General features: G+C 45.6%; 39 protein-coding genes. 21 read left to right on the top strand and 18 right to left on the bottom strand.

Features of this window, described 5'->3' with window-relative positions; all coding sequences use genetic code 11:
* Window position 1: 1 nt before the first annotated feature.
* Complete coding sequence (locus ONB37_09075; protein MDZ7400300.1) at window positions 2-757, top strand: sulfite exporter TauE/SafE family protein; 756 nt, start codon at window positions 2-4, stop codon at window positions 755-757.
* Between the two features lie 72 nt (window positions 758-829).
* Here ONB37_09075 and ONB37_09070 read toward each other — a convergent pair whose 3' ends face one another.
* The 6 genes from ONB37_09070 to ONB37_09045 all read right to left on the bottom strand — a co-directional run bounded on the left by ONB37_09070 (window position 830) and on the right by ONB37_09045 (window position 6,225).
* Window positions 830-1,084 carry a LysM peptidoglycan-binding domain-containing protein gene (locus ONB37_09070; GenBank protein MDZ7400299.1) on the bottom strand — a complete coding sequence of 85 codons (255 nt, stop codon included), beginning with the start codon at window positions 1,082-1,084 and terminating at the stop codon, window positions 830-832.
* Window positions 1,085-1,502: 418 nt separating this feature from the next.
* Entirely contained in the window at window positions 1,503-2,645 is a 1,143-nt protein-coding gene (locus ONB37_09065) for a KamA family radical SAM protein (GenBank protein MDZ7400298.1), read from the bottom strand.
* 25 nt (window positions 2,646-2,670) lie between these two features.
* Entirely contained in the window at window positions 2,671-3,150 is a 480-nt protein-coding gene (locus ONB37_09060) for a GNAT family N-acetyltransferase (protein MDZ7400297.1), read from the bottom strand.
* Window positions 3,137-4,156, bottom strand: a complete 1,020-nt coding sequence (locus ONB37_09055) for a D-alanine--D-alanine ligase (protein ID MDZ7400296.1) — start codon at window positions 4,154-4,156, stop codon at window positions 3,137-3,139. Before ONB37_09055 ends, ONB37_09060 begins: the two co-directional genes overlap by 14 nt.
* A 58-nt stretch (window positions 4,157-4,214) precedes the next feature.
* Window positions 4,215-5,324 (bottom strand): D-alanine--D-alanine ligase, encoded by a 1,110-nt coding sequence (locus tag ONB37_09050; protein ID MDZ7400295.1) that lies wholly within the window; start codon window positions 5,322-5,324, stop codon window positions 4,215-4,217.
* Between the two features lie 406 nt (window positions 5,325-5,730).
* A complete protein-coding gene (locus ONB37_09045; GenBank protein MDZ7400294.1) occupies window positions 5,731-6,225 on the bottom strand; it encodes a DUF456 domain-containing protein in 495 nt (164 codons plus the stop codon).
* A gap of 371 nt (window positions 6,226-6,596) precedes the next feature.
* Between ONB37_09045 and ONB37_09040 the strand changes: the two genes are divergently transcribed.
* The 5 genes from ONB37_09040 to rnhC all read left to right on the top strand — a co-directional run bounded on the left by ONB37_09040 (window position 6,597) and on the right by rnhC (window position 12,849).
* The gene (locus tag ONB37_09040; protein ID MDZ7400293.1) at window positions 6,597-7,520 is read left to right on the top strand and encodes a PDZ domain-containing protein; all 924 of its coding nucleotides are present in this window, start codon (window positions 6,597-6,599) and stop codon (window positions 7,518-7,520) included.
* A 660-nt stretch (window positions 7,521-8,180) separates the two neighbouring features.
* The gene (locus ONB37_09035) at window positions 8,181-10,124 is read left to right on the top strand and encodes a tetratricopeptide repeat protein (protein ID MDZ7400292.1); all 1,944 of its coding nucleotides are present in this window, start codon (window positions 8,181-8,183) and stop codon (window positions 10,122-10,124) included.
* Between the two features lie 181 nt (window positions 10,125-10,305).
* A complete protein-coding gene (locus tag ONB37_09030; protein ID MDZ7400291.1) occupies window positions 10,306-11,070 on the top strand; it encodes a tRNA 2-thiocytidine(32) synthetase TtcA in 765 nt (254 codons plus the stop codon).
* A gap of 150 nt (window positions 11,071-11,220) precedes the next feature.
* Window positions 11,221-11,805 (top strand): aminoacyl-tRNA hydrolase, encoded by a 585-nt coding sequence (gene pth / locus ONB37_09025; protein ID MDZ7400290.1) that lies wholly within the window; start codon window positions 11,221-11,223, stop codon window positions 11,803-11,805.
* 66 nt (window positions 11,806-11,871) lie between these two features.
* On the top strand, window positions 11,872-12,849 hold the full coding sequence (gene rnhC, locus ONB37_09020) for a ribonuclease HIII (GenBank protein MDZ7400289.1): 978 nt from the start codon (window positions 11,872-11,874) through the stop codon (window positions 12,847-12,849).
* Window positions 12,850-13,177: 328 nt separating this feature from the next.
* Here the strand turns inward: rnhC and ONB37_09015 are convergent, their stop codons facing one another.
* Both ONB37_09015 and ONB37_09010 read right to left on the bottom strand, forming a co-directional pair.
* Entirely contained in the window at window positions 13,178-16,270 is a 3,093-nt protein-coding gene (locus ONB37_09015; GenBank protein ID MDZ7400288.1) for an FAD-binding oxidoreductase, read from the bottom strand.
* Window positions 16,271-16,428: 158 nt separating this feature from the next.
* Window positions 16,429-16,917, bottom strand: a complete 489-nt coding sequence (locus ONB37_09010; protein MDZ7400287.1) for a MarR family transcriptional regulator — start codon at window positions 16,915-16,917, stop codon at window positions 16,429-16,431.
* 354 nt (window positions 16,918-17,271) lie between these two features.
* On the opposite strand from ONB37_09010, the gene ONB37_09005 reads away from it, so the two are divergent.
* From ONB37_09005 to ONB37_08995, 3 genes are all read left to right on the top strand, one after another.
* Window positions 17,272-17,805, top strand: a complete 534-nt coding sequence (locus ONB37_09005; GenBank protein MDZ7400286.1) for a hypothetical protein — start codon at window positions 17,272-17,274, stop codon at window positions 17,803-17,805.
* A gap of 267 nt (window positions 17,806-18,072) precedes the next feature.
* Window positions 18,073-20,859, top strand: a complete 2,787-nt coding sequence (locus ONB37_09000; protein ID MDZ7400285.1) for a M14 family zinc carboxypeptidase — start codon at window positions 18,073-18,075, stop codon at window positions 20,857-20,859.
* A gap of 622 nt (window positions 20,860-21,481) precedes the next feature.
* Window positions 21,482-23,455 carry a hypothetical protein gene (locus ONB37_08995; GenBank protein ID MDZ7400284.1) on the top strand — a complete coding sequence of 658 codons (1,974 nt, stop codon included), beginning with the start codon at window positions 21,482-21,484 and terminating at the stop codon, window positions 23,453-23,455.
* Between the two features lie 9 nt (window positions 23,456-23,464).
* On the opposite strand, the gene murJ is transcribed toward ONB37_08995, so the two are convergent.
* The 3 genes from murJ to ONB37_08980 form a co-directional block, all read right to left on the bottom strand.
* Window positions 23,465-25,039 (bottom strand): murein biosynthesis integral membrane protein MurJ, encoded by a 1,575-nt coding sequence (gene murJ / locus ONB37_08990; GenBank protein MDZ7400283.1) that lies wholly within the window; start codon window positions 25,037-25,039, stop codon window positions 23,465-23,467.
* A gap of 207 nt (window positions 25,040-25,246) precedes the next feature.
* On the bottom strand, window positions 25,247-27,121 hold the full coding sequence (locus ONB37_08985) for a TIGR03545 family protein (protein ID MDZ7400282.1): 1,875 nt from the start codon (window positions 27,119-27,121) through the stop codon (window positions 25,247-25,249).
* Complete coding sequence (locus tag ONB37_08980) at window positions 27,118-27,648, bottom strand: TIGR03546 family protein (protein ID MDZ7400281.1); 531 nt, start codon at window positions 27,646-27,648, stop codon at window positions 27,118-27,120. The genes ONB37_08985 and ONB37_08980 overlap by 4 nt, the downstream gene beginning before the upstream one ends.
* A 1,118-nt stretch (window positions 27,649-28,766) precedes the next feature.
* Between ONB37_08980 and ONB37_08975 the strand changes: the two genes are divergently transcribed.
* The 4 genes from ONB37_08975 to ONB37_08960 all read left to right on the top strand — a co-directional run bounded on the left by ONB37_08975 (window position 28,767) and on the right by ONB37_08960 (window position 34,776).
* Window positions 28,767-29,789, top strand: coding sequence for an isocitrate dehydrogenase (NAD(+)) (locus tag ONB37_08975; protein MDZ7400280.1), 1,023 nt, complete (start codon window positions 28,767-28,769; stop codon window positions 29,787-29,789).
* Window positions 29,790-30,165: 376 nt separating this feature from the next.
* The gene (locus ONB37_08970; GenBank protein MDZ7400279.1) at window positions 30,166-31,473 is read left to right on the top strand and encodes a 4Fe-4S binding protein; all 1,308 of its coding nucleotides are present in this window, start codon (window positions 30,166-30,168) and stop codon (window positions 31,471-31,473) included.
* 579 nt (window positions 31,474-32,052) lie between these two features.
* Window positions 32,053-33,276 (top strand): multiheme c-type cytochrome, encoded by a 1,224-nt coding sequence (locus tag ONB37_08965; protein MDZ7400278.1) that lies wholly within the window; start codon window positions 32,053-32,055, stop codon window positions 33,274-33,276.
* Window positions 33,277-33,996: 720 nt separating this feature from the next.
* Window positions 33,997-34,776: a 4Fe-4S binding protein gene (locus ONB37_08960; protein MDZ7400277.1), complete on the top strand. Its 780-nt coding sequence runs from the start codon at window positions 33,997-33,999 to the stop codon at window positions 34,774-34,776.
* Window positions 34,777-34,879: 103 nt separating this feature from the next.
* On the opposite strand, the gene ONB37_08955 is transcribed toward ONB37_08960, so the two are convergent.
* The 3 genes from ONB37_08955 to ONB37_08945 all read right to left on the bottom strand — a co-directional run bounded on the left by ONB37_08955 (window position 34,880) and on the right by ONB37_08945 (window position 36,421).
* The gene (locus tag ONB37_08955; GenBank protein MDZ7400276.1) at window positions 34,880-35,113 is read right to left on the bottom strand and encodes a hypothetical protein; all 234 of its coding nucleotides are present in this window, start codon (window positions 35,111-35,113) and stop codon (window positions 34,880-34,882) included.
* A gap of 438 nt (window positions 35,114-35,551) precedes the next feature.
* Window positions 35,552-35,683 carry a hypothetical protein gene (locus ONB37_08950; GenBank protein MDZ7400275.1) on the bottom strand — a complete coding sequence of 44 codons (132 nt, stop codon included), beginning with the start codon at window positions 35,681-35,683 and terminating at the stop codon, window positions 35,552-35,554.
* Between the two features lie 522 nt (window positions 35,684-36,205).
* Window positions 36,206-36,421: a hypothetical protein gene (locus tag ONB37_08945; protein ID MDZ7400274.1), complete on the bottom strand. Its 216-nt coding sequence runs from the start codon at window positions 36,419-36,421 to the stop codon at window positions 36,206-36,208.
* Window positions 36,422-37,031: 610 nt separating this feature from the next.
* Here ONB37_08945 and ONB37_08940 point away from each other — a divergent pair.
* Window positions 37,032-38,264: a DUF438 domain-containing protein gene (locus tag ONB37_08940; GenBank protein ID MDZ7400273.1), complete on the top strand. Its 1,233-nt coding sequence runs from the start codon at window positions 37,032-37,034 to the stop codon at window positions 38,262-38,264.
* A gap of 373 nt (window positions 38,265-38,637) precedes the next feature.
* Entirely contained in the window at window positions 38,638-39,159 is a 522-nt protein-coding gene (locus tag ONB37_08935) for a DUF1858 domain-containing protein (GenBank protein MDZ7400272.1), read from the top strand.
* 50 nt (window positions 39,160-39,209) lie between these two features.
* Here the strand turns inward: ONB37_08935 and ONB37_08930 are convergent, their stop codons facing one another.
* On the bottom strand, window positions 39,210-39,950 hold the full coding sequence (locus ONB37_08930) for a hypothetical protein (GenBank protein MDZ7400271.1): 741 nt from the start codon (window positions 39,948-39,950) through the stop codon (window positions 39,210-39,212).
* 345 nt (window positions 39,951-40,295) lie between these two features.
* On the opposite strand from ONB37_08930, the gene ONB37_08925 reads away from it, so the two are divergent.
* Window positions 40,296-41,225, top strand: a complete 930-nt coding sequence (locus ONB37_08925) for a hypothetical protein (protein ID MDZ7400270.1) — start codon at window positions 40,296-40,298, stop codon at window positions 41,223-41,225.
* 49 nt (window positions 41,226-41,274) lie between these two features.
* On the opposite strand, the gene ONB37_08920 is transcribed toward ONB37_08925, so the two are convergent.
* Together ONB37_08920 and ONB37_08915 are read right to left on the bottom strand one after the other, a co-directional pair.
* Window positions 41,275-42,987 carry a hypothetical protein gene (locus ONB37_08920; protein MDZ7400269.1) on the bottom strand — a complete coding sequence of 571 codons (1,713 nt, stop codon included), beginning with the start codon at window positions 42,985-42,987 and terminating at the stop codon, window positions 41,275-41,277.
* The gene (locus ONB37_08915) at window positions 42,984-43,424 is read right to left on the bottom strand and encodes a hypothetical protein (protein MDZ7400268.1); all 441 of its coding nucleotides are present in this window, start codon (window positions 43,422-43,424) and stop codon (window positions 42,984-42,986) included. Before ONB37_08915 ends, ONB37_08920 begins: the two co-directional genes overlap by 4 nt.
* 409 nt (window positions 43,425-43,833) lie before the next feature.
* Between ONB37_08915 and ONB37_08910 the strand changes: the two genes are divergently transcribed.
* The 4 genes from ONB37_08910 to ONB37_08895 all read left to right on the top strand — a co-directional run bounded on the left by ONB37_08910 (window position 43,834) and on the right by ONB37_08895 (window position 54,397).
* Complete coding sequence (locus ONB37_08910) at window positions 43,834-44,232, top strand: Rrf2 family transcriptional regulator (protein ID MDZ7400267.1); 399 nt, start codon at window positions 43,834-43,836, stop codon at window positions 44,230-44,232.
* Window positions 44,233-44,497: 265 nt separating this feature from the next.
* Complete coding sequence (gene traF, locus ONB37_08905; GenBank protein ID MDZ7400266.1) at window positions 44,498-46,036, top strand: conjugal transfer protein TraF; 1,539 nt, start codon at window positions 44,498-44,500, stop codon at window positions 46,034-46,036.
* A gap of 210 nt (window positions 46,037-46,246) precedes the next feature.
* Complete coding sequence (locus ONB37_08900; GenBank protein MDZ7400265.1) at window positions 46,247-46,807, top strand: porin family protein; 561 nt, start codon at window positions 46,247-46,249, stop codon at window positions 46,805-46,807.
* A 534-nt stretch (window positions 46,808-47,341) separates the two neighbouring features.
* Complete coding sequence (locus tag ONB37_08895) at window positions 47,342-54,397, top strand: FG-GAP-like repeat-containing protein (GenBank protein ID MDZ7400264.1); 7,056 nt, start codon at window positions 47,342-47,344, stop codon at window positions 54,395-54,397.
* Window positions 54,398-54,623: 226 nt separating this feature from the next.
* Here the strand turns inward: ONB37_08895 and ONB37_08890 are convergent, their stop codons facing one another.
* Window positions 54,624-55,070 (bottom strand): hypothetical protein, encoded by a 447-nt coding sequence (locus tag ONB37_08890; GenBank protein MDZ7400263.1) that lies wholly within the window; start codon window positions 55,068-55,070, stop codon window positions 54,624-54,626.
* Between the two features lie 515 nt (window positions 55,071-55,585).
* On the opposite strand from ONB37_08890, the gene ONB37_08885 reads away from it, so the two are divergent.
* The coding region (locus ONB37_08885) for a nitric-oxide reductase large subunit (GenBank protein MDZ7400262.1) at window positions 55,586-57,671 on the top strand (2,086 nt) is incomplete at its 3' end.

The following is a 57,671-nucleotide window of genomic DNA, read 5'->3' as shown; positions in this document are numbered from 1 at the left end:
TATGGCCGAAATTCTGAAACTTGTGGGCTTATTCAGCGCTGGGGTCGTCGCTGGATTTATCAACATCATGGCAGGTGGGGGATCGACAATAACGCTTCCGTTTCTGATATTTTTAGGACTAGATAGCGCATTAGCCAATGGCACTAATCGAATCGCGGTTTTCGTTCAAAATATTGCAGCGGTGGTTTCATTCAAACAAGCGAAATATTCGCAATTCAAGCTAAGTATCAAATTATCTCTTTGGACATTACCTGGGGGGATCCTCGGTGCGATTGCCGCTGTGAAGATCAGCAATGAACTATTTCAAAAAATCCTGGGGATCGTTATCATTGGAATTATGATCACACTTTTTTTCCCGCGATTCACGAGAAATTCAGATAATAATTCAGGAAAAGATCTTTTTAATCCCTGGCTATTTTACTCTGTTATGTTAGCGATTGGTTTTTATGGAGGATTTATACAAGCAGGGGTTGGCTTTTTGATCATGGCGGCATTGCTCCATCTTATGCATCTTGATCTGGTCAGAGTCAATATGCATAAGGTATTTATCGTTTTCATGTTCACTTTGCCAGCCATCATCGTTTTTATTATCACAAACAATGTAAAATGGGGCTATGCGATTGTCCTATCGGCTGGCAATGCCATTGGAGGCTGGTGGTCTGCAAAGGTTTCTGTTAAGAAGGGCGAACGGGTGATTCGAATCGTCCTCTTAATTGCGATGTTTCTCATGGCGATGAAATTATTGAACATTTTTTAAGCTGAATTTACATCGCATGATGAACCAATAAGGTTCAGATCTCAATAGGCACTGATTAGGATAAAAATGACATCACTCTGTGAGCGGTTCGTTGATTGGAATGAGAATTGTTTGCCCAGGTTGAACTTGATCCCAATTTTCAATCCCATTTGCCTTCAAGATACTGATCTGATCCGTTTTATATTGTATGGCTAAGTCTTGAAGCGTTTCACCATTCTTCAGAACATGCCGCTCCACCCTTAGGGCGATCTGTCGGGCTTGCTCTGGATCGCTTTGTCTGGAGGGAGTTGGTCTTGAGTGAGTGTTTTGGTTTAATGTCTTTCTCAACGCAGCAACGCTCCGCAAATCTTGCTGCGTTTTTTTTGCATCGCAATTTACGAAAGCGGTCAGTACCAACAAAAAAATCGCGCATTTTTTCAATAAAAAAAGAAATCTGGCTTTACAAAATCTCATAAGATGTCCGTGCAAAGGTTGCTTGATCAAATGAAAAATTCAATTTCTGAGATCAAATATATCCAAGTGAGAGCAAAATTGCAAATGAATAATGGATTTTATCAATAAATTAATTGGCTGGATCAGGAGCGGTAAGGATTGATCGTCCGCTCCTGACCAGTTCCAAATGTAAAACCTGTTTCGTTTATGAAGCCTCAGACAAGCGTTAGCTTCGTGGTGATCAATTTATAATGAATCGGGTGGATGTATTATGGGATGGGGGACGAACATGATTTTCAGCCAAATGGCATTTTTACACCATCGATGTTTCATCCAAATCTAACAGTGGGCAGGTTGGGCCATTCGATTTAGGGTCAGTGATGAGCTGTTCTGGCCTATCGTGCTTGCCATTGGTTTCTTTCGGCTGGGTGTAGCGAAAGATCTTGCCCTGATAGTTGCGCATGACCACTTCCTCATCAGTGATCTTTACGACATATTCGGGCAGAAGGGGGATTTTTCCGCCGCCGCCAGGGGAATCGATGACAAAATGAGGCACTGCTAATCCAGAGGTCCAGCCGCGGATTGCCTGAATAATTTCCAGTCCTTTCTCGACTCGCGTTCGGAAGTGTTCTGTGCCATAAACGTAGTCAGCTTGATAGATGTAGTAAGGCCGTACTCGGGCCATAAGCAGTTTTTGCATCAATTTTTTCATGACCTGAGGGTCATCATTCACTCCTTTAAGCAGCACAGTTTGGCAACCGAGTGGGATGCCCGCATCTGCCAAGCGACCCAGGGCTTTCACGGCGATTGGCGTAAGCTCATCTGGATGATTGAAGTGGACATTCATATATAACGGGTGAAATTTTTTCAACAGATTGGCTAATTTTGCAGTAATCCTTTGCGGGAGGAAACAAGGGACACGGGTCCCGATGCGGATGATCTCGACATGCGGGATCCGCCTCAGCTTGTGAAGGATATATTTCAGCCAATCGTCACTGAGCAATAATGGATCTCCCCCAGACATAATGACATCTCTGATTTCCGAGTGCTTTTCTATATAATCAATTCCTTCATCGATGAATTTCGGGTTGATTTGAGTTGGATCGCCGACCTTGCGCTTTCGGGTACAAAAGCGGCAGAACGACGCACAATCATGCGATACCAGAAATAGGCATCGGTCGGGATAGCGATGGACGATGCTTTTCACCGGGGAATCCCGATCTTCAGCTAATGGGTCAAAAAACAATCCATGATCATCCAACTCTCTTAAGTCCGGAACCACTTGTTTGTAAATTGGATCGCCTTTTTCTTTAATCAGTGACAGATAATATGGGTTTATTTTTATGTCAAATTCATTTTGAATTTTTTCAACATCAGCCAAAGGAATATCGAATCGTTCGGCAATTTCCTTTGCGCTCGTCAAACTTTTTTGCAGAATTCTCTGCCAGGTGTCCATAATAAAAAAAATCCTCCTATGTTGGTTATTTGAGCCTTTTTACAAATATCAGCCGATCATCTCCGACTCGATAGAAATCCTTGATTCTGGCCTCTATCTGATAGCGATTCCTCAAATAAAAGTCCTGCGTCGGTTTATATTTCGGCTGGGATGATGTTTCAATGATAATCATGCGACCGTTGTGGAGCATGACCTGTTGTTCGGTAAAATTTAATAATGCTTTTCCAACCCCTTGCTGCTGCATGGCCGGGGAAACTGCGATCCAATATAAATCAAAAGTCCCGTCAGTGGCAGGCGTAGGGCCGTAACATACGTATCCAACGACCTCCTTCCGTTCATTTGTTGCGACGTAAATGATATAATCTTTTTGCTCATTATTTGTCAAATAAATATCGATTAATTCCAAAGCCACATCCAGCTCGGCTGCTGTGAACATATCGGTTTGTTCAAGAATGCGCGATACTGCTGTGCGATCTTCGGCGATCATTTTTCTAATTTCGATCATTTGATTTCCTCTTTAACGCTTCAATAATTAATTGTTCCACAAAATCGTTATAGCTGATCCCAAAGGCCTTTAACGCTCTTACGAAACCCGCTTCTGAGGAGATATCAGGATTGGGATTATATTCCAGAACGAAGATATTTCCGTCCGCATCGACTCGGGTATCGATCCGGCCATAATCACGACCGCCTAAGATCTCATATACTTGTAGCGCTATTTGCTCTAAACGGAGCTTAAGTTCAATCGTAATGTTTGCTGGACAGATGGCCGGCGTTTTTTGATACAGCGGATGATCTATCAGCCATTTAGCTTCGTAGCCCGTAATGTGCGGCGCTGTTGTCCCCAATTCGTCAAAGCTGATTTCAGAAATAGCGAGAGCCCGAGGCGGATCATTCCCTAAAATGCTGATATTAAATTCACGTCCATCAATAAACTGTTCCACCAGGATCGGTTGTTGATATTTCATTAAGAGGTCACCAACCCGTTGCTTCAGCTCATCAAAATTATAAAGGATGGCAGCTCCCTGCTCGATTCCAAGGCTGGCGTCCTCGCGAGAGGGCTTGGCGATGACTGGATAGTCCAGACCACATGCTTCGGGCATTTTGAGGAAAACCTCATAGGGCGGCGTGAGAATCTGCGCTGATTGAAAAAGCCTCTTGGCGAGTACTTTATCCTGAGCCAATCCTAAAGTCAATGGAGGATTGCCAGTGTAAGGGATTCCTAGCAGTTCCCATAACGCTGCGAGATACATCTCGTTCTGAGCTCTTCCATGAAATCCCTCGCAAAGGTTGAAAATCAAATCCGGGCCGAATCGGTCGATTTTGCTCAAAATCTGGTCCAGGTTTTTGGCAGCGAGATAGGCAGGCACATGGCCCAATTTTAAAATTGCCTGATAAACTGCTTCCGCTTCATCCTTAACCCCTGCTTCGGAGATATAATCGAGATCATATCCCGGGCGTTTGATCGGCTCATTGTAAGCAATTAGAATTTTCAATTTCCTATTTTTCAATTTAAATGAATCCAACGAAATCGCGTTCTTTTTCAATTTTTCAAATTTGATTGAGTTCTCAGATGCCGTACCGTTTTCGGGCAAACTCGATCACTTTATTGATCATGGCATCATAGCTATATCCTTTCGTGCGGGCTGCCTTCGGGAAACAAGAATTTTCTTCAGGGTTGGGCAAAATACCAGGCAATGGATTCAACTCTAAAATATGCGGTATACCCTGCCGGTCCATACGAATATCAATGCGGCACCAATCTTTGATGTCCATCGCCCGATAGGCATCGCGTGCTATGGCCTCGATATTACGGCGCTGCAAATGGGTCAAATTCGCTGGGCATTGGAATATTTCCAGCGGCTTTTCGGGCTTATCCCAAACCCATTTGGCTTCATAAGAATAAATTGGACGTGCGCCGGATGGCAGATCGTCGTATTTGATCGAGATGATCGGCAGGACTTCGACATCGGGCCAATTGCCCCAGATTGCTACCGTGAATTCGTCTCCATCTAAAAATTGTTCAATCATTACCGGCTCATTATATCTTTCGAAACATCGCTCGATCTGTATTCGGGCCTGGTCTGCGTCATCCACAACCGAATCATTGAACACCCCTTTGCTACTTCCCTCGGCCACCGGTTTGATGATGGCCGGGAAGTCGAAATCCCATAGATCAACGTCTTGCATTGAATAGAACACCCGAAATTTTGGGGTGGGGATCGAATAATAGTTCAGGATCTGTTTTGTTCGTGCTTTATTCAAACATAGCGCCAGGGTCAACGGATCGGAACCCGTATATGGTATGCCGAGCCGTTCGCAAACGAGTGGGATGAAAGATTCTCGAAAATCGCCGAACAATCCCTCAACAATATTGAAAACCAAATCAGGTTGGATTTCAGCTAAATTTTTCAGTGCATCATCGTCGCCTTCGATTCCGATCACTTCATGTCCAGCACTGCGGATTGCCTCCATCACCGCATGAATCGTCTCCGGCGAATCCCCCTCTGCAAAAAAATCTTCCGGGATCGAGTCCGATTTTGATCTTTGCCTCCTTTGTCGCTGATATTCCCTCAAAAGGCCTTCTTTGCTACTGTATGCTACCACAATTTTCAACGTCAACTGTTCCTTTCCCTTCACTTTTTCTTTGATGAATTTTTTTGCAATTTTTAAGGCCATTGACAATGGCTATATTCGAACGCTTCATGGAATTGCTAAAATTTTTAAATTGCCTATTGTAACAATCATCGTGCCAAAAAATTAATCGTTTGAAATTTAATTAATTAAAACAAGCGCAATTTTAAAACCGGAATCTAAAGTTCCGAAAAAGGGGCAGATTGCTCTCAAAAATTTCGCATCTGAATGCTGAAATTATTCCATGATAACCCGAATGAAGCATCAAAGAGAATTGGTGGTTCAATTTCACCAAAAAATTATAAATAATCATGAACCTGAAATCATATGGTTTAGATGAGGCAAAAGCAAAATAAGCCAAGGCAGAATTTCATGTTCTGATTTTTATTTTCATTCCTTATGTTCGTGAGAAGGCGAGTCGGATTTGAGCGGGGTATAAATGTTTAAGAGATCAAAGACGAATCAAAGCCACAATGAAATAATATGCCATGACGCTCACAACGATGAGTTTTAAAATGGTCCCTAATAAGGTTCCAAGGAATACACCTATTCCAGCTTTAAAGGCTGATGATGTCGCTTTGCCTGCAATCATTTCTGCGATCACGGCACCAAGAAACGCGCCGAGGATCATTCCTAAAGGTGGAAGATAAAGGATTCCAAAAAGCATCCCCAGGATTGATCCCCAAATTCCCCATTTCGAGGCGCCATATTTTTTGGCACCCAAAACAGGGATGAAATAATCCATGGCCGTAACAACTACGGTCATTCCAAGCATGATAAAGATCAAATTTCCAGTTAGAGGGGGCGAGAAGTCCGAGACGATCGCGATGAGGAGCAACGCAATGAAACTCAAAGGTGGTCCCGGAAGCGCTGGGATGATACATCCAAGAAAACCCAAAAAGATTAAGACTGAACCAATAATTGCAGCAATTATAAGCCACATCATTCTACCTCGAAAATTGAATTGATAAATGTTGAGGCCGAATATAATCTTATTTTTCAACAGATGCAACTGCAATTTTTAAGCAACAGAGTTCCATTCTTGATGATGGTATTCCATAAAACTTTTTTTGGGGTGCAGCAGTCTTGATATTTAGCCAGAGATGATTAGTGGCGATTGAGCAAATTGAATCAGTAGGTCCATGGATCTCAGCAGAATATCAAATCACTGCAAGGATCCTTTTCATCTGAAGAGGAGTCTGCAAGACATTTTCTCAGCATTGATGAGATTGCACGCCGCGACCTGGCGATTCAGATTGGGATGATTTTAATTTGCAGAAGCTCGTTCGTAGTTCGAACCAATGGAGGTGATTAGCAATGAAAAGATTCAATTCAATATGGATGATAGGCCTCATTCTATTTTTGATAGCTGTGCTGACAGTGTCAGGGGCTATACAGTTAATGGGCGCGGAAAAAGAAGCGAAAAAGAAAGGCTATTTGGGTGTCGTAACCCAGGAGCTGACTCGTCACCAAAAAAAGGCCCTGAAGGCAGATTTTGGTGTCGTGATTACTGAAATTGAGCCAAATAGTCCTGCCGAGCGCGATGGTTTGATGGAGGATGATGTCATTCAGTGGGTGAACGATGTGAAGATCACAAGATCGAGCACGTTGGTCCGAGTGGTTCGAGGCCTCCAGCCAGGGGAAAAGGCAAAGATTGTCGTTATTCGTGATGGCAAAGAGAAAACCATCACGGTGACGATTGGTCGAGCAAGACGTTCAGAAAGCGATATGTTTTTCTTTCCGAATCCGAGAAATTTCTTCGGAGGGTATCGAACCAATCGTGCTTATCTCGGGGTTCAGCTTCATGAGATCAACGAAGACCTGGCTCAATATTTTGGCGTCCAAGCTGGGGAAGGAGTATTGATCCTTGACGTTATCAAGGATAGTCCTGCCCAGAAAGCTGGATTAAAATCTGGTGATGTCATCGTGAAAATTGACGGTGAGTCAGTCGCGACGCCGAGAGATGTTCAAGAGATTATTGCAGAATACGAAGAAGATGATGATGTCTCTTTTGAGATCATTCGGCAGAATAAAAAGCAAAGCCTAACCATTACGCTTGGAACAAGGGAAGACGAGGAATCCACCATTATTATTCCTAAGCGAATGATTCGCGAATTTCGATGGCGCGGGAACCCAGAAAGATCAATTGAGTTGTGGCTGCCCGAGCTTCTGCCAGAACAGAAAGATCAGGAGATCATCATAAAAAAGAAGGTGATGACTGATTCCAAGCAGAGAATCTGAAACATCCCTCCCAGCGAAAGCTCCCCGCGGCCATGGAAGTATTCCGCCGTGGGGAGTTTTCGTTTTGTCCCTATCAGATCGCTTTGCGGAAAATTTGTTCCAAAAAATTTGATTCCTCCCTTATCGCTGTCTCCCGTCTCGTACGAAAAAATGAAATCCCATGCTTGTTGAAAAGCTCAGCCTTTCCATCCACTGGAAAAAATTTGCAGGATTCAGTCTTGATCCCCAAAGCGAATCGATAAATGTTAAGTTTCCTGAATGTATCAGTTTTGGCTTGACTTTTATACCGGGTTGTCATATTTTTTCGGCGGCCTGAACCAGGGGCCAGAGCATAATTTTTCAGATTCCCGACATTCATCCTTCAGAAACAGGAAAGATTTGATCGCGAATTGGCTCAGAGGGTTGAGAAAATTTTCGCCGGCTGCCATATTGCGGTGAGAGGGATGTAAACCGCGTTTTAACTGAAGAAAAAGAAATTTTTGATGAAAGGAAGAAAGGGATCGTTCAATGCGCTTGATGGAGTACTTCGAGAAACTGATTCGCTTGGTGGTGATACTAATATTTTTCTGGATTTCGCCCAGCTTCGGATCTGATTCGTTGCGAGTTGGCATTGTGATACAGAACTCTAAGCTTTTTGATTCAACTGAATTTGAAACGAGATTGGCACGTGCTATAAGCCAGCCGGCGGCATTTAGGTTCGTCCATTTGGACTCGCTTGATGCTGGGCCGTTTCAATTTGGGCGCATCTCCACGGCAGTTCGGCAGCGACTTCGTGATCAGAAATTGGATGCTGTTATCTGGTTTAACGATCGAGAGGATAGCAGCATTCAAATCGAAGCAGCTTGCGCCGACAGTTTCCGAATGCTCCAAATTGCAGTTTTGCCTTTCGATGCCCCTATCGAGGACGATTTCGTGAAGCATATCATTCGATCTCTCAAAAAAATGAGTGCTATCGAAAAGCAATTTCCAACTTTGTTTCGAATTGCCGTGGTCACCGCAAGCGATCCATCTCAAAGGTCCTGGTTCGATTCTCTTGAAAAAATGGTGATTGACAGTTTGAAAGCGATCTCAATTAATCCGTTTTTCGCAAAAATTGAGTTGATATTTCATCGGATGGATGAAAAAAATTTTAATTTGGACCGGCTGGAGGAAATTGGGGATAATAGCGCTGCGAATTTGGTGCTATCGTGTGTTCCTGAAGCAAATGGTATCTCACATTCATCCTTTCGGCCGACGTTAATTGTTCCGAAAAGGGCGAGCATCCATGGAATATTGAGCGATGATTCACCTATCTTAAGCGGAAAAATTTGCCGCTTGCGACGGTTTGATCTACCATCATTTGACTCTCATCACATTTCTGAACTGACGGATTTTCTCAGGGGATACTTTATGTTGATAGTCAAGCAATACCCTGATGCGATGAATTACTTTGGCAGTCTCAAATCATTTTCAGCCAGCTTTCATTTGGCTGAAAGTCACTGGGATCAGGGATTGGTGTTTGAGCGCGAATCATCCAGGGCGCGAGTGGATCGTCAAAATGCAATTCGATTTTGGCGGGATGCATTATCATTATCCAAAAATGGTTATGAATCGGCGCTTGCACTAAACAATATTGGGGCGGCTTTCCAAATCAACCAACAACAGGATAGCGCCATGGCTTATTATCAGCGCGCATATTCATCGCTGAACAATTATCGCGATCATGATGCATATATTCGCATCGCCCAAAACCTGGGGAATGCCCATTTAATGGCTGGTCAGTGGAAACTGGCGCTAAGCATCTTTGAATCCACCGTTGAAACCATGGAACAGGCAAAAGACTCGATAAACCTTGCAGCGACCTATGAAAACGTTGGTCAAATTTATCAGCTATTGTATCAGCGGAATAAAGCGATTGCTTATTATCAAAAGGCTCTGGCACTGCACGAACAATTGAATAATGAAACTGGGATGATTGGTTCGCTGAATTTGTTGGGTAATGCCCATCAGGAAAATAAGGAATTTCCATTGGCGATTCGTTTCTTTAAGCAAAGTTTAGCCTTGAGTATTAAGAATCATCATGAGCCCAAAACAGCGGACGGGTATGATCATCTCGGGTTGGCATTTCAACAGGCAGGAGAGCTGGATAGTGCGCTTTTCTATTTTGAAAAGAGCAATAGTTTATATCGGATCTTGGATGATAAAAGAGGAATTATTCAGACGCTGCTTCATCAAGCATCGGTGCTGCAAAAGCAAAAATTAGCCGATCGGGCTATCGGTTGCTATGAGCAAGCGTTAGAACTGCTGAGCGATGATGATGCAGTCGCAGCCAAAGCTCAAATTTACGATCGGTTGGGGGATGTCTATAATCAGCAAAATAATTTGCTCCCAGCGCTTGATTATTATCATCAGGCCGCATCATTGTATGAACAAACAAACAACTTTGAATTTTTATCTTTGGTGCTTTTTAACATGGGTTTAATAAAATTGAAACAAAATGACTACTCTGAAGGTTATCAGTTATTAAAAAAAGCCGTTTCCATCGATGAGCAGCATGGCTACAATAATTTAGAAGGCGAGAAGATTTTTCTCGATCAGATCGAAAGTATGTTGAAGCAAAATTAAAGACCAAATAGTGGCGTTCTGATCTCGTTCTATGCTCAAAAGATTGAGTAGAACTGTAAGCTAAAAGAAGTGGCATAAGAAAACATCATTAAAGTCAGCGGTCACAGAAGCGACTTGTGAGTGCTTTGGACGTAAACGCTGCGCCAAAAAGTTCTATGATATTTCGATTTTGTTGGCAGTCATGAAGAAAAACTTATATGAATTTCTCAGAAAAAACATGGAACTGGCCATTACCGATTTCCAGATGATTCAGCCAGGGGATCGGATTTTGGTCGGTATTTCGGGCGGTGCAGATTCCTTTGTATTGCTAAAATTGCTTTCTGGTAGAAAAATTTTTACTCCGAACGATATTTCACTCATAGCGGTACATATTGATCTTGGATTTCATGGGGAGAATCCAGCCCATTTTGAACCACTGCGGCGCTATTTTGAGGCGAATGGTCATGAATATCACATCGAAGTGACCCAGATAGGGACTTACGCACATAGTGAAAAGAACCGCAAAAAGCCATGCTTTCTCTGTTCGCAGTTCCGAAGGCAGCGGATGATCGAATTGGCTGAACGGTTCGGTTGCCAAAAAATTGCCCTGGGACATCACAAAGATGATGTGATCGAGACGCTATTCATCAACATCCTCTTCGGAAGGCAGATATCGACCATGATGCCAAATCAAGAGCTTTTTAAGGGGAAGTTTCATATTATTCGGCCGCTGGTTTATATCTGGGAAAAGAAGATCAAAGAGTTTGCCGCTCAAAACGATTTTCCGACTTTTGTTAATCTCTGCCCCTCTGCCGGCTTGACCAAGCGTGCGTACGTAAAGAATCTATTATTAAATCTGGAAAAGGATTATCGAGGTACGCGAGAAAATATCTTCAAATCATTGCGACATGTCAAGCCAGAGTATTTGTGGGATCAGAGATACTGGGGACTGAATAATGAGCAGTGATTAGTGATCAGTTATCAGTCATCAGTCATCAGAATGTGATGAATAATGTCTTGCATATTTGATCGGATGGAAAGATCAAAAAAAGCGATTCTAATTAGGAGTCAAAGGATTCTTGAAACGAAGTATTTTTTTGATTAGAGCAGACTGTTAATGTTACGATTGATCGTTGCCCTGGGAAATCCAGGCCCAAAATATGCCTATACACGCCACAACATCGCCTGGCTGATGTTGGAACGTGTCTCCTTTTTTCCTCAGCTTTCCTGGCAAAACAAGTTCAAAGGAGAATATGCCAGTCATTCCTTGAATGGAGAGACGATCTATTTTCTCAAGCCGCAAACCTACATGAATTTGAGTGGCGAAAGCGTCCAACCGCTGGCTCATTTTTTGAGGATCGAACCAGATCAAATTTTGGTGATTCATGATGACATTGAATTGCCCTTTGGGGTTATCGGTTTTAAGACCAATGGAGGACTGGCTGGACACAATGGCCTTCGTTCCATTTCCAATAAATTGGGGACTAGGGATTTTAAGCGGTTGCGGTTAGGAGTGTCACGGCCTGCTACAGGGACAGTAGAGGCGTATGTCCTCAGCAATTTTTCAGCCGAAGAACAAATGGTACTGCCGATTTACCTCAATAAAGCAGCTCAATTATTAGAAAAGAGCCTTACCGAAGATTTTGGTGTGATGGAACAGTTGTATCGAAAGCAGATGCTTTTAGATGCTAATGGATTGTGATCAGTATGAATCCCCTCTCATGCCAGAAATCAGATTTGTTGAGACATCTTTATCGAAAGAACATCAATGACGCTAACGATTGAGCAAGATAAATTCGAGCGCTTCAAAGCGTATTTGCAGGAACAGGGGTATGATTTTGAGCCACGGCCGCACCAGGTCTTTCTTGCCAAAAGCAGAACCCTGGTTGTGAACCTTTATAATAACGGCAAAGTTGTCATTAGCGGGAGCAATGATGCTGAGCGCAAAAAGGTTGAAGCCTTTTTGGCGACGCTACAAGCTCAACATTATCAGAAAGAGGAAAAGCAATATACCTCAATCCAAATCTCTGGAACGCGAATTGGAACCGATGAGGCGGGCAAAGGGGACTATTTTGGGCCATTGGTGATTGCTGGGGTACTGGCGAATGAAGCGCAAGCCGATATGCTACAAAAATTGGGGGTGAAGGATTCCAAGCGACTCAGCGATGGCACAATCCAGAATCTGGCCATTCAGATTAAGAAGCTATTGGGAGAAAAGCAATTCAATATCGTTATCATCAGCCCGATCAAATATAATGTGCTGTTATCGCGGATGAAGAACTTGAATCGATTGCTGGGTTGGGGCCATGCACGGGTGATCGAGAATCTGCTAATTCATCACCATGGATGTCAGCGCGCAATTTCTGATCAATTTGGCGATCGAAGTTATATCGAAAATGCATTGATGAAATTGGGACGCCGAATTCAGTTGATTCAGATGCCAAAGGCGGAACAGGAGATCACGGTGGCTGCTGCCTCGATCCTAGCGAAAAGCGAATCGATCTATTGGTTTGACGTCAACTCCCAAAAGTATGGCCTGGTTTTCCCGCGTGGCGCAACCAATGTCATCTCATTTGCTGAAAACTTAGTGGCTAAATTCGGGGCTCAAGCTTTGGTAAATGTGGCGAAGGTCCATTTCAAAACGACTGATCAAATTCGTAACCTCACTGATGCGGAGCGAAAGCAAATGAAACTGGGTGAATTGATAACTACAATTGACAACGAAAATTCATTTGAAAATGCATAACCACATTCAGCTCGAGGTGAGCCATTTGAAATTAAGCTTGAATTTTCGGATCTCACGTCGAAAGTAAAGAAATAGAGGGATGCGATCTAATCTTTTAAAGAGATCGGAAGCTGTGGGATAATATTTCTAAACAATTTCAGAGGAAATAAAAGAGCTATTTGATTTCGAGGATTCGGTTTTTTGAGAAAGGGCCATTATGCTCCTGAGCGATAAAAGTTCAGAAGCGTCAATTTGCCTTGGCTTACTTCGATTTATTTTTAAATCGTTTCGCGCGTAGAAAACTGATTCCATCCGCATAGAGCGGATGGAATCAGTTTTTTATTTGTGATTAATTTGCCGTGCGTCCCCTTAGATAGTTGATCATCTTAGGCACGACCAAAGGCACGACATCCGGCAGCATCTTCGGCATCAAGTTGTCCATGACTTTGGGCATTAGTTCGGGCATTTGTTCGGCCATGTAATCGGGCATGGGGATCTGTGCACCAACCCGAGCGAGCATGGTCGGCATGACCTTAGGCATCATGCCTGGCAACAATTTGGGAAATAGGATGGGGAACAAAGGTTTCATCATGGCGAACATGGCATCGCCAATGAAGCCAAGTTTGCCGATGAATTTCATCATTCCTCCCATGCCCAATGGCATAGCGTTGAGCAGTTCGGGCCACATGGTATCCATCAAATTGGCGAATCCCTGGGGTGTCATTAGCGCGATCATGCTCTCGAAAACAGCCCATTGACGGGTTACTTCGGGATTGGGATCGGCAAAGGTCTTCCCTAAGGCTTTGCAGGCGAACGCTGCCAGATCGTGGATTTCAAGCGACAACGCCTTTTTCTGTTGGGTCACGCGTAACTGAAATTCGCAGCACGGGCAGAGCGCCAAGACTGCCTCGGAGCGGTTCTCGATGGCATCGTCCAATCGCGTCTTGCCAACTTCATGAGCAACCAGAGGCTCTTTAATCAAAGTAAGCACGCTGCCACAGCAATGACCTTCCTGCCGATTATGCCGCATCTCTACGAATTCAACTCCAGGGATGGCTTTGATCAGTTCGCGCGGCTCTTCATACACGCCTGAGACACGACCGATATGGCAGGAATCATGCCAGGTAATTCGCTGTTTTACCGGGTGAGTGAATTTGAAATCTCCAGCCTTAATTTTTTCAGCGACCAGCTCGCTGTAATGTTTGGTTGTAATCCCATATTCGATACCTAATTTTTCTGCCCATTCTTTATAAGTATGGCGCCACATCATATCGCAGGCAGGGCAGGAGGTGACGACCGTATCGCCACCGACCGCCTTAACGGCGGCAATGTTCTTCTTCATGATTTCAGCAAACAGCTCCCATTTGCCAGCAACGAGCATGGGCGTCCCGCAACAATTTTCGGCCTTGCCCAGATAAGTGAAATCGACCCCTGCGGCGTCCAGAAGGGTCACAGAAGCGGCACCGATATCGTTCTCCACATAGGAAGCAGTGCATCCTGCGAAATAAACTATCTTGCTCTTTCGATCTGGGCCATGTTTCTCCCAAAGTTCTTTCGGAAACCATTGGGTTCGATCTTTACGGTAGCCAGCCCAGATATTGCCCTCAGCACGCAGCGCAGCCGCCATCATCTCAAATGGTGGGAACGTCATGCGATCTTGCTCGTGGATCAATTTCCCGCGAAGTTTCATCCATGATTGTTCAATAGGCAACGAGGCAGAGCAGCGCAAATTGCACAATTCACAGGTGGTGCAAACCAGAATCGTATCGACCATTTTCTGATCCCACTTGGCCCTGCCTTCCAAATATTCGCGCAGCCAGTACCATTTGCCGCGCGGCGATTGGCTCTCCCAGCCGCGGCCGTAGAATTGATCGCATTCATCAACGCAGTAGCCGCACTGAGAACAAGCGTAGGCGTACCAGGCAACATCGCCCGGGATGTCCTTGATAGGGGTTGGATCTGGCTTTTCTCCAACTTTGGAAATAAGCAAGTTACCGAACGGTCGTGCCAACGGCTCCAACAGGTTGGCCATGCCCAAAATACGACCGATTAGCTTGCCCCCCATCACTTTATCGGGGTTCAATATCCCTTTCGGATCGATTCTCTTTTTGAATGCTTTAATTCGATTGACCCGATCCTTGCCTAGAATTTGGTTCTTGCGGCTGGAGAAATAAAGGCCTGTTGAATACGGTCGGCCGCCATTTCGCTCCGCTATTTTCAGAATCGTCAGCACCAGGCCGAACACCAAATTGTAGGAGAATTTCCTTTGATCGCTGGGGATAAAGCCCAGAATGACGACCTCCGGTTTGCCGCTCTTGCCTCGCTTAATTATCACACCTTCTTTCACTACGGGCTGATCGACTTTGTGCTCGATCTCATTCATCACTTGAGCGAAATTTTCTAATGGGACGACGACTTCGGCTGGCACAAGCGACGGACCCAGCCGTTTTACAACCATCAGTTTGAACCGCTCTTGCCATTCGTGATCGGCAATTTCCTGGCTCAGCATGTCTCCTTCATGATGTTTGACGATGGTGGGCAATTTTGCCAAGATGGCCTCGCGGTCTTTGTGTCGAAATGCAAACGTTACAACATAAGCAGCCGGCAGCAGCGGCTTGTGGCCCACTGGGTGGCCGTGATGCATCATCTGAGGCGCCCGATTTTTCATCTCTGCCATCCTCGGATTGATGAACATAATTGACCAGATCGGCAAATCACTATTTACTACCTCTGTCATCGCTGCAGTCAATTTGACAGGATCGGCGAAAGCGGCCGCAACCACATCGATTTTGGTCAATGGCTGCACCCGGATCGTCACTTGGCTGATGATGCCGGTAATCCCTTCGGCATCGGCAATAAGATCCAACTCATGACCAGAAAATTCCTTCACCTCGCCAGACGGCAAAACCACCCGAGCCGAAACTACATTTTCAGAGTACCAGCCGTATTCGTACGAGCCGAATCCTGCTCCGCCTTGGGCCAACCATCCTCCAGCCGAGGATGAAGGGTAGCTTGATGGATAAAGCCGCAACATCAGACCTTTCGTGTCGATCTTCTTTTCCAATTGCTCCCAAGTGATACCTGGCTGGACTGTCACAGTCAAATCATTTTTGTTGATATCTAACACCTCTTTCATGCGATAAAAGTCCACGACGATGCCCTTACGAGTTGGGAGCACCCCGCCATAGCCCGATGAAGCCTTGGCACGGGGGGTCAACGGAATTCTTTTTTGCGCAGCCCATTTCACTAATGCCACTAACTCATCTTCATTCTTCGGCTGTACCACCGCATCCGGCGTGGTATTGCCGATCAACGGTTTGAATAGCTTGGGCATGGCAGCAATATCATGCCCATATAACACGCGTTCAGTTTTATCAAAGGTCACTCTCGAACCAAACTTTTCCTGCAACCATAGGATGTCTTTTTTTGTGAGTCTCGCCATTTTTCCTTCCTCTTGATTTTTTGGTTTTGTGTTTAGTTGATCAATTTCTTTTTTCTTTGGCCTCTTCTTTTAGCGATGAGAGCCGTCAGAAATAATGCGAACGAAAGCGTGATTTTTGCTATTTTGACCAAAAGAAATGCCTGACAACCAACTCTGAATTAATGATCATTGACATCCTCTCCCCAAGATGCCACTTGTTTGCCTAGCCAGGCTTCCACTGCCTGATTCAATAGTTCAAGCAACTGAATCATCGATTGATGATATTCCGCTGGAATATAGCCAATGATTTCCTCGTGAATTTTTATATGTTCCGCAATGCATTGCTGGGCCAATTTTTCGCCCTTTGGGGTCAAAGAAAGATTGAACACCCGGCGGTCATTTTTGTCGCTTATCCGACGAACTAATTTTTTCGCTACCAATCTGTCGACAATGCGAGTAACCCGACTGCTGGTCAGCGACATTTCATGCGCCATTTGATTGACGTTGAGCTGCATTTTTTCTGCCAGGATTCGGATGCAACGAAATTCAACAGTGGATATACCAAATTTCGCTGCATGGAACAATTCTTTTTCATTACAATTGGCAAACAGACGTGAAGTAATTTCAGCTAAAGCCACAGGAATGGAGTTGATAGATTGCTTGATCATTTTGGGGAAAGTCTTGATATCAATTTTAATTGATAGTGTCAATTATTTGCAAGGTCAAAGATACTAAATTTAAACAAAATTATCAAGCAAAATTTTCGAACAAAATGGCTTTTTTATCCCCACGTCCCAATGAAAAAATTTTCGAGAGGATTGAAATTTTCTGTTGAAAATTAAAATGAAGGTGTCTATATTATAGCTGAAAGCTGAGATCAATCAACATAAGCGAAGGTTCGTATGAAATCGACCTTTCTTCTCGTGATTATTTCCGTCCTTTGCTTTGGCTGCGGTAGCCAAACCTATCAGCTTCATGTTGGACAATCTGTTTTTCAATCTGGAATGGTTTCGGGAGGGTCGTTGATTGCACGGTCAGCGCCCGATCAAGTTGTGGAGACGATCGGGATATATTGTGATAGCAGCGTGTTTCTCGATGAATTTCCCGTTGTTCGAATATTTGAAAATGGGCGCTCCTATATCCCCCTATCTACCAAATTATCCTGTCCAGATGGAATGCTAATAAAGATTAGGGGCAAAGTCATTCGACAATCGGTGCGATATCCCGTTGCTCACGATTCGCTCCAATACAACTATTTGTCGCCTCTAACTTTTGAGATTTTGTACAATACGCGGCAGATAATTAAAACAGTCAGCGATGAATATTGCCGCATGCGAGAGAAATTGCAGGAAGCTATTGCCGTTGAGGGGTCGAGATTGCAATTGCTACCAAACCCGTCTTGGGCCATCTGGTTCGATACCCACAAAAATCAGTTGATCTTTCATTCCCACCAATATGATCTGATGTACGCTGCAGATATTGAGTTTATTTTTGATTTGAGAAGCCGAAAGATATTGGATGTCTATGCGCGACAGAGGTTCAAAGGCGAATTATAAAACGATTTCGAAGGCCATCCTGATTCAGCATTTCTCGCTGTTTATTTTTTTATAGGCAAAAGTTAGACGACTCAGATCGAAAGGAAAATATTCTCAGTCAAATTTTTAGTTGCAATCCTTCTGGCTTAGGAAGAATTTCGACCCTGAGTGATGGAGTCATTCAAAAGTTGCATCAAGCAGAATCGTCCCCTCATCATATGCCCATCAAATGGGGATCAATCAGGCGAAATGTCAAGTGATCAAGGTAAAAGATGAAAGGAGCTCATGATGAGAAAAAGTATTTTGGTGCTATTGATTCAAATGATGATTATCGGATCAGCTATGGCGGGTCAACAATTCACCAGAAAAATCGTTAGAATTGACTTGACTGGAAAACCAAATCAAGTCGTGAAGGAACTATTTCAAACTGGGATCGATGTGACCGCGATCGATCCGGCATCTCATTCGGTCAATGCGTTAGTTATCGAAACAGAGCTCCAAAATATTACTCGGCTCGGTTTCAAGACTGAACTGTTATTGCCCGATGCGGATGCTTTTGCTCGACAATTACGCCAGTCTGGCTATTTCGATCACTTTCATAATTATCAGCAAATGCTTGATGAGATGCAGCAGGTGGTCGCGGAGCATCCCGACTTGGCAATGTTGGAAGATATTGGCGATAGTTATGAAAAGACAGTTGGCAGAGGTGGCTATGATATCTGGGCGCTGAAAATTTCCGATAACGTCCAGATTGAGGAAGATGAAGCAGAGGTCTTTTATATGGCCAATACGCATGCCCGCGAGATCATCACACCGGAGATCATCCTTTATTTCATGCATTATTTGATCGATCATTATGGCAAAGACGGTTATGTCACCTATCTGGTGGATAACCGACAGATCTGGCTCTGTCCCACATTCAATCCCGATGGGCATGAATATGTGTTCAGCGGCACTTCACCAAGTAGTTATAATGATCCAATGTGGTGGCGAAAAAATAAGCGGGATAACAATAATAATGGAGTGTTCGATCCCGATTATGACGGAGTCGATCTCAATCGCAATTTCGGATATAATTGGGGCTATGATAATTCAGGATCGAGTCCTTTCCCTAGCAGTCAAACTTATCGAGGTAGTGGACCTTTCTCTGAACCAGAGTCCCAGGCAATTCGCGACTTTGTCTCTCGACATCATTTCGTCATCAATCTTTCTTTTCATAGCTATGGCCAGTTATGGCTCTATCCCTGGGGCTATGCGCCGATATTGACCCCAGATGACGCGATTTTTAAAGTGCTAGCCGATAGTTGTGTGGCATATAATCGTTATAAACCACAACCAGGTTATGAGCTGTATAACACCAATGGTAGCACAGATGATTGGTTTTATGGAGAGCAAACGACCAAAAACAAGGTGTTTGGATTTACACCTGAAGTGGGCAATACAGCGGAGAGCGTTGCTTACTCTGGTTTCTTTCCCGATACAGCTTTCATTCAAAAACAGATCTTAGAAAATCTCGGTCCGATGCTGTATTTAACCTACGTTTCAGGGGAGCCGCCTCTCATTCAGCATCGGCCGTTGGGAGACACTGAAAGTACTGGACCGTATTTGATTACAGCTACTATCAAACCAGCGCTGGTATTAACCACGCCGGTTCCGTTCGATTCGGCCAGTTTCAAATTATTTTATAATACGACGGGCGTGGCACCGTTCGATTCAGTGTTCTTGCAGCCCACTGGCAATCCCAATGAATACCAGGGACTGATTCCGGCGCTGAGCTCGGCGAATCAAATCTACTATTATCTTAGCGCCTCGGACCAACGAGGTAGGGTTGGCTTACTGCCGAGAAGCGCTCCGCGGCCGACTTTCTCTTTCAAAGTGGCGGCAGATTTTGAACCGCCCAAAATTATCCCTACTCCATTGGAATATGCTTCGGCTTTCGCCGATCAATTTCCAATCAGTGCCTATGTGAAAGATAACATCGGTATTTCGAGCGTCAAATTGATTTATCTGAAAAAATCAGGTAAAGCAGACACGCTGACCATGAATCTGACCTCGATCGAAAATCTTTATCAAGCATTGATCCCTGCGGAAAATTTTTCCGTGGGGGACACAGTCAAATATCAACTTTTAGCGACCGATAATTCTGCGAATCAAAACCAGACGTTGCTTCCAAGCATTGGCTTTCTAAAATTCCACCTGAAAAATAGCCTGATCTTTGATTTTGAATTGGAGCAAATTCTAACGCCTGTGACGCTCGGGGATTGGCAATGGGGGATCCCGAGTTCTGGCCCAAAAACTGCCCATTCAGGCGTTCATTTATGGGCGACCAATTTGAAAGGCAATTACAGCGATCTCACGGAATCGATTTTAGAAACGCCAGAAATCAGCTTAATGGATCGTTCAGCAGCACGGCTGGTTTTTTGGCATTGGTACCAAAACGAATATAGCGACGACACCTTTTGGGATGGTGGCAATATCAAAATTGCGGTAGATTCGGGGGATTTTCAAGTGGTTGTCCCAGAAGAAGGCTACGATGGCGTGCTGGATCCGTTCAATACCTTTCTGGGCAGCGAACCTTGTTTCGGCGGGCCAGCCCCGAATGGAAATTTCTGGCATCACTCTGTGGTGGATCTCAGCCCCTTTCTGAATCATACGATCAAGATTAGATTTCATTTCGGCAGCGATGAAGCGGTGAACGATCTGGGCTGGTACATCGATGATGTTGAAATCGATTTTGAACCCCCAACAGAGCTGGCTTTTTCGAATCAATCCATCAATCAACCACGGAATTTTGAGTTGCGCCAAAATTATCCAAACCCATTTAATCCGACGACAACCATCCGCTATTATTTGGCTCAAGCAGCAGATGTGAAACTGGAAGTGTTTGATCTGCGTGGCGCCAAGGTCATCAACCTCGTGAGCGAGAACCTGCCAGCCGGTTGGCATATCGTAACATGGGATGGTAAAGATCACCTGGGCAATAATGTTGCCAGCGGGATCTATTTCTATCGAATCACTGCAACAAATAAAAGCTCTCACCAAATCGCGACCCGAAAAATGGTGAAGCTGCAATAGCGAATTGCAAATATGATGTATGTTAATTGTTTCAGTTGCAAAAAGGAAATCAAAGGAAACGATGTCATTCCTGCGATAGCAGCGATCTCTTTTTTAACTAATGCTTAAGTCAACCAAAAAATGAGATGCCTGTATGCGCAGGTATGACAATCTATCCTGTTTTGATAATTTTGCAACAAGAATTAATTCTGGAACAGAGGGCATCGGTGCAATTAAAAATGTTCATCGAAAATCAATTGAAATCCTGTGCCCTCTGTCTCTTCTTGCCTTCTGGTTTGTTAGCAAATTTTTCATCAGACCACTATCTTTCATATAATTGATTGACATGATACCTCATAAGCCCATCCTTTGACCATTGATCAAAACCCAAAATTAATTTTTTGCAAAGCCTGTTCTATTTTTGTCGATCAACTTGACAATGAGGCATGAATTTGTTAAATTGGCAGGCAAAACAGCGCCGCTTGTTGAGTTCCAGGGACATTGAGCTGATTCGCTTGCGGTCCGCAAATCGCATGGGAACTCCAATTGTCACCAAAATAAGCATTGGGATTATATGGTTGGATCACATTTTAACAGATTTGATTCCATAGAAAAAGAATTGCTAATGGTCATGATTTGCATCATGCTCGTTGGTCTGTCGGATTTGGCGAAGGCAAGTGATGATAAAATTAATATCATTGCATCTGAGGACGCTATCACAATCAAGACTTCCATCTATCAATTGAAATTGGATAAGACCATTGGCCAGGCACATCTTAGCAATAAAGACGGGGTTCCTTACACGTCATTCCCGCTTGATATACAGTTCGATCTAAGTGAACGAAGGGAAGAGGCCAGCATTGTTCGCTCGTGGAAAATCAGCGATCGAGCGATTATCGTTACTGCAGGCTTGGATGGCATGACAGCGCAGGAGATAAAACTTACTTGTTATCATAACGCTTTTAAAATAGAAATCAAATCTGTGCTTCCGAAGAATTTCAATAGCGTTGGAGCCTATCTTTTCCGGCGAAACGACATTGGATTTGACACAACAAATTGGGATCAATATTTTTCGCCAGAGCCAGATGATTATTTCCGAACGAATCCCGTTGTTGATCTTCGTGCGGATCGGGATCAGCAATGGGGTTTTGCACCAGCGCCGCTGAATCTATCGTTCAAAACTAGAGCAGGATGGTTCAGTACCGGGTTGTTGGATCTGCCTGATGCATCCCTCTATTCATTTAAACACAATGCGCTCTGGCTGGATCTTCCATGGGATCGAATAAAATTTCAGCGCGAGCTTCTTTATCAGTTCCCCGCGATAATTTTCACCTTCAATAATTCGCCATGGGATGCAATAGGGGAATATGCTCGCTTTGTTCGGCAACACAATAATAAAGCACAGAAACAACCAAGGCGCGTTCCTGGCTGGTGGAAGCGTCCCTTAGTTTCGACGTGGGGAGAACAGCGGGTGAATCAAATGATAGATGAGCATCCGAATTATAATAGTCAATGGGTCAGAGATTATGTGATTCAACAGCGATATGCGCTGGATAGCTTAAACTTCAATTTGATCATCGAGAGCAAATGGGCAATGAATGATGGCGAGGCAACGCCTTCGGATCGGTTTCGGGACTTGCGGAACATGATCGATTGGTGCCATGATCATGGGATAAAGGTCATCCTGTTCTGGAAAGCGTGGAAAGCAGAGGCCCGAGCGTTGCCAGTCCGCATGGCAATCATCGATGGAGAATATCTCGATGCAACCCATCCCTTGTTCGAGAGCTACGTGGACTCGTGTTGCCAGGTCCTTTTCGGCAATGGGCCGAATCAACTTGATGCCGATGGCTTGAAGATCGATCGCCTGTTCCTGGCGCGCGATCCCAGCCGGGCGAATTACGCCAATAGTAACGCTGGCATTGGATTTCGCGAGGCCCATCGCTATTTGAAGGTTTTTTATGAAACAGCTAAAAGATATAAACCAGATGCGCTATTGATTAGCTCTGCGGTCGATCCCCATTTTGCAGATGTTCAGGACATGCTCCGAGTGAACGACGACTGGGATAACAAGACGGTTCGAGAGAAACGGGCACGGGTCATCACGCAAGCGCTTCCTGGCATGTTGATCGATGGGGACGCAGCGGATCTCCCCAAGGGAATTGCGCTCTACCATTACGTCACCAGCGCGATTTATGGTGTCCCATCTATCCAATATCTCAAGCGCTTTCACGATGCCCCAATTCACGGTGAAATGCGCACTCAAATTGTCAACTTGCTCAAATTATATCAGCTCAAACCCGATGGGTTGGTCCGATGGGTGGATTATGGCTATTGGCAAATCGTGAGCAACGAGGGGAAGCTATTGGCAGAATCATTGCCCAATGGGAAGGGCCTGCTGGTTTTCGAAAACAACAGTCGAGCAGAGTTGCTATGCATTGAAAATCATTCCGTGCATCTTCTATTAGACCAGCATCAGTTGAGGTCAATTCACGATGAATCTGGAACAGCAGTCCCATTTTCTGATTTGGGCGAGGGGATCTATGAATTGCGGGATGTAGCGTTGGATCGAATTTATCATTTGGAATTAAGATCCATTCCGCGCAGAAGACAGAGATGAGTTGGGATTTTAAAAGAAAGCCTTATTGATCCGAGCTCGGATCTCTTTTGGGCCGATGAGACGCATGGCTGAGAGATAGAGTAAACCTGCGACGGTGGCACCGATTCCCAAACCTACTACATTTCGAATTAACAAAGAATCGATCTTTCCCTCTAAATAATGCTTGAGCAAATGATGATAGCCCAGAAAGATCATAATACCGATGATGAAGCAAACTAAGCTGATGATAAATAGATCTCGAAGAATCGCCCTATAGTCGATTTGATGACGCAACTCTTTCGAGAGAAAGTAGAAAAGCAGCAAACAGCTCAGGCTAAAGGCGATGGACGAAGCCAGGGCAATCCCCCCGTGTTTCAGCGGGGTTTTAACCAAAATGAAGTTGAGAATGATGTTCAGAATGGCCGTGGCAATGGCGATATAAAACGGCATCTTGTTCTTCTGAAAGATCGAAAACAATCGGGAAAAAAAGGTGTTCAAACTGATGCCGAGCAATCCGACAGAATAGCACCAGAACGCGATAGCGGTGAGTCGCGTGCTTTCGGCATCGAAGTGGCCGCGCTGATAAACCAGACTGATGATTGGCGTGGCCATTGCCACCATGATCATGATGATGGGCAGCACGAGGGCAAGATTCATTTGGATCCCCAGGCGAATTCCAGCCAAAAAATCCTCATCTTGAACCAACGCTTTTTTTTCGGTCAAATATGGCACCAACGCGCGACTGATAGAAAGCCCGATAATAGCGACTGGCAATTGAATGAGTCGCTGGGCGTACCAGAGCGAGGCGATGCTACCAGTGATCAAAAATGAAGCCAGCATCCGATCCACAATTTCCACCGATTTATCCAGCAATGACTTGAGCAAGATGAACCCGCTTTCGCGGCTCACCGTTCTCATCTCCGCTTCGTTGAGATGAAGCGTGGGGGAATAGCTGGCATGAGTGTCCTTCCAGATTTGTCGTTTGAATAAAAAGGGGATTTGAATGATCAGCTCTAACAACCCGCCTAACAGAAAGCCAGCAGGGAGCGCATAGATGCCCAGAAATGGTCTGAAGTAATGGACGCCAATGATCACCCCGATGCTCAACATGGCTGGTGCAAGGCTGTAGATCTTGTTCATTTCGAAGAAGTTCAGAACGCTGCCGACAAAGGCTGAGAGGCCAATGATCAACATGAACGGCAAAATCCAATATGTCATGGTGATCGCTTTGGGGAAGACCGATGGCTCCAGGCCTGGTGCGATAATTTTGACAATCAGCGGTGCGATGAGATAAAGGATAGCGGTGACGATAATCAATGCTATGACCATCAAGTTAAAGCAAGAGGACAGTAACTGCCATCCGTGCTGATATTTTTTCTGGCTGATCAATCGCTTGAACGGCGGCAAAAACGCCCGTTCGACCACATCCTCGCCCAAAAAATGTCTGAAAAATGTGGGAATGGTGAAGGCGATGACGAACAAATCCATAGCGCGATTGGTGCCGTAATAGGCGGCGGTCACCAGCTCTCGCAAAAAGCCCAGCACACGAGAGACAAAAGTCCCTGTCACCAGATCTATGAGATTTCTTTGAATTCTCCCTGACATTGATTGAAAGCCTCAATTCGCTTTCTAAACACAGCAAAATCGATTCATGAATTAAGCGAAAGTCTCAAGCTAAGCTAATGACATCTTACATTGATCGAATTTAAAAAGTCAGCTTTCACAATAGGACGATGGAAAGCGAGACATCAGATCAATCCAGCAAAAGAAAAAAACTTCACTCAGCTTTGCTATTTGATTTTCAAACACCAATTAATTTCCCGGCTTTCTGATGAAATCGATCACTTTTTTCTTGGCATCCGATTCGAGTTTCTTCTTTCGCTCCTCTAATTCCTTCTTTCGCTGCTCCAACTCGTTAGTGATTTGGTAAACTTTTTGCTTGGCTTGATCCAGTTCAGCATAAACTTTCTGCCGATTTTCATCGATAATGGCCTCGACCTGCTTGCGCTTTTTATCGACCTCGGTGCGGACATAGCTTTCGACCTGTTGCTGGGCCTCGCGGAGGTTCTCAGCAATGGTCAGTTTGATTTGATTGGCCAACACATTATCGACGTTGGAGTTCAGGTTCAATTTGAAATCGGCTCCAGCACCGCCAATGAGCTGCGCTTTTAAGTTCACATTGGTCAGTCCCCCCAAAACCTCTCGGACGATTTTCGATACGCGATCGGTTGCTTCACTTTCATAAATGAAGTTCACCGGAGAAACATCAAGGTTCAACTTCAGGTCGATGCTATTGCTAACAAAAAATCCAGCCAGCATAATGTTGCCCTTCTGGGCCGAAATGGCCGCTGGGAAATATTTGCTCTTTTTCAGATTGATTTTTCCCAGGCCAAAATTCTCGGCGCTAAGCCACAGGGAATCCCGCGATTGATCGGTGATATGATCCAGGCTTCCTGCCAGCCGATATTTATTGCCATCGAGGCGCATCAAATCGATGTTAAACCGGGTGGGCCTTCCCAGAACTGAGGGTTGATTGGTCAGCCCAGTTAAATATCCCTCAAGAAAATAGGCACGGCTGGTATCCCCGGCTGCAGTGGCAGCGGAGAGTTTCGCCTGACGCAGGAGAAATTTGGGATAGCGATAGCGAAACGGAAAATGAATATCCTGTCCCTTGAAACGCGGGGGCTTTTCTACCTTGTCCGAAGCCGTCATCTTTTGAACTTTATCCAGATATTTTCGACCGGTGGCAACATAATCGAGCAACTGCTCATAACGATCGACCACGGCGCTGCCGAAAAGCACCAGGGCAACATCTTTCACATCCAAATCTTTCAGCTTCGCTAATTGTTTAGCCTTGTCAATGTCCTGTTGAAGCGCACCTTGAGCGGATTTCAATTCCGCCTGGAGCTCATCGAAAGTTTGGGTCAAAGCAGCATGCTTCTGCTCCACATCTTTCTTCAGCGAAAGCGCATCTTTACGAATGTCATCCACTTTTTTCGCCAGGTCGACTACCGCGGCTACATCCTTGATCTCATCGATCTTTTCAAGCTTGAGCGATTTCACCTTGGATTCAAGTTCGTTTACCTTGGCAGAATAGACTTTGACATCGAGTTGCGATTTCCAGTAATCGAACGTGCTATCGGCCGTGGAGCGCAGCGACTGATAGGCCTGAAAGCTAGCCAGATTTTCGACATTGATGAGCGAATCGACCTTTAATTTTTTGCCCAGACCTGACAGGTCAAAGATCGGGGCATCTCCAAGCTGCTTTTGCAAGGCAGCCTTGGCTCTTTCGAACAAATCAGGTTCGGTAGATTTGGGCGGCTCCGGCTTTTTGGGCAAACTGCCGTTTGTCTTACGTGGCGTGCCAGTCCTCACTCGTTCCAAAGCCATCTCTTTGATGATGAAGCGACGCCAAAATAGGGGCCGCGTTTCAAGGTCAAAGCTTGCCCGACCAGTTTCCACCAGGTTCTTCCACGGATCATTGGCATTGGCAATTTGGAGTCGGCTCCAAGAACATTCCGCTTTCAGCAAGCTGAAATGAAAATTATCGATCTCGACCTTGGCGCCAGCAATGGCTTCCAAGCCGGATTCCAATTGCCGCTCCAAGAATTTATCCTGGGTAAAATATGCGATCACTGCGACGATGATCGCGATCACTGCCAGGTAAATGAGGCCTCTTTTTCTCATAGCTCACCTCCTAAATCTCGAACCTTCTCATACCACTGCACCAGCTTGCTGCCTTTGATGACCTGGTAAACCTTCCATTTTTTGATCCGAACTTCCAAGTTGTCTCGATAAGCAACGACCAACTTTTTCATTCCCCAAAATATTGGGAAAAAAAGCATCAGCCCGGCCACAAAACTTCCCATCACCACAGTATTATTGAATCGGGTTAGCGGCCCGAGCGGATTATTATAGAGCCATTCCCAGATCCCCTGCAAAGCAGGAATTCCAGTCAGAAAATAATATCCGATATCGTGGAAGATCGGATCTAATAGATAAGCAAATAAACTGGCCAGGAGGATCGCCAATGTCCCAGCCGCCATGTTGATATTGAGCAGAATGAGCAAGATGAACAGCGCTACGCCTTGCAAGGTCCAAAACGGCATTAGCCCAATCAGAAAACCAACGCAGAATCCAGCCGCGATCTGCCCTGGCGATTCCCCAGAACGGAACGCCCGAATCACTTTCGAAATGATATTCAACCAGATCATATCCAGTCCCTTTAAGATTTATCGTCGCTTGAAATTTGCCTCGAAATATAAACCAATTTCGCAGCAAAGTCAAGGAATTTTTCAACGACACTGTGACCACGCATGTTCGGCTGATCATTGCTATTCATTCAGCAGCAAGGTTTAAAATGCCAAGCACAGTGTCATTGGACCATCCTATGGAGCGAAAATACCATTTTTCCAGCAATTAAAAATTGGTTGGTTATGACTGGATCAACATTTCTTGCGCGATAATCTTCACCTTATTTTGGTCATGAAATATCATTTAGCCTTCGCTCAAATCAGATCCTGTGGAAGTTGCATTTTGGGTTTGCCATTTAATTCGATACAAATTTTAGCCACCGATCGAAACATTGAGGCTATCCGATTTCCGGTTGTATGCCAATTATCTAAAGCAGCGATGGATTTCGGGTCAAACTGGTATCGCTCGAATTAAAAGGATGAAACCGCCACTCGAAAAAATCGACAGAGACTTGACTTTAGTCAAGGCGATTAATTGAAGATCGATGTAAATTTTTATCTGCTTTGCCGAACGTCTCTGATAATCATCAACAATCGGAACAATTGAATCGAATCATACTATCAAGCTCATGCCAATTTTCAGATGGTCTTGAGCGTTAAACAGAGGGAGTCAAATGAAAAAAGTTGCCATTTTTAAATTGACTCCAAGGGTTAGGTGACGGATGGGCCTCGTTTTACTCGAAATTTCTCGGAGTCAAATCGGCTTCTGCATCCGCGGGAATGAGATTCCGAATTTGCCAATTCGCTTGCTTTGCAGAAAACTAATTTGATTACTCATGGCGAAATGGCACATGGATGATATGATATGGGAAAACCGGGACAAGTGGTATCAGCCAAAAACTTGGCCTTTAATAGCATCATTTCATTTCCAGCAAAAGCTATATTTGGCGGTCTTAGGGTTCTCGATTCTGTTTTGCTCGATATTAACGGGGGATTTCGACAATGGCTTATAATGGTGATGGCGTGCAAAAATTGAACATTTGCTCTTAGCTTGCTTTTCAATTAATTTTTTAATATATTCCGCCATCGAATTTGAATAAACCACCGAAACCCATCATTAGAGCAAAAAGGGAACTGATATGAATCAAAACAGGCCGAAACGGACGATCAGTCTGATCAAAGGAGATGGCATTGGGCCGGAAGTGGCACAGGCTGCGGTGGCTGTGATCGATGCGTCTGGTGCAGCGATCGAATGGGAGGAAGTCCCTGCTGGCGCCAATGCGTTAGAAAAGATCGGTACAGTTTTGCCCGAGTATACGATCGAGTCTGTGAGACGGAATAAAGTGGCACTAAAAGGGCCGGTTGGTACGCCGATCGGGGAGGGATTCAAAAGCATCAGCGTGACCTTGCGGAAAAGGCTAGAACTATACGCCAATCTTCGGCCGGTGAAAAGCCTTCCGAATGTCAAAGCGCCATATCAAAACATCGATCTGATCGTTGTGCGCGAAAATACGGAAGGGCTGTATTCCGGGATCGAACATGAGGTCGTTCCGGGGGTCGTGGAATCGCTCAAAATTATCACGGAGAAGGCTTCGACCCGTATCGCAGAATTTGCCTTTAAATATGCCAGCGACTATCGGCGGCATAAGGTAACGGCAGTTCATAAAGCTAATATCATGAAAATGAGCGACGGCCTTTTTCTACAATGCTCGCGCAAAGTCGCTGAGAAATACCCCGATATTCAATACGAGGAAAAAATCGTCGATAATGCTTGTATGCAATTGGTCTTGAATCCATATCAATTTGATGTCTTGTTGTTGGAAAATCTCTATGGGGATATCGTTTCGGACTTATGTGCTGGACTGGTCGGCGGCCTCGGTACTGCACCAGGGGCAAATATCGGCGATGAATATGCGATTTTTGAGGCGGTGCACGGTAGTGCTCCTGACATCGCGGGCAAGAATTTGGCCAATCCCATCGCTTTGATCCGCTCGGGCATTTTGATGCTCGAGTATATCGGCGAAAATGAGGCGGCCCAGCGCATTGCCAATGCAATCAATAAGGTCCTTGAAAAGGGGGAGAAATTGACTCGCGACTTGGGCGGAACGGCCACCACAACCGAAATCACTGAAGCCATTATCGCTGAGTTAGGGGATGAATAGCGAGAATATCGCTGCGATCTTAATGTCTCGATCAATATAGATATCTGTCTAATCGGATTTGTTCAGACAACTGGGTTTTTGGTCGCTTCGACTGCTTTTCCAGTGGCATTTATTTATAGCATCCTGATCCCAACTCGGCTCTGCCCGAGGTCAGGGCACTATCTTCCGTAGTTCTGGGACCTTGTTGTCATTCGATTTGCACCCAACTGATCGAAATATCTTTGCTACTTCATGTTCCGATAAACTTCGCGATCGATGAGATGGAAAATTGGATCAGCATAATAACCAACTGTAGATCTCAACGCGAATTATAGGAAAATGAGGAGGGGGTAGCTTCTTAGTTTTGGCAGGCTAAATTATAGAGGAGATGACGTTTTTGAATTTTGTCACATTGCTCCCAATTATTCTCTCATGCTTATTGATGGCGGCGCATTTTTCTCGGGCAAATCAACATGGTTTAGCGATCAGTTGTCTCTTGCTCCCGTTGCTGCTGTTGGTCAAACGTCGCTGGGTAGCAAGGGTGATTCAAGTCTTGCTCCTATTGGGCGCCCTTGAGTGGATTACGACGACGCTCCGAATTGTTCAGATGCGTCAGGCGCACGGTGTTCCGTGGATGCGATTGGTCATTATCCTAGGCAGCGTTGCATTGTTCACCGCGCTTTCAGCCCTGGTATTCGAAAGCCGAAAATTAAAACAACGCTATCGACCAGTGAACCCACTCGATGCCACTTCGTCCATTGCTTTTCTGGCTACTGCATTGCTTCTCAGCATATTACAAACCAAATTATCGAGCCCGATTCTCCTATTGGAGCGTTTCGTTCCAACAATGGGCTGGTTGGAGGTCCTCGGCCTATCCCTCTATGCGGGCGTGATCATGGAAAAGATGATAAATCCCCACCGTTCTGCGCAATGGCGACAGCGTATTTGGCTACTCTTCTCGATCGTATTTTTTTCGCAATTGATCTTTGGGCTGTTCGGAATAGAAAAATTACTTATGACTGGCCGGCTTCATCTTCCAATCCCAGCGATGATCGTCGCAGGACCGATATTCCGGGGCGAGCGATTTTTCATGTTGATCTTATTTCTCAGTACGATTGTGCTCGTTGGACCAGCCTGGTGCAGTTATCTGTGTTATATTGGTTCATGGGACAATTTAGCGGCGCGATCTCGGGAGGTCTCACGAGATTTTTTCAAAGGCAGGAGATCGATGCAGGCTGGGATGCTGATCATTGTCATCGTTGCTGCCCGGCTGTTACGATGGCTAGGGGCTTCAATGATGCTTGCCACTTTGATTGGCGCGATATTTGGCCTCGTCGGCGTGGGAATGATGATACTTTGGTCGAGAAAAAAAGGGGTAATGACCCATTGTCTCACCTATTGTCCAATTGGCTTTTTAGCCACAACTTTGGGAAAGCTATCCCCCTTCCGCATTCGCATCAAGGATGGATGTACCAAATGCCGCGCTTGTACCTCAGTGTGCCGATACGATGCCTTGCAGTTGGAAAATATCATCCGACAGCGGCCTGCGAGTTCATGCACCCTCTGTGGCGACTGCATAGGGAGCTGCAAAGGCAAATTTCTCGAATATCGACTATTTCGTTTCGCTCCAGAAAATGCTCGCGTCATTTTTTTGGTCATGGCGGTGGTGCTTCATGCGGTGTTTATGGGTGTTGCCCGAATTTAATACAGTAATTTTTGCTGGTGCAATTTTGAGTTTAGGTCTCTAAGTATTGCGTTGCCGAATTCTTATAGGGCACCAAAGGCGATCAAAGCTTAATCTCATGGTGTCGAAATATTCAAAAATGGCTTGAATAGCCCATGATGATCCCCCTTACGACGCTTGATATGCTCGTTTTGGTTTTGAGCAATATGAAAAGTTGGGCAGAATCTCAAAATCACTGACTCTTTCGCTCATGAATATCTCGTGGATAGATTTTCTCCGAATCACAAAGCATTCACCGATGGCTGCATATCTTCATTAGCGGTTGTTTTCTCATCAGTGGACCATGTTTCTGCGGGCCCTCGAATCAGATGATATCATCTATCGAAAGCGAATGGCCAGAGAAATGCGTTTTGTAAAAAATCTGAACCGAAACCCAAAGCTTGTGGCTGGTTCACTGAGGTTTATTGCAATTTTTCTTCGAAGGTTTGTGCAACAACTTGAAGGATTCAATTTCCTCGTGTTGTACTCATAAATCACCCTAGTTATCGGACGCCTTTTAAATCGGAGGATGAAGCCATGCGATCCAAATTTCCACTTCTGATGAGTGCATTTCTGATCTTTAGCGTGATGGTTGTTCGGATTGCTGAGTCCGAGACATGCGTCACTTGCCACAAATCTACTACTCCTAACATTGTCTCGGATTGGCAACTGAGCAAACATAGCCAGCACGATGTGGATTGTGCCACCTGTCATGGAGATGGCCACAGAGATCCATATGACGTGGCGAATGCGGAGATCCCCACGCCAGAGACCTGTGGGCAATGCCATGAGAAACAGGTGGAGCAGTTCAAAAAGGGCAAGCATGCTTTGGCCTGGGCGGCAATGAAGGCCATGCCGACAGCCCATATGCAACCCATGGCGCTTATGGAGGGGATGAAAGGCTGTGGCGGGTGTCATAAGATCGGCCTGAAATCTGAGGCAGAGATCAAGGCATTGAACGAAGCCGGGGCTGGATTTGGGCGCGCGTCATGCGATGCCTGCCATACGCGGCATTTGTTTTCAAAAGCTGAAGCGCAAGAGCCACAGGCTTGTCAAACCTGCCACATGGGTATTGATCATCCACAATGGGAAATGTATTCCACCTCGAAACATGGCGTGCGCTATCTGTTAAAGCAGAACAAAGTGCTCCCTGAGACGGTAGCCGCTCCAAAATGCCAGACATGCCATTTCCAAGAGGGGAACCATGAGGTCATGACTGCGTGGGGTTTTTTGGCCGTGCGTTTGCCGATGCCAGAGGATAAACAATGGGCTGCCGATCGCGCTACCATATTGCAAGGACTTGGGGTGCTGGATCCCAAAGGTCAGCCCACTGAGCGATTGGAGGTCGTGAAGGCAGCTAAGGTGGCTCGGTTGACTCAGGAGGAATGGCAGCAGCAGCGCGATAAGATGCTGAAGACCTGTAATCAATGTCATTCGCTCAATTTCGCCAAGGCCGAATTAGAAAAAGGTGATAAAATGATCAAGGAAGCCGATCGTTTGATGGCCGAGGCGCTGCGGATTGTCGCAGGGCTGTATCAAGATGGCATTCTCAAGAAACCAGCGAATTACGCTCATCCTTTCCCAGATCTGTTAACCTTTCACGATGCGCCGACTGTCATCGAGCAGAAACTCTTTTTAATGTTTTTGGAACATCGAATGAGAGCCTTTCAGGGCAGCTTCCATGCCAATCCCGATTACGCTCTCTGGTACGGTTGGAGCGAGTTACAGCGAGATCTGACCGAGATCAAGGAAATGGCGGCTGAATTGCGCAAGAGAAAGCGATAATTTAGCCAAGTCCATCGATGATTTCGCTCCAGCATTAAACAAAAGCAGGCTATCGCATTTTAAGTGGTGGCCTGTTTTTATTTTTTAAGCTCCATAAACCCATGAAGCTGCAGACTGTGGTTACGACTAACCTCGATCACCACGCTTCTGCCTCCGTTTATCATCTATGACTTTGAGGGAGCAATTTGTTGGATTCTAATCAAATTTCCAAAACTACTTAACAGATGCCATGTCAAATCTCAAGGGGCAAATTGACTTTAGTCAATGAATTTGTCATTCTAAAATGCTATCTTTTGGTAGTTCAAAAGAACTCCCCGAGCCAGGCAGGTTATCGTAGAAATGGGGCAATGAAATAGGAGACCTGAATCCAGCGCATATTGCATGCGATTGAAGCAATTATCAAAGTCAAGAGATAGATAAACTTTATTTCTAATCTCTAATCGAAATCCACTTTGTACCCGCTCAGAAGGGAAATTCAAATAAGCAAAAAAAACGCACCGCTACAAAAGCAAGCGGAAATTAAAAAATTGGTTTAAAGGGTTCTGCAAAGAGAACAAAGATTGGATAACAAATCGGCGCACCTGCAAATGCAGAATTTTCTCTGAATCATATTTTATCACACCTTGAGCGATATCCGCACTCTGAGGTGGGATGGCAGAGTGCTAATTTACAAGTCTTTTGCAGAACTCTGCAAGGACCACTAAACTCTAGGAGTCAAGTATGAGACGAAAGGTCATCCGAATTGATGAAGAGCTGTGCAATGGATGCGGCAATTGCATCGTTGGCTGCTCTGAAGGGGCGCTCCAATTAATAAATGGCAAAGCCCATTTGGTGAGAGAGGATTTTTGTGATGGTTTTGGCGATTGTGTGGGGACTTGTCCCAGGGGCGCGCTGGTGATAGAGGAGCGCGAGGCGGCCGATTTCGATGAGGAAGCTGTGAAGGAGTATTTATTAGCGACCCAAGGCGTGGAGGCCGTCTGGCGAATGGAGGAGGCACAACAGCGGCATGGGGCAACGCACCACTTGGCAATGGGATGCCCAGGATCCCGGACCATGGAGATCAAACGGCCGAGCCATCAGCCTCAAGCAGGGGGACAAGTGACTGGATCGGTCATCCCTTCAGAACTCGCTCAATGGCCGGTGCAAATTCATCTGGTGTCGCCGAATGCTCCATATTTCAATAATAAAGAGCTGGTGGTAATGAGCACTTGCGGACCATTAGCTTCGGCCGATGTCCATTGGCGTTACTTGCGCGGACGCAGCGTTGTGGTTGGCTGCCCAAAATTGGACGACACCAGGCCTTATGCTGCCAAGCTCGCCGCCATTTTGCAGCACAACAATATTCCCAAGGCAATCGTGGCCCGCATGGAAGTGCCATGCTGTGGCGGATTGACCGTGATCTTGCAACAGGCGCTCGAGCTTTCTGGAAAGAATGACATCATTCTGGAAGAAAATATTATTGGGATTGATGGTACAGTTAAAATGATTCGCGAGCTATGATTGAAAATTTTTTTGAAGATTGGACTCAAAGCCCTCAACCTATGAACCTCAATGGCTGATTCGAGTGTGAAATGGTGTGAGGGTGGCAAGAATTGGGATGAAATTATGCCGAGAGGATATAGGTTTCGCATCCGAAATGGGTTTGGCTACCGATGTGCAGGATTGAGGTCAGTTCCAGGTACGGAATTAAGGCTGATGGGATCGGTTGAAAATGATGCACCCCGATCCATTTTCCAACCATGGTTCTCGGCGCCGATTTAATCCCGCTGTTCGTGAGAGCAATTCGATGAGCGCTGTTAAGCGCGTGGCGAAAGCCATATTGTTCTTTTTCATTCAAATATTTTCCGTTTGATTCAAAGGAATTTTCTCTCCCATACAGAAAAGGGGAACCGTTCTGTAATGATCGAGCCAAGAACATGGGATAGATCAATTGATTAATAGCGCTGAAGAAACACTAACGAGCTATTGACCCTCCACACAATCAAATATCGGACGAAGCTAATTTGGTTGAAGAAAGTAAACATGGTCGATCAGAACATAGAAGAATTGGGTTTACTACTCACATTGACGCACTTGCCATGCGTTCAGCATATCCTTGGCCGGTGGACTGATCTGACCAAGAAAGCGTCCCCTATGAAATTGCTGCTTTGACTGTGCTTCCAGGAATATCGGTTTCCCACGCTTCTTCTTGCAGCAATTTAACCTGACGGTCGATCCATTGATAAGGTTGTGGTAATATTTGCTTGCAGGCGGACTTAAGCGGCCAATAAAGTGCTCATTCATCCTGATAATTGGCCTCAAGTTGCTTTTTTAACTTCAGATCGAACCCGAGATACCTCGCTATATCAACCCAAGCTTGCGAGTCAAACTCATCGATCGAGAAACCTTGCTGAACCACGTATTTCATGATCCGATTGTTCAGATTGGCTTTTGTTCTGCATCGGCGTGAGCAGGGCATTTTGAGTATCTTCTCCGGTTGCAAAAGAAGTATCCCATAACGGTTCGATCGCATAAAGGACTTTTTTTTTGATAGCGGGAATTTGACCTTGCTCAATTTGTTGAGCGCTGATTTTGGCAGCAGCCCAACTTTCCCTTCAGGAATAGATCGCTCTCGCTAATGGATAGCTAATACCCAGGGTAGGAAATCTGAAAGCTTTTTTCCCAATCCTGCGGGCTTAAGATCGGACCACCAATGGCAAATTCCAAGCGCGTGCGAATTGCTGCTGGGAGGTTCCTCATAGCTGACAGTATTTGTGGAATTGTCGGTCCTCAACCGCGGCAAAAGATGGTATTCCTGGATCGTGCTTTGAACAGCTTCACCCGACCAGTAATGGGTTCAATGAATTGAATTGAAGGGTAAACGATAAATGGTTGGCCTGAGCTGTGGTTTCAATCGGTTTTATTTCGTTCGCAAAGGGGAACTCCATTTCTAATCGGCACCTACTGAGCCCTTGCTTCTTCCCGCGCCGAACCAAAATCGATTTTCACGCAGTTCTTCTAGCACATAAAATGGCTTAGCTCGGTTGCCGTTCTGTTCCACCAGCGCATCGTAGATGTAAATCTTCAAATCAAATGCGGCGTTCTTCAATAAGGCTTCAAATTTGTAATTGGTATTGGCTTTTGCTGCCCAACGAAATTCGTCCAACTTCATCCCCATTCGGAGATCAAAAAATCTTTCGCGGGGATAACATTCCTTATTCGGGGTATACGCAACTTTCGTGATCAGTTTTTCTGGCAGAGGGGAGCGGTAAAATCGTTGTCAAAGCTGATTGAAGGGCTCGATATTTTTGCCATCATCCGAACATCAGATAAAAGCATTTAGCAGAGCTTGGGCAGTTCCTGCAATCTCTCCTGCTACCGAAATCACCTGTTGCGTACCCCCTCATTTTTAGTGAACAAAGTTTTTCGAGCGTTCCCCCTGTAGATCGGAGATTCGACATATAATTTGCCCGGCAGAAGTATGTCGTTTCCATTTGGTTAAGTTGAAAGATATTATTGGAAGCAAGTTCAGCTTAAATACGACTACCTCAAAAAGTACGAAAAATTTGCTCCATAATTTGAAACAATGACAGTAATAATTTTGATCACACTTTAACAAAATCGTTTGGTATTGACTTTTGTCAATGAATTCTTGAACAAAATATATTATCATTTAGTTGGATACCGGTAGCTGCTGAGAAAAAGGTACAAACGGTTTTGATTAATGGTACTTTTCAAATAATTCAAACCTTTCTAGAAAAGAAAGGAATAATATCATGAGTGAGTTAATCAATAATGCCACCAAAAGAAAGCAATTGCTGAAGCACATGATCCTTCAGCTTCATAAAGGTGAAGCGCCGGAGGACGTGAGGAAGCAATTAACGCGTTTGTTGGGACAAGTGCCGTATGGCGATGTTGTTGAGGTTGAACAAGAGCTGATCGCCGAGGGTCTGCCTCAGGAGGAGGTGCTCCGATTGTGCGATATTCATTCTGCGGCACTAAAAGGGGCGTTGGATTTGTCTGGAGCAAAAGTAGCACCCCCAGGCCATCCAGTCCATACGTTTCAACAAGAGAACCGTGCGCTGGAGTGGGAATTGGCAGTGCTCAACCGCCATTACGAGGCCTTGAATGCGCTCAAGGATGACGATGATGCCAGCCATCTTTTTTCCGAAATTCACAACAGCTTCAATGCGTTGATGGATGTGGAGAAGCATTATGTGCGCAAGGAGAATTTACTATTCCCGTATTTAGAGAAGCATGGGATCACTGGGCCATCAACGGTGATGTGGGGCAAGCATAATGAAGCGCGCCAATTGTTGAAGGCTGCTCTTGAGGCGCTATCCGCAGCGAACCACATCACTGCTGGCGAGGCGAAGACCGTAGCGGAGCTGGTTCTCAAACCTGCCTCCAATGCGATTGAAGAAATGATTTTCAAAGAAGAAGAAATTCTTTTCCCAATGAGTCTGGACAAACTGACTGATGCTGAGTGGTATGAAATTTATAAGCAAAGCGCGGAAATCGGCTTTTGTCTCTATGATCCAAAGGATACTTGGCAGCCCGAGGGTCTGGTGAGCGAGCCTGAACCGCTCACCGCCGCAGGGAGAATTCAATTACCCAGTGGCAGCCTATCCGTGGCAGAATTGACCGCGCTGCTCAATACCATTCCATTTGATTTGACTTTCGTGGATAAAGATGACGCCGTGCGCTATTTTACGCAGGGAAAAGAGCGGATTTTTGCTCGTAATCGTGCTATTCTCGGTCGTAAGGTCCAAAACTGTCATCCGCCCTCCAGTGTCCACGTGGTGAATCAGATCTTGAGCGACTTCAAATCCGGTCAACAAGATCGCGCTGCGTTTTGGATCAATATGGGCAAACGATTTATCCATATCGAATATTTTGCCCTGCGGGATGAACAAGGGAATTATCTGGGTACCCTCGAAGTCAGTCAGGATCTAACCGAAAAACGGAAGCTCCAGGGAGAACAGCGGTTGTTATCCTATGCGAAGTGAAGTTTAGGGGTTGAGTATGTTGATCAATTAGGTAAGATAAGTTGTTAACTAGTGCTGAACGAAAATGCCGTTTTTTTTCTAATACTGTCATTGCGGGCGAAGCGAAGCCATTTTCTAAATTATAGGAACAAAGTGATGAGATTGCTTCGGCAAAAAACGCCTTGCAATGACAGCAAATCGAATAATTGATGAGTTTTCATTCAGACACTAAGTAGGATGCGAGCGATGAGTGAGGATGATTTTTATTTGTTAAATTGCCTGAAGGAAATATCACTTGTTCACCTGACGCACTCAACTCACTCAACATGCTCAACTCATTTAACTTACTCAACTCCTATGATTCAATAACCTCAATTGAATAAGGTGATATGATATGCCAGATCAAATTCTTATAACTCCAGAGACAAAGGTTGGCGCGCTATTGGATGCGTATCCAGAATTGGAACAAGTATTGATTGAACTAGCGCCGGCATTTAAGAAGCTGCAAAACCCTATCCTGCGCAAAACGATCTCCAAAGTCGCAACGCTGCGGCAGGTGGCGCAAATCGGCGATGTAAATTTGGGGAGCTTGATCAATACTCTTCGGTCTAAAGTGGGGATGGCTCCTGCTGAAATAGCTTCTGAAACCGAGGGTCTCGATCATTCGACGCCGCCCGAATGGTTGGACGCCAAGCGGATTACTCAGCGATTGGATGCCAGACCCATCATCGAAGCTGGGGAACAACCGATCAATCGCGTCATGAATGAGTTGAAAGACTTGAAAGAAAATGAGATTTATGAACTGATAACACCATTTGTGCCTGCGCCATTGATCGATCTGGCGAAGAAACAGGGGTTTCGTTCCTGGTCGCAGCAGGTAGACGGAAATGCGTTTCATACTTTCTTTAGCAGATAAGCCAGCCTTTCAGATCGAGTGGATCGGAAAGGCTGGCCTTCGCTATACCATTAAAGGGATCTTGCGATGCTTTCGTATAAAGAATGGACTTCTTCGGTTGCCTTTTTTATTGCTTCGGCATCATCGCCCTGGCAGGCAAGATCGAGAGCGTTCACCGCGTTTTGCAGTTCCACTACTTTTGCTTTGGTTTTATCTAAATCAGCTCCCAATCCATTCGGCCACTGAATATTGGATAGCGCCGCGGCTTTTTCTTTGAAAGCGGGAACAGCGGCTTTGATCGCAGCGATGTCATTGTTCGGATACGCCTCATGCCAGATTTCATGGAGTACTTCATCATGAAAGCTCACCAGCTCAGGGATTCTAAAGCGCAACAGACCGCCCAAGCGCGAGAAATTCATTCGCACCGATTGATATCCTTTGAGCACGGTGCTGTCGATTGTCGTGAGGCTGGGATTATCCAGTACCATCGAGAGTTCATCTAAGGATGTGGCGAGCGCTGAGATCCGTGATTCAATTTCTGCTGCATTTTCCTTCAACCTGTCTGGCACCTCCGCAGCCTCGATTTTATCAAATTTTTGCATCAATATCGCCAAAGTATCCCGCGCAGCTTGAATATCTCCAGCAGTTAAAATGGTATCGAGGCGCATGAGCGTCGGTCGGAAATCTCTGGCAGCCAGCTTCATTTCCTCACCAACAGTTCTCGGTGCCTTCTTCTCACCACAACTCATCAATCCAAACATCAATACGATTAGAATTCCATAAGCAAAAAAAGATGGATAAACACGTCTCATGAATCGAAACCTCCTGATTTGAGTGGTAAGATAATGTGATTTTGAAAAATTTGCTTCACTTACAAAAATCAGTTGCAACTATCGAATTGGGGCATAAAGATAAGAAATCGACTCATAAAATTCAAGTAAAAATTCCTACGAAGAAACAAAATCTTTTTTTTCGTTACATCGCGATCTAAGCTGGCTCTCGTCCATCCCGATTAATTTTGCATTTAAATATTTTTTTTGTTGGTAATTTATTCTGAATTTATTATATTGTTATATGCCATTAAAACTCACAAAGCGGTTCGGTTTGAGTTAATAGTCCATCACATATTCAATCCATTTAGGAAGGCGGCGAATTAAATGATGCATCGGCTTTTGGTATTGGGATTTTTAATCTACCTATTTTTCTTCTCCCCATTTCATTTAGAGGCTCAAATCTCAAGACAAGTTCAAAACAATTTAATTATTCCAGATTCTAACCACGTCCAGATCATTACTACTCATGATAAATCGATCATGATCGGACGCATTCTTGAAATCAACGAACAAGAAATTCGGTTCAAAGCTGACTTCGGAGAGTTATCTATTCCGATCGACAAGATAGCCAATATCGAAATGGTTTCGATAGCCACAATGAAAGACGGCGTTTACTGGTTTCCCAATCCTAATGCCACCCGCTTGTTTTTTGCTCCCACGGGCCGAATGCTCAAAAAGGGCGATGGCTATTTTGCTGATTATTATTTACTCTTTCCAGCTTTTGCTTACGGCCTTACCAATAATATTACCATTGGCGGTGGCATGTCGCTTATTCCTGGCCTGGACTTCGATAAACAAATTTTTTATTTTACGCCAAAGATAGGCTTGAAAGCATCAGATAGTTTTAATCTCGGTATTGGGGCATTAATCATCAAAATTCCAGATTGGGACGAGGATGAAGACATAAATCCAGAAGATAAAGCGGCTCGCTCGCCATTGGTATCGTTGCTTTATGGGGTAACAACTCTTGGCAGCACCAACTCCAGCCTCACCTTTGGCATGGGCTATGGTTTTGTCGATGATGAGCCAGCCGACCACCCAATGTTCATGATAGGCGGTGAGCACCGAATTTCACGACGCCTGGCGTTGGTCTCAGAAAACTGGATAATTCCTGGTGCAGATAATCCTTTGGTGTCTTTTGGTGTACGATTCTTTGGTGAGAAAATCAGTGTCGATCTGGCGCTGCTGAACACGATTGGGAAAGAGGCGATTTTCCCTGGAATTCCATATGTGGATTTTGTGTTCAATTTTTGATTTTCAAAAATATACTGGACTCTTCATTCTGAGTCCAGATTTGATCTTTCTATTTTATTTTCCAGATATCCAAAGTTACATCATCAAGAAATAGCTTAGTCAGGGTTACGGGCTTGTCTTGTAGCCAATCGTCTCGCTGATATAAGCGACCTGGTCCTTGTTCACCATAATAGCAGCGAACTTCTTTTCCTTCAACTTCGGAATAGCCGGTATCATAATTTTTTCCTAGCGGCTCAATTCTTAGGACTGTATCTCCCTTCCAGGTCACTTGATATGGATACTGTCGAAAACCAGGGTTGCCAATCATTTCTGTCTCGGTGCGAATGGGAAGGGGATAGGAAATTTTAATCATTTCTCCAGCCTCTCGATAGCCCAATCTCACAAAATTTCTCCAGACCATTGGTTCTATTGCTTGATGATCGGATTCGATTGTTAATTGCTGTGGAGAGACAAAATCTGGAATTCGCACCTGAAGGTAACAAGATTGTTTTAGATGAATGGTCAAGAATCCCTGGAATGGCTGATAACAGCGGATCTCGGCTTGAGGCAAAAGCTTATCGAGATGGAGATGAATAGAAAGCGTATCATCTTCGAAGCGAGCGATATTTTTCCACGCGATAAACAGGGCATGAGTACCAGAACCGGCGCAACAATTTTGAAAGGCACGAATCTTGTTTTTCAGCTCAGCGCCACCCCACCAAGTGAGCGTTTCTTCGTAAGCGAGGAGGTGAGTCGGCGAGCTCCAACCCGCATAGCCGCCGATCATGCGTTTGTCAATGTCCCGCCAGGTGAATTGCTCGGTATCTTCCCGAGAATTATCTGAACGCAACCACGAGGCATCTGTGACCTGGCTTTCAATCAAATGATTGCGCACGATCCGCTCCACATCGCCCCAATATTCATTATGACCATGATTGGCGAGCGTCACGGCCAACCCGACGTAATCCATCAGCGCACAGGTCTCACAGGCGACCAGGTCTCCCTGGCGATGAACCACTTCGGGAATGAAGCCAAAGCGGGTGCTCAGCTTTTTAAACGATTGATATAGCGAATTTGCCCGGCTAAAGATGATCGGATCACCAGCATAAACCGCATAATCCGCCACGCCGACCAATGTTCGCAACATGCTGTGCACATGGCTACCCCGATGAAACTGGTTATCTGGGGTGAAAAGAAGGTCTTCATCAAATATTTTGCGAACGATCCAAGCGGATAACGCCAATGCCTGTTCTGAGTGCAAATATCGAGCGGAGACTATCAGGCTCTTGACGAGAAAGCCAAACATCAAAATATCTTTTTCCTTTCGGGTTGTTTTGATATAACGATCTATCCCAGCGATCAATTTTAGAATAATCAGTCTCAGTTTTTCATCAGGATTATCCAGATAAGCCGTCGCCAGAGCGTACAGAGTCAGAGCCTGATCACCAAGGAAAGAATCGCCGTTATCGCCGTGGGCATAATGAGTGTTAGGACGTTGAATCAATCCCGATGCTGGATCGATGAGCGCCAGCAAATTATTAAGCCAGATTTTTTCGATGGGTAACTCCATGCCCGTCATCCGTCTGAGCATGATAACAGCCTGCAGTTGTCGGGCTGTCACATCGGCAAAATCGGGCCAATCGTGAGCCGCTTCGGCAGGATCGGTCCAGAAAATGTTGAAATATGGCTGACCATTGGCATCGACCATTTGCTGATAGTAATTGCTGCCTTTGCGAGCAAAGCTTTCCAGCGAGAAAGATTGATGGGAATTGAAGTTCTTCATCTTTTCTCAAGCGTTTGTCGGATGGCTTGTTCAAGCTCATTGGGAACATCGGTACCAATCCGATATTTCTTTCCATTGTTTAGGGTAATTTCCACCGCATGAAAACCCGACACATTATACAGCCAGCCATGCGGCGTCCGCCGAATGCCCCAGCCGTAATACCAGGGATTTTTCACGACCCGGCAAGATTCAATTTCTTTTAAATGGAATTTCTTTCGAATGATGCCTGGCCCGAAATGAATCTCCATCTTATCAGCATTAATTCTAACCGTTAATGTGACAAAGAGCACCAGAATAAGGACCATGAAAATTATTACGGCCAGTCCGACCCAATTGAAGCCATAGATCGCCATCAAAGATGCCATGAAAGTGAAGAAGACAGCAAACATGAAAATCGTCAGGTACCCGATTTGGGTATGGTGATAATAATGGGGCATGTTTTCTCCCTAAAAAGTTATAAAAGCATACTGTTCTTGCTGCCTCATTGATGACTTATTTTTGGTTCTGTAAGATTGATTAGCTGCTTTATGATAATCATTTGCTCAGAAAAAAGCAATATAAAACATATTTTGAAAATAAAAAGTGATGCCAACTCGACTCAGGTTCTCAGCGCACAAAAGATAAGATTCTTCGACTTAACGATGCCTTCCCCAGGCTAAGAAAATCATTATCCTATCTTGGATATTTTTGAATCCTTCCGCCTAACCATGGCTGCATGACCAGCATGGTAAAGGACATTTTGGGAAAAAATTTTCATGAAATCAATTTTTTCCTTGACATTCAAAAAAATAATGAGTATAATTAAGACAGTAATGTCTGAAATATCATTCAAAGTGAAATTTGAATATGCTATTTTCTCACGCTTGTCAATATGCCATGCAAGCGGTGCTGTACCTGGCAAGACAGCAGAGCGATTCTTATGTTTCGATTAAAGAAATTGCTGAAAAGAACAATATCTCTTTTCATTTCCTGGTCAAAATTTTACAGAAATTAACCCAACAAGGAATCTTGATTTCATACAAAGGTCCGAAAGGTGGAGTGAGCCTGGCCAAACCCGCTGATCAAATTACTCCCCTGGAGATTGTTGATGCCATTGATGGCCTGAGTTTTTGTAATATGTGTATTCTTGGTATGCCTGGATGCGATGAACACCACCCCTGTGATCTGCACCATAAGTGGTCACGCATCCGTGAGGAGATCTATGAAATGCTATCGGAAAAGAGCATTGCAGAGTTGATTGATTAACATCAAGGATTTTTTTTTATATTATTTAAGACAAAAGACTCTTAAATCTAATTAGTTTCTGTTGCAAAAATGGAAATCAAAAGAAATGATGTCATTCATTCGAATGCAGGAATCTCTTTTTTAACTGAGGCTTTAGTCAACCAAAAATAAGATGCCTGCCTGCGCAGGCTTGACAATTTATCGTGTTTTGATAATTTTGCAACAAGAACTAACTAATCAAAATAAAAAATTATTGAATTCATTATCGAATGATGAGGAGCATACTATGAAAAATCCCGCTTATTATAAAGTTCTCTTGCTTTTTTGTATTATTATTTTCTTTTCAAGTTACGGCGCCAGTCTTTCCCAGTCAGGCGGCGGCTACATTGTCTATAACCAGATAACTGCCCCCCCTCTGGACATAAAGCTTGACCCCATCGAATTTCCTCAGTCGCCCAATCGATTTGATGTGAAAGCGATGGGCATGGGAAATACCCAGATTGCCAATGGCAGGTTTTTCAACGCCATGATGTATAATCCTGCGTTGCTCTCCCGCCAACGAACCTCATTCGACGTACTATCAATCCAGGCAAGCTTGCCCAAAGCCACGTTTGATGCAGCTACGTTTTTAAAAGACAATCGCACCGAATTCAAGCAAGGGGATTTTCTGAAACTCCTGGCCGATGGGTTTAAAGAATATTATTCGGCACAAACAGCAGAACAACAACGTCTGGCGATCCAAAAAATCAATCGGGCATTAGAGTTCCCTAATCAATTACTAGACAATATTGTCGGCGATACCCAATCGCCTCAAACGCATGGTCTAAATATGCTCCCCAGTTTCCAGGCACAGATCGGCAATTGGGGATTTTCACTGTACGGCAATGCCCAGGTCGGTTTCGAGGTCGAACCTGGAGAGACGGTTGGGAAGCTATTGGCGCTCAAGATTCCCGAAAATAGCGAGGATCTGACTGTCGATGTGCTACGGGAACTGGCCAATATTGTGGGATCGTTATTCGATGAATCGGGTAATATCTCTCAAAGCACCTTACCTCAGGCGTTCGCAGTGAGTTATGTGGATATCATCGGAGCCATTGGCAGAGCTTATGCGATTAATGAGAATCTGCACCTTGGTGCCAATCTGAAGGTCATCAATCGCCGTTTTTCTACGAAGCGCATCGATGCCGACAATTTCAAAGATGTGCTCAAGGAGGCCCGCTCCGACATCGAAAAATCCGCTACTGGATTCACCATCGATGTCGGCGCACTGTACCGCTATCAGAAAACAGGAACCGAGTTCGGCGTCTCCTTGCAAAATGTCTTACCCGTAAAAGAGATCTCCTCTTCGGTCAAATTTAATTTTGTGACACCCGTAAATGCATACTATGTGGACGACGGTACAGGCAAGCCTGCTGTCGGATCGCTTGATCTGCTCGGCAATTTTTATCCTGATCCCAGCGGCGATACGCTTTTGACCATTGAAAATCAGCCGTTGAATGTCGATGTGCCCTTCCAATTGAAAGCACCCTTGCTAATGAATGTCGGCATATTACACCCGCTCAAGCCCAATTGGGATATTTCATTCGATCTGGTGGATATTTTCTCTCAGGACGATAAATTCGATGACTATGTCGATCGCTTTCGAATTGGCACTGAATATCGGCTTCCCCAATATCGTTTAGCTCTGCGTGGTGGTTTAGCACAGCGTCATCTGGCCGCAGGATTAGGGCTGGATTTTAAATATGTCCAGCTTGATGCGGCTTATGCCCACGATACGTTCATCGATCGAGGCTCAATGTTTGCGCAGATTCGGTTTGGCTGGTGAGGTGAAAGTGAAAGAGTAGAGAGGAATAAGGCAATAAGGGATTAAGGGATTAAGGGATTAAGGGGTTAGAGGAATAGAGGAACTGGATGTGCCTTTTGAACTTCAATACCCCAGAACACCATTTTTTTAGGGAAGGATATTCACATTTGGTAATCAAAAAGTATTTAATCCACACTAACAATCAATTATCTATCTATGAAAGGAAAGACGATGAAAGTAAAAATGACGCTGATTATCGGTAGTCTTCTCATGGCAGTGACTGCTTTTGGACAATCGCAATTCACGGTGGCCGCTTTGACAGGATATGGGATGAGTGCTTTTGAAAATCAGGAGAGCGCTGCTGGCACCATACCGCTGGGCGTACAGGTAGGCTACAAAGTAACTCCTGCTTTGGAAGCGGGCGCTGAACTGAATCTAGCGCTAACTGGCTACAAATTTGAAGTTGAATTTTATAATACTAAGGTCACTACCACATTTAGCCAGACCATTATTGGTGCTTTTGGCAAGTACTACTTTGGTCAGGGTAAATTCAAGCCGTTTGCTCGAGCTGGATTGGGTTATTATATAGGCGATGCGAAAGTCGAATCTAATGGTGAATCGCAAACCGCAGATATCGATCCAGCGATCGGCTTCAATCTGGGCGGTGGTGTGATCAATGATAAAGGCATCTTCGCCGAGTTCACCTATCATATCGTCTCCCGCAAATCAGGCGGCGAATCGATGGGCATGAACAACTGGGCGGTTCTGATTGGATATAAGTTCATTCGGTAGAGCCTTACTCCCTCCGCGCGGCGGCAATCCATCTGGGTTGCCGCCGTTTAATTTTTGACGTAAGACAAAGATGAAGAGCTCGATGATGCCGTTTACTTAATGAGCTCGAATGAATCGAGAAAACATGCTTAATAAGTTAAACTGGATTGTACAATATTCTTGCTCGCGATACCTGCCATTCAATCAAGGGCAGATCGGCAATTTTTAGGCAGGGCAAACGCCTTTTCTTGGGAAACAACCGACCTGAAGATCAGAGAACACCAACTATTTCCCCTCCTCTTGAGCCTTAGCCGATAGGTGTATTGTATAACCCAAGTAAATCGAACCAAGATTCTTTAGCCTATCGTATCCAACTCTACTCAAAATACGCTTTCATGAAATTCATTCAGTTCAGAGATCAATAAGGCATCGAAAATTTGCTGCATAATTGATCAAATGAAATTCATGAATAAGCCAGATAATATTTAGCATGAATAAAGGCTCTCATAAAAAAGGTAAACAGAAATCTACTTATTAATAAGCAAAGAGGGTATTATGAAGAAATTTATTATGATCTTATTTGGTCTTTTTGCATTAGCGATGGTCAATAAGGACAATTCAGCACAAAAGAACGAAAAGCTTCAACAAGTACCCGAATATGCTAAAAAGCGCAAAGCTTATAAACGGGTGGAATGGTTCAATCAACAGCGCCAAGAACCAGATGGAAACATTCCATTAGATATTTACTGGGCTGAGCGCGATAAAGTGATTCGCGAAGTGCGACTACAAAAAAGCGCCGTAGAAATGAGTAAGGTGCGATGGCAAACCGTCGGACCGCATGGAGTCAATGCACTGCCTGACAGATGGGGGGTGACCAGCGGTCGTGTCCGGGGGGTGGCAATCCATCCCACCAACCCCGATATTGTTTACATGGGTGCAGCGGCTGGTGGCATCTGGAAAACTACCGATGGAGGTGAGAACTGGACCGCGCTCGGCGAGAATCTCGAGTCACTCACCTTCGGCGCTATCGCCATCGATCCAAAAAATCCACTGATTGTCTATGCCGGTACCGGCGAGGCGCGCTTTGGTTTCAACGATGTGATTTATGATGGGAAGGGCTTATTTAAATCTACTGATGGCGGCGAAACCTGGAATGAGCCCACCAACGCTTTCGGACTGCAGACCCATTTCGCCGCTCTTCGGGTTGATCCTGTGAATTCAAATATTATTTATGCCGCGTTAGCGAGCGGTTATAGCTTTTTCAGAAATCCTGGTAATGAAGGAATTTGGGTTAGCAATAATGCTGGCGTCACATGGACCAGAACGCTCCGCCTGAATGATGCCTTCGATGTTGTTCCCCATCCGAATCGCGCTGGGCAGGTGTTCGCTGCCATTGGTGGCGCTAATAATGACTCGAGCGGCGTTTGGCACTCCACCGACAACGGCCGAACCTGGACGCGGCGCAGCCAGGGTTTACCTGCCAGCAGCTCGATTGGTCGGATTCATCTTTCCATACCTGGTGGCTCGCTTTCGATCTTGTATGCTGTGATATTCAGCCCCAGTGGCAATACCCGTGTATTCAAATCCACCGATAATGGCAGTAGCTGGCAGCAGATTGCCAGCGAATTGGGCGGGAATTACGGTCTTGGAGCAGTCGATCAGGGTGGCTATGATCTTTGCATTGCTGCAAATCCGCAAAATAGCGACGAAGTTTATGTTGGCAATGTCGAATTGTACCGTACCATTAACGGAAAGGACTTCGAGGTGGTACGCCAGTTGCCCATGCTTACTGCTTGGGATAGCCCGATGCACGTCGATTATCATACCATAGCCTACTCGCCTTCGGATCCAAGGATTATCTACGTGGGCTGCGATGGTGGCATCTACCGCAGCCGCGATAAGGGTGTGACTTGGGAACACCGGAATGCCGGTATTAATACATTGCAATTTTATCGCATTTCGGCACATCCGAATAATGTCGATATGGTCATTGGTGGCACGCAAGACAATGGGATTGTTGCCCGAAGAAATGTGAATGCTGGCAGTGTTCAACGCTGGAACATGCTTGGCACTGGTGATGGATTCGAGTGCTTTTTCGACCCGACCAATCCAAATATCGTTTATGCTTCCGTCCAAAATGTCTTGCTTCTTAAAAGCATTAATGGCCTAGATGGCTTCAATTTCATTGGAATGGATTTGTTTGGACTTCCCATCATTAACGGCATTCCAGAAGATGAACGCCAACTGATCTTTCTTGCCCCGTTTTTCATGCATGCCACCAATCCCGCCATTCTTTATACAGCCACGAACCGCGTATATCGCACGACCAATCGTGGTGACAATTGGGTGGCAATTTCTGGTTCGGCTGTGGATACTGCCGGGGCGGTGATTCAAACCCTGGCCCAAAGCGCCATCAATCCGCATCACATGATTTTGGGAGCCAGCTCTCGAGTCTTTGTTTCCACCGATGGTGGGTTTAATTGGACCAATCGCAGTGCTGGTTTACCAGATCGTTTTGTCACTCGCGTCGTCACACATCCACACAAGGACAGCACCATGTTCGCAGTGATCGGGGGCTTTTTTGATGGCCAGAAAATCTTTCGAACTCCAGATCTTGGAGAGACCTGGGTTAATATTTCTGGCAATCTGCCTAACGTGCCACACAGTGATCTTTTCATTGATCCGCATTTTCCAAATAATCTCGTCATGTATGTCGCCAATGATCTTGGCGTGTATTCAACTAACGATGGGGGTATCTTTTGGCGACGAGACTCCGATGGGATGCCCGTCGTGCCAGCGCTGGATTTCGATTATGCATGGGATCAAACCAAAAGAGTTCTATATGTCGCAACTCATGGCCGTTCAGTGTTTCGAGCCGATCTGCCGCTCTCGGCACTAACGCTAACTTCACCCAATGGAGGGGAGAAGTATGCAGTCGGTGCAGCCTATGAAATTCGTTGGGTTGGCAATGGCTTTTCCAATCCCGACAATGTGCGGTTGGAGTTTTCGCTCGATAATGGCCGAAGTTGGCGTCGGATTTCCGACAACGTGCCCAATACTGGCAACTTTCGCTGGCGTGTGCCAACCACAATCACAATTGGTAGTGATTCAGCGCTGGTGCGAGTGATCAATCCCCAAAATCAGGATATCATGGATGAAAGCAATGCCGCTTTTAAAATTTTCATTGATTCTCAATTTTCGGTCGTTGCAACCGCTCCGTTCACTAACGATCAAGGCACTTTCACTGGAGCCAGTTGGGGAGATTTTAACAACGATGATCATATCGACCTGGCGCTTACCAGCGAACATCCCACCGAACGGCAATTGCGCCTTTATCGTAATAATCGCGCCGGTGGCTTCACCGATGTCTCTACCACCTCGATCGGCAGCTTTCCGTTTCAATCCTTCGCTTCGACCTGGGGCGACTTTGATCGCGACAACGATCTTGATCTATTTGTTGGGGGCGTGTTCACCAAGCTACTCCGCAACCTCGGCAATGGCACATTCACGGATGCCACCAGCACGGTCATTCCTAATCCCGATCCCACTGAGGTTACCAGCACGTCGTGGGTCGATTGGAACCGTGACCATCAACTTGATCTATTTGTAACTACTGGTGGTTCGGCCTTTGCTGCTGGCAGAAAGAATGTGCTTTATGGGCAAATTATCCCTGGAGTTCTAACCACAAATTTGATTGATGGCAATTTTGATTCGCGCGGTCAAGCATGGGGGGATTTCAATAACGACGGGTACCCTGATCTCTTTGTCGCCAACTACGGACAGAATAATTTGCTGTACAAGGTGGTGAAGAGCGGCGCAAACGTCAATCTCGTTCGCATGACCACTGGAACCATCGTGACCGATGGAGGCAATTCCAATGCTGCTGCCTGGGGTGATTATGACAATGATGGGGATTTGGATCTGTTTGTCGCCAATGACGGGCCGAATTTCCTTTATCGCAACAATGGCAACGAGACTTTTGCGCGCATTACAAACCTTCTGCCTGGGCAGGATGCGGGCAATTCCAAAACCTGCACCTGGGGCGATTTCGACAACGATGGCGATTTGGATTTATTCGTTGGTAATGAAGGCCCCAATTTCCTTTACATCAATAGCGGTTTCTCCACGTTTTCTCGCTTTGAATTGAGCGCCGTTACCACTACCGATGATTTCACCAACGGCGCTGCCTGGGGAGATTATGACAACGATGGCGATCTCGACTTGCTCATTGCTAATGGTGTGGTCGGCACTTCTGAGACCGAGAATAACATCCTGTTTCGCAATAAGGGCAACGGCAATAATTGGCTTGAAGTGAAATTGCACGGCGTCATATCGAATTTCTCTGGTATCGGTGCCCGACTGCACGTTCATTACCGACTGGGCAACTTGCGCCGACAGATTCGGGAAATCACTGGGCAAACTGGAAAGGGACAAAACAGCATGGTAGCGCATTTCGGACTGGGCAGTGCCACCACTATCGATTCCCTGATCGTACAGTGGCCCAGCCAGCGTATCACCAAGCTCATCAATATCGCTGCCAATCAGCAAGTGACTGTCTTTGAGATAGCTGAAAACAACCTATTTGTGAAGACTAGTGGTGGGGATCTGGCAGCTGCCAACGGTTTTTCCGCCAGCGCCTGGGGTGACTATAATAACGATGGATTGGATGACCTATTTCTCGCTCACGATGGCGGCAATAATGCCTTATATCGCAATCTCGGTAACGGCAGTTTTGCTCGAGTCTCTACTGGTCCTGTGATGAGTGACGCCGGGAAGTCCACCGCTGGCAGTTGGGGAGATTATGATAATGATGGCGACCTTGATCTTTATGTGACTAATCTTGGCGGTGTTAACTTTTTCTATCGGAATGGTGGCTATCCAAATTTTGCCTTGACTCGCATAAATACTGGATCCCCCGCGACTGAAATTGGCAATTCTACCGCGTGCAGTTGGGGCGATTATGACAACGACGGCGATCTCGATTTGTTTGTATCCAATCAGGGTAGTAATGCACAGAATTTTTTCTATCGCAATATCGGGAGTGGACAGTTCGAGCGAATCACGATAGGAGCCATCGCTACGCAGCTCGGTTCTGCTACCGGCTGCGCCTGGGTGGATTTTGATAACGATCGTGATCTCGACTTGTTCGTGACCTATGAAGATCGTTCCGACGTGCTATATCGCAATCTTGGCGCACCCAACTTCGGTTTTAGCGCCATCAGCACGGGTGAGTTGGTCACTGAGGCTACTGCATCAAAGGGGTGCAGTTGGGGCGATTATGACAACGATGGCGATTTGGACGTTTTTGTTGTTAAAAGCGGGAAGAGCAAACTTTATCGCAATGACGGCAATGGTGTGTTCACTCGCATCACTCAGGGCGATGTAGCGAATGATGAAGCGGATTCTCGCTCCAGCGTTTGGGCTGATGCAGACAACGATGGCTTTCTCAACCTGCTTATTGTAAATTCCAACTTCAATCAAATGTACGACGGGAATCCAGACAATGTGCTATTTCGTAGCCAGCCCAGCCCAATTACTCTGACCCCTGGCTCTCATTTTGGCGCGAGCTGGTCAGATATCGACAATGACGGCGACATGGATTTGTTCGTTCCCAATAGTAGTGGAAACGGAGCTTTGTTCCGAAACAATGGCAATGACCGTTCCTGGCTGCTGATAAAATGTATTGGAACAAAATCGAACAAATCAGCAATTGGTACTCGAATTCGCGTCAAAGCAAAATCGTTCGAAAAGCTCGACCCGATCTGGCAAAGCCGTGAGATCACAGCCCAGAGCGGTAAAGGCAGCCAGAATAGTTTCCAGCAATTATTCGGATTGGGGACAGCGATGTTCATCGACAGTTTGGTGGTGGAATGGCCAGCCAGTCCGCGGCTGGTGCTCACCAATCTGCCAGTAAACCAACGGCTGCTATTGCGGGAACAGGATGCCACCGATTTTGCGATCGAGGAAGCCAGCCTGGTAACCAAAACGAAATTCGCCACTGGGGCCAGTTGGGCCGATATAGACAACGATGGGGATCAGGATTTATTGGTGACCACACGAAGCGGGCAAAATCAGCTATTTCTAAATAATGGCAATGGTATATTTACGGCCCCAAGCAACCATTCGCTCACACGAGAGAATATGCGTTCCACTGCCAGCACTTGGGCTGATGTCAACAACGACGGATGGCTGGATGTGTTCGTGGCGAATGAAGAGGTACCTGGTGCCCTTTACTTGAATCGAGGCAACGGGGAATTTTTGCAGGTGACACAGGGGGATATTTTAAAAGATCGCGTCAAGGCAACCGCTGCAAGTTGGGGTGACTTTGATAATGATGGACTGGTCGACTTGTTCGTTGCTACCGAGAGTGGGCCAAATCTACTTTATCACAACAAAGGCGAGGGCGTATTGACTAAAATAACCCAGGGAGAGATCGTTCAAGAAGCGCTAAATTCTCGTGCGGCCGCTTGGGCGGATTATGACAATGACGGTGATCTCGATTTGTTTGTGGCGAATTATAATGAAAAAAATATTCTCTATCGCAACGAGGGCAATGGCAAGATGCTGCGCATCCAGCAGCCGCCATTTACCACTGACGTGGGCCCTTCAGTCGGCTGCAGTTGGGGCGATTTTGATAATGACGGCGATTTCGATCTGTTCATCACGAATTACGATGGCCAGAATTTCTTCTACCAAAATGATGCGGGTGGCTTCGTCAAAATCATCGATGGCCCCATCGCCACTGATACTGGTAAATCAACTGGCAGCAGTTGGATTGATTTTGATTTTGATGGCGATCTTGATTTATTTGTAAGCGATTTTGAAGGTAAAAATCGGCTGTACCGTAACCTCGGCAATGACCTGTTCGAGCGCAGCCCGCAAGAGAAAATTACTCATAATACAGGCAGCTCGCAGGGTGCCGCCTGGGCGGACATCGATAGTGATGGTGATCTGGATCTGTTCGTCGCGAACTTCAATGAACAGAGTTTTCTTTACCGAAACACGGGTAATAGCAATCGCTGGATTAATATTAAGCTTGTTGGCGCGAAAAACAATGTTGCTGGTATTGGTGCCAAAGTAAAAGCAAGGGCGATTATCGATGGCGCGCCAATGTGGCAATTGCACCAGGTATCAGCCCAAACCAGCGGGGGATTTAGCGGGCAAAACAGCCTTGATGTGGAATTCGGGCTCGCCAATGCCACCATGGTGGATTCGATCATCGTTCAATGGCCGAGCGGTACCGTGCAGAAATTGACCAATATTGCTCCGAATCAATTCATTAAGATTATCGAGCAGAGTCCTACGGGAATAGAACACCAGACCGAATTACCAACAGAATTCCGCCTCCATGCGCCATATCCGAATCCATTTAATGCCTCAGTAACGATTCCTTTTGGCGTTCCCAAATCATCTCACGTCAGTATCAAAATTTATGATTTGCTGGGACGTGATGTGATAACTCTGATGAACCGTGGCATCGAAGCTGGCTCGCATACCGTCGTCTGGAATGGCCAAGATTATCTCCAGTCCATCGCAGCCAGCGGTGTCTATTTCGTACGGATGCAGGCAGAAAATTTTGTAGCAATAAAGAAGATTATTATGCTGCGATGAGGTTACGTATCAAGCTGTTGAGTTGATTAGTGTCTTATTCTACGTAAAAATGAATTGATGAAATCCAGTTCAAACTGAGCTACCAACTCGCAGGTAAGAATGACATCAGATGTCGTCCAACTAAAAGGATGGTGATTGGGCGACATCTGAGTCTATCATTTGGTTGCAAATGTTGCTCACCTAAAAAATCAAGCACGAATCATGAAGCCAGACGAATCAATGAAGATCATTTTCTATCGCCCTTTATTGCTTGCCGAATTGCTTGACTCAATTCGCTGAAAACATCTGTACCGACGCGATATTTCTTGGCATTTCTCAACGTGCTCTCCACGGCATGAGTGCCCGAAAAGCTCTTCAGCCAGCCATGCGGCGTCCACTGAATGCCCCAGCCATAGTACCAGGGATTTTTGACCACCTGACAGAAGATAATATATTTCAATAAAAAAGTCTTTCGGACGAAGCCTGCGCCAAAATGTAACTTTAGCACGTCGGCGTTAATTGTTACCGTCAATGAGGCAAAGAGCACTAGATCGATTACCATTAACATCATTACGGTAAAGCCAATCCAATTGAGGCCGTGGATCGCCATAACACCCGCCAATAAAATGAAGAAGACAGCAAACACGATAATCGTCAGATAGCCGATTTGGGTGTGGTGGTAATGATGATACATGTCTTTTCTTCAAAATCATTTTGTCAGATGTGCTTTACCTGCGAGGTGCAGCAAATCGGGCTCTTGAGTACCTTTTTTGTTCCCTCTGTGTCTGCGTCATTCAAAACAGAATTTTCTATAGCATTAAATGTACGGACGTCCTTTTTGTCCTGAAGTCATTGCTTAACCGATCGTTCAAGATTACCGCCATTTTGGACATAAGCGATAATGATTTTATCTGTCAACTCCGCCATAAGTTCGTTCCGTCGACTGGCGGATGGATGGCATCTGAGATAGCAGCTTTTTGGTTAATCCACTAACCCAAAAAGATCGTTTCTGGTTAATGAATTATCTGATGAGCCAATTTGAATCATAAAACATCCAAAGTTCATCCCAATTGACTTTTGTCAATGACTCTTGCCCAATAAATCATTAGATTATCGTAGCTAGATAAAATACCAAAGTGAGTGTCATCTCGCTGATGACGGTTATGTTCGATTCATAAACTTAATTCAACTTTCATGGGAGGAAACTGAATGACCAATCCTAAACTACGTGCAATTCTTTTGTTCTTACTCGTTCTCGCTTTTGGTGTACTGATTTTTGGTGGCTATTTGATCAAAAAAGAAAAGCCGCCCATTCCTGAAGTTGTCAAAACGGAAACGGGCGAGGTGGTGTTCACGGGCAAAGACATTATCAACGGACAAAATTACTACTTCAGCCGGGGCGGGCAGCATATCGGGACGATCTGGGGGCATGGCTCGTACCTGGCGCCAGACTGGTCAGCCGATTATCTGCATCGGCTGGGATTATTTATTGCGGCCAGGTATCACAATCTGGATGTGGCGCAGGCGGAGGCATTTTCGCAGCAGGATTTCGAGGCGCTGGATCAGGTGACGCGAGCCAACTTGAGCGCCCTGGTGCAGCAGGAGGTGAAGACCAATCGCTATAATGCGAATGATGGAACACTGATTTTCACCCAGAACCAGGCCGATGCGTTCAAAGCATTGACCAATTATTACACCCAGCTCTTTCAGAACGGCAACGAACGCATGGGCTTGCAGCCTGGCATCGTGCGCACGGCCGAGGAAGGGCGCATCCTCACGGCCTTCTTCGCCTGGCTCGCCTGGGCAGCAGGGACCAATCGGCCCGATAAAGATTACACCTACACCACCAACTGGCCCTACGATCCATTGGTCGGCAATCGGCCCGTTCCCGATGCATTGATCTGGTCGATCCTGAGCGTGATCCTGCTGATCCTGGCCATCGCTGTGGTGCTGTTCGTTTATTTACGCTACCTGCGGGATCAGGATTACGAGGCAAAGCTGTTAACGGATTTCAAAGAACCAAATCCGACCGCCAGCCAGAAGGCGACGATCCCATACTTTTTGGTCGCCAGCCTGCTGCTGATTGCGCAGATCGGATTGGGGGCAATTATCGGCCATTTCACGGTGGAGGGCACTCGCTTTTATGGCATTCCATTGGGGTCGTTCTTGCCTTATGCCATCGCCCGCACCTGGCATCTGCAATTGGCCATTTTCTGGATCGCCACCTGTTTTCTGGCAGCGGGACTGTTCATCGGTCCGTTCATCGGCAAAGAGCCGAAGAAACAGGGCTTGCTCACGTGGATTTTGTTCGGTGCGGTCGCTGTGGTTTTGGGCGGAACGCTGGTGGGCACCTGGCTCTCGGTCACGGGCAGGATGAACGCCAATAACTTTTTATTAGGGCATCAGGGATATGAGTACATCGAGTTAGGTCGGGTCTGGCAGTTGCTGTTGATTGCGGGCATGATTATCTGGCTGTTTCTGGTGGTTCGGGCGATTCGGCCTGCACTGGGCAAGGAGAGCGATCGGGGTGGCATCACGCATATGCTGCTGTACAGCGCCGTCACCATTCCGCTGTTTTATATGGCGGGCTTGATGTACGGCAAGGGCAGCCACCTCTCTGAAGCCGAGTACTGGCGCTGGTGGGTCGTCCACCTCTGGGTAGAAGGCTTCTTTGAAGTGTTTGCCACGGTGTTCATGGCGTTCATTCTCGGGCACATCGGAGCGGTGAGCAAAAAGTTCGCTCTGAACACGGTCTATTTCAGCATCTTTCTCTACCTGGGTAGCGGCGTGATCGGCACGTTCCATCATCTCTACTGGTCAGGATCGCCCTCGCCCGTGATTGCTCTGGGTGCCGTGTTCTCGGCATTGGAAGTGGTGCCATTGACTCTGCTGGCGTTCGAGGCGGTGCACAATTTGAAAATCATTCGGGAAGGCGGTCAGGCGTTTGCTTACAAATGGCCCATCTATTTCTTCATCTCGGTGGCGTTCTGGAACATGTTGGGCGCAGGGGTGTTCGGATTTCTGATCAATCCGCCGATTGTGCTCTATTATATCCAAGGCATCAACACCACACCGATTCATGGGCATACGGCATTGTTCGGCGTCTATGGCTTGCTGGCCATTGCCCTGATGCTGTTTTCGGTCAGGCATATTTTCAAGAAAGCCGCCTGGTCGGATAGCTTATTGAAATGGAGTTTCTGGGGCTTGAATGGCGGTCTGATGCTGATGACGGTCTTGAGCCTGATTCCATCAGGATTTTATCAATTTTATTATGCGGTGCGAGATGGTCTCTGGT

Source organism: candidate division KSB1 bacterium (assembly GCA_034506395.1).
In the GTDB taxonomy this organism is placed as follows: Bacteria; Zhuqueibacterota; Zhuqueibacteria; order Thermofontimicrobiales; family Thermofontimicrobiaceae; genus Thermofontimicrobium.
The sequence above is the reverse complement of the archived record's forward strand: the minus strand, read 5'-3'. Positions and strand labels throughout refer to the sequence as shown.

Bases quoted from the DNA above. Each gene is read 5' to 3' on its own strand.
- ONB37_09065 (MDZ7400298.1), bottom strand. From the start codon at position 2,645: ATGGACACCTGGCAGAGAATTCTGCAAAAAAGTTTGACGAGCGCAAAG.
- ONB37_08910 (MDZ7400267.1), top strand. From the start codon at position 43,834: ATGCTATTTTCTCACGCTTGTCAATATGCCATGCAAGCGGTGCTGTAC.
- ONB37_08900 (MDZ7400265.1), top strand. From the start codon at position 46,247: ATGAAAGTAAAAATGACGCTGATTATCGGTAGTCTTCTCATGGCAGTG.
- ONB37_09030 (MDZ7400291.1), top strand. From the start codon at position 10,306: ATGAAGAAAAACTTATATGAATTTCTCAGAAAAAACATGGAACTGGCC.
- ONB37_08920 (MDZ7400269.1), bottom strand. From the start codon at position 42,987: ATGAAGAACTTCAATTCCCATCAATCTTTCTCGCTGGAAAGCTTTGCT.
- rnhC (MDZ7400289.1), top strand. From the start codon at position 11,872: ATGACGCTAACGATTGAGCAAGATAAATTCGAGCGCTTCAAAGCGTAT.
- ONB37_09060 (MDZ7400297.1), bottom strand. From the start codon at position 3,150: ATGATCGAAATTAGAAAAATGATCGCCGAAGATCGCACAGCAGTATCG.
- ONB37_08940 (MDZ7400273.1), top strand. From the start codon at position 37,032: ATGAGTGAGTTAATCAATAATGCCACCAAAAGAAAGCAATTGCTGAAG.
- ONB37_08925 (MDZ7400270.1), top strand. From the start codon at position 40,296: ATGATGCATCGGCTTTTGGTATTGGGATTTTTAATCTACCTATTTTTC.
- ONB37_08950 (MDZ7400275.1), bottom strand. From the start codon at position 35,683: ATGAAATACGTGGTTCAGCAAGGTTTCTCGATCGATGAGTTTGACTCG.
- ONB37_08915 (MDZ7400268.1), bottom strand. From the start codon at position 43,424: ATGCCCCATTATTATCACCATACCCAAATCGGGTACCTGACGATTTTC.
- murJ (MDZ7400283.1), bottom strand. From the start codon at position 25,039: ATGTCAGGGAGAATTCAAAGAAATCTCATAGATCTGGTGACAGGGACT.
- ONB37_08960 (MDZ7400277.1), top strand. From the start codon at position 33,997: ATGAGACGAAAGGTCATCCGAATTGATGAAGAGCTGTGCAATGGATGC.
- ONB37_09015 (MDZ7400288.1), bottom strand. From the start codon at position 16,270: ATGGCGAGACTCACAAAAAAAGACATCCTATGGTTGCAGGAAAAGTTT.
- ONB37_08935 (MDZ7400272.1), top strand. From the start codon at position 38,638: ATGCCAGATCAAATTCTTATAACTCCAGAGACAAAGGTTGGCGCGCTA.
- ONB37_09000 (MDZ7400285.1), top strand. From the start codon at position 18,073: ATGAGAAAAAGTATTTTGGTGCTATTGATTCAAATGATGATTATCGGA.
- ONB37_09075 (MDZ7400300.1), top strand. From the start codon at position 2: ATGGCCGAAATTCTGAAACTTGTGGGCTTATTCAGCGCTGGGGTCGTC.
- ONB37_08965 (MDZ7400278.1), top strand. From the start codon at position 32,053: ATGAGTGCATTTCTGATCTTTAGCGTGATGGTTGTTCGGATTGCTGAG.
- ONB37_09010 (MDZ7400287.1), bottom strand. From the start codon at position 16,917: ATGATCAAGCAATCTATCAACTCCATTCCTGTGGCTTTAGCTGAAATT.
- ONB37_08890 (MDZ7400263.1), bottom strand. From the start codon at position 55,070: ATGTATCATCATTACCACCACACCCAAATCGGCTATCTGACGATTATC.
- ONB37_08985 (MDZ7400282.1), bottom strand. From the start codon at position 27,121: ATGAGAAAAAGAGGCCTCATTTACCTGGCAGTGATCGCGATCATCGTC.
- ONB37_08930 (MDZ7400271.1), bottom strand. From the start codon at position 39,950: ATGAGACGTGTTTATCCATCTTTTTTTGCTTATGGAATTCTAATCGTA.
- ONB37_09040 (MDZ7400293.1), top strand. From the start codon at position 6,597: ATGAAAAGATTCAATTCAATATGGATGATAGGCCTCATTCTATTTTTG.
- ONB37_08895 (MDZ7400264.1), top strand. From the start codon at position 47,342: ATGAAGAAATTTATTATGATCTTATTTGGTCTTTTTGCATTAGCGATG.
- ONB37_09050 (MDZ7400295.1), bottom strand. From the start codon at position 5,324: ATGGCCTTAAAAATTGCAAAAAAATTCATCAAAGAAAAAGTGAAGGGA.
- ONB37_09045 (MDZ7400294.1), bottom strand. From the start codon at position 6,225: ATGATGTGGCTTATAATTGCTGCAATTATTGGTTCAGTCTTAATCTTT.
- ONB37_08995 (MDZ7400284.1), top strand. From the start codon at position 21,482: ATGCTCGTTGGTCTGTCGGATTTGGCGAAGGCAAGTGATGATAAAATT.
- pth (MDZ7400290.1), top strand. From the start codon at position 11,221: ATGTTACGATTGATCGTTGCCCTGGGAAATCCAGGCCCAAAATATGCC.
- ONB37_08975 (MDZ7400280.1), top strand. From the start codon at position 28,767: ATGAATCAAAACAGGCCGAAACGGACGATCAGTCTGATCAAAGGAGAT.
- traF (MDZ7400266.1), top strand. From the start codon at position 44,498: ATGAAAAATCCCGCTTATTATAAAGTTCTCTTGCTTTTTTGTATTATT.
- ONB37_08980 (MDZ7400281.1), bottom strand. From the start codon at position 27,648: ATGATCTGGTTGAATATCATTTCGAAAGTGATTCGGGCGTTCCGTTCT.